This window comes from Rhodococcus sp. NPDC003348 (assembly GCF_053589375.1).
This window is the reverse complement of the sequence record NZ_JBSFRT010000007.1, coordinates 113,803-171,473: the sequence shown is the minus strand read 5'-3', so window position 1 is coordinate 171,473 and position 57,671 is coordinate 113,803. Positions and strand designations below refer to the sequence as shown.

Below are 57,671 nucleotides of genomic sequence, written 5' to 3'. Positions count from 1 at the left end.
TCAACATCCGGCTGTTCCCGGAGCAGCTGGTGCACGTGGCCAACCACGCGGAGGACCACGTGATCATCGTCGACGCGACGCTGATCCCGCTGCTGGCCCCGCAACTGCCGCAGCTGTCGACGGTCAAGCACGTGATCGTCGCCGGTGAGACCACCGCCGGACTGGTGGCACCGGACGGCGTGCAGGTCCACGCGTACGAGGCGCTGATCTCCGGGCAGCCGACGGAGTTCGACTGGCCGGAGCTGGACGAACGGTCCGCGGCCGCGATGTGCTACACCTCCGGCACCACCGGTGACCCGAAAGGCGTTGTGTACTCGCACCGTTCGATCTACCTGCATTCGATGCAGGTGTGCATGACGGACGGTCCGGCGCTGAGGCAGGGTGACCGGGCGCTGGCCGTGGTGCCGCAGTTCCACGCGATGTCCTGGGGGCTGCCGTACGCGGCGTTCATGATCGGAGCCTCACTGATCATGCCGGACCGGTTCCTGCAGCCGGCGCCGCTGGCCGAACTGATCGCCGCCGAGCGTCCGACATACGCGGCCGCGGTCCCGACGATCTGGCAGGGGCTGCACCTGCACCTGGAGGAACACCCGCAGGACATCTCCTTCATGAAGGACGTCCTGATCGGCGGGTCCGCCGTGCCGCCGGCGCTCATGCACGTGTTCGAGAACGAGTACGACGTGCAGGTGCTGCACGCGTGGGGCATGACCGAGACCTCGCCGCTCGGGTCGGTGGCGCGTCCGCCCGCGGGCACCGAGGGCGACGAGCGCTGGCGGTACCGGTACACCCAGGGACGGTTCCCGGCGTCGGTGCAGGCGCGCCTCGTCGACGACGTCGGGGGCGTGGTCCCGAACGACGGCACCGCCATCGGTGAACTCGAGGTGCGCGGGCCGTGGATCACCGGGTCCTACTACGGGGTCGACGCGCCGGAGAAGTTCGACGACGGCTGGCTGCGCACCGGCGACGTCGGGTCGATCACCCCGGACGGGTACCTCACCCTCACCGACCGCACCAAGGACATCATCAAGTCCGGTGGCGAATGGATCTCGTCGGTGGACCTGGAGAACGCCGTGATGGGGCATCCGGACGTCCTCGAGGCCGCCGTCATCGGCATCCCCGACGAGAAGTGGGACGAGCGACCGCTGGTGGCCGTTGTGCTGCGGGAGGGGACGCCGACCACGATCGACGCACTGCGCGAGTACCTTTCGGACAAGGTCGCCAAGTGGCAGGTCCCCGAGAACTGGACCGTGATCTCCGAGGTGCCGAAGACCAGCGTCGGCAAGTTCGACAAGAAGCGGCTCCGGACGCAGTTCCAGGACGGCGGCCTCGACATCACCCGAATCTGACATCACGCCCGAACCGGATCTCGCCGGAATCCGACCGAGAATCCGCGGTACGCGCGGGCCGCGCCTGAACGGGCGCGGCCCGCTTCGCGCGTAGCATCCCCCACGTGTCCGTGCCGCCAGCGCAGTCCGGAGGCGTCCCGCGCGGCGCCCCGCACCTCCAGGTGCTCGTCTACAGCGACGACGTGAACACGCGCAGACAGGTCGTGACGGCACTCGGCCCCCGCCCGCACCCGGATCTTCCGGAGATCGAATGCGTCGAGGTCGCCACGGCCCCGGTGGTGGTGCAGCACCTGGACGCCGGCGGGGTGGACCTGGCGATCCTCGACGGCGAAGCCACCCCGGCCGGTGGCATGGGCCTGGCCAAGCAACTCAAGGACGAGATCGACCGCTGTCCGCCGATCCTGGTGCTGACCGGTCGCGCCGACGACGCCTGGCTGGCGCGGTGGTCGCGCGCCGAGGCGAGCGTCCCGCACCCGATCGACCCGATCCGGCTCACCGGGGAGGTCGTCGCGCTGCTCCGCGCGCGACTGGGCTGACGATCGCTGCTGCTGCGCACGCAGCCTGTGCCAGCGGTCCCCGGACCGCATCCGCCACACACCTCCACCGGCCCCGGAGTGTCGTGGCTCACACGCGCGAGCGGCCGGGGGTATGTTCGGCTCCAAGGAGAGGACGTGACCGGGTCACGTGTCCGGTCGCCCAGCTCCGAGCGTTGCAGTGCAGCTCGTGCAATGGATGCGTCGGACCAGGGGAGCGGTCATGAGGCGGATCGGGCAGGACGGACGGCAGGGTCGGCGGGACGCCGACCGGTCTCCGGCTGCCGTCCGCGCGTCCGCGCCCCGCCTCGCGGGCGAGGCCCGACGGACACTCCCGCAGGGAGGGGAGGCCGGTCTCCGTGAACGTGTACATCCCGATCCTGGTGCTCGGCGCGATCGCGGTCGTGTTCGCGCTGTTCTCGGTCCTGGTGGCGTCGATCGTCGGGCCGCGCCGCCGGAACCGGGCGAAACTCCAGGCGTACGAGTGCGGTATCGAACCGACGTCACAACCGGACCGGCACGGCAGCGGCATCGGTGGGGCGTCCGGGCAGCGGATCCCGGTGAAGTACTACCTGACCGCGATGCTGTTCATCATCTTCGACATCGAGATCGTCTTCCTGTACCCGTGGGCGGTGTACTTCGACGCGCTCGGCACGTTCGGTCTGGCGGCCATGGCGCTGTTCGTGTTCAACGTGTCGGTCGCCTACGCCTACGAGTGGCGACGCGGCGGCCTCACCTGGGACTGACCGCACCCCGGCCGCCGAACTCGGTCGGATGGCGCTGCGGCGCAGTCGGATCGGTTCGTTCGGGAAATCGTTCGGGAAACCGGACGGAGAGCTGAGGCGAGGATCATGGGTCTCGAGGAGAAGCTGCCGAGCGGGTTCCTGCTGACGACGGTGGAGTCGATCGCGGGATACGCGCGCAAGGGATCGCTGTGGCCGGCCACGTTCGGACTCGCCTGCTGTGCCATCGAGATGATGGCCACCAGTGCCGGGCGGTACGACATCGCCCGGTTCGGAATGGAGGCGTTCCGCGCCTCGCCCCGACAGGCCGATCTGATGATCGTGGCCGGCCGGGTCAGTCAGAAGATGGGCCCGGTGCTGCGCCAGGTGTACGACCAGATGGTCGAACCGAAATGGGTTCTGGCCATGGGCGTCTGTGCCTCCTCCGGGGGCATGTTCAACAACTACGCGATCGTGCAGGGCGTCGACCACCTCGTTCCCGTCGACATCTACCTCCCCGGCTGCCCCCCACGACCGGAGATGCTGTTGAACGCGATCATCAAGCTGCACGAGAAGATTCAGCAGATGCCGCTCGGTGTGAACCGGGAGGAAGCGGTGCGGGCGGCGGAAGCGGCAGCGCTGGCCGCGACCCCGACGATCGAGATGAGGGGGCTGCTGCGGTGAGTTCGGACTTCGACTCAGAGGCGACGACCGGACCGGAGGGTAGTCCGCCCCCGGACGAGGCGGCGGTGCCCGACGTGATCGACGTCCGGCAGGGCATGTTCGGTGTCCGCGGCACCGGCGACACCTCCGGATACGGTCGGCTGCAGCGTCCGGTCACCCTGCCTCCCAGCACGACTCGACCGTTCGGGGGATGGTTCGACGAGGTCGCCGACGAGCTGGACGCGACGCTCACGGCGGCCGGGGTGGCACCGGCGGACGCGATCGAGAAGGTCGTGGTGTTCCGCGACGAGCTCACCTTCCACGTCCGTGCCTCACACCTGCCTGCGGTCGCACGGGCGCTGCGTGACGCCCCCGCCCTGCGGTTCGAGCTGTGCCTCGGGGTCAGCGGTGTGCACTATCCGCAGGACAGTGGCCGGGAACTGCACGCGGTGTACCCGCTGCTGTCGATCACCTGGGGTCGCCGCATCCGGCTCGAGGTCGCGGTTCCGGACGCCCATCCGTACGTGCCGTCCCTGTACTCGATCTACCCCACCAACGACTGGCACGAGCGGGAAACCTACGACTTCTTCGGAATCGTGTTCGACGGTCATCCCGCACTGACGCGGATCGAGATGCCCGACGACTGGGAGGGGCACCCGCAGCGCAAGGACTACCCCCTCGGCGGCATTCCCGTCGAGTACAAGGGCGCGCAGATCCCGCCACCCGACCAGCGGAGGGCGTACAGCTGATGAGCGACGTGAGCAGCGATCCCGCAGGCACCATCTACAGTGCCGGCGGACAGGACTGGGACGAGATCATCGGGGCGGCAGCCCAATCCGGAGACGAGCGGATCGTGGTGAACATGGGTCCGCAGCACCCCTCCACGCACGGCGTGCTGCGCCTGATCCTGGAGATCGAGGGCGAGACCGTCACCGAGGCGCGGTGCGGAATCGGATACCTGCACACCGGAATCGAGAAGAACCTCGAGTACCGCAGCTGGACGCAGGGCGTCACCTTCGTCACCCGGATGGACTACCTGTCCCCGTTCTTCAACGAGACCGCCTACTGCCTGGCGCTGGAGAAGCTGCTCGGCATCACCGACCTGATTCCCGAGCGCGCCACCGTGATCCGGGTGCTGCTGATGGAACTGAACCGGATCTCCTCGCATCTGGTGGCACTGGCGACCGGCGGCATGGAGCTCGGCGCGGTGACCGCGATGCTGTTCGGGTTCCGCGAGCGGGAGCTGATCCTGGACGTGTTCGAGAAGATGACCGGTCTGCGGATGAACCACGCCTTCATCCGGCCCGGCGGGCTCGCCCAGGACGTTTCCGACGCGGCGCTCGCCGCGGCACGGGAGCTGCTCACGATCCTGCCGAACCGCCTGCGGGACATGGAACTCATGCTCAACGAGAACCCGATTTGGAAGGCCCGCACCCAGGGCATCGGCTACCTCGACCTGACCGGGTGCATGGCCCTCGGTATGACCGGTCCGATCCTGCGTGCCACCGGACTTCCCCACGACCTGAGGCGTTCGGAGCCGTACTGCGGATACGAGACCTACGACTTCGACGTCGTCACCGACACGGGCAGTGACTGCTACGGGCGGTACCTGATCCGGGTCCGGGAGATGCGCGAGTCGCTGAGGATCGCGCAGCAGTGCCTCGACCGGTTGCGGCCCGGACCGGTGATGATCGACGACAAGAAGATCGCCTGGCCCGCGGACCTGGCGCTGGGTCCGGACGGGCTCGGCAACTCGCCCGAACACATCGAGCACATCATGGGGACCTCGATGGAGGCGCTGATCCACCACTTCAAACTCGTCACCGAGGGCTTCCGGGTGCCCGCCGGGCAGGTGTACGTCGCGGTCGAGTCCCCGCGCGGCGAACTGGGCGTGCACATGGTCAGCGACGGCGGCAGCAGGCCGTACCGGGTGCACTACCGTGACCCCTCGTTCACGAATCTGCAAGCGGTGTCGGCGATGTGCGAGGGCGGCATGGTCGCCGACGTGATCGCCTCGGTGGCCAGCATCGACCCCGTCATGGGCGGAGTGGACCGATGACCGCGCCGCACGGCTACCCGCCGCAGGTCAGGGGGCGGCTCGAGGTGGACGCCAAGGAGATCCTCGCGCGCTACCCGCAGTCCCGTTCGGCGCTACTGCCGCTGCTGCACCTGGTGCAGTCCGAGGACGGCTGTGTCACTCGCGCCGGTGTCGAATTCTGCGCCGGGCAGCTCGATCTCACCGCCGCGGAGGTATCCGCGGTCGCGACGTTCTACTCCATGTACCGGCGCACTCCCACCGGCGACTACCTGGTCGGGGTGTGCACGAACACGCTGTGCGCGATCATGGGCGGTGACGCGATCCTCGACCGGCTGCGCACCCACCTCGGGGTCGAACCGGGCCAGAGCACCGACGACGGCGTCGTCACCCTCGAACACGTCGAGTGCAACGCCGCATGCGACTACGCCCCGGTGGTGATGGTCAACTGGGAGTTCTTCGACAACCAGACCCCGGAGTCGGCAACCGACCTGGTCGACACGCTGCGGGCCGGTGGTCGGGTGACCCCGGTCCGGGGCGCCCCTCCGTGCACGTTCCGGGAGACCGAGCGGATCCTTGCGGGATTTCCCGACCCGCGGCCCGGGGCCGCGGACGCCGGCGTGGCCGGGGAGGCCACCGTCGCGGGGCTCCGGATCGCCCGCCAACGCGGCCTGAGCGCACCGGAACCCGGCCCGCACGGTTCCGAGCGGGAGGGGGAGTCGTCGTGACCCTGACCCCGGTCCTGAGCCGCTACTGGGACGAGCCACGGTCGTGGACGCTGGAGACCTACCTCCGCCACGACGGCTACCGCGGATTGCGAGCCGCCCTGGCACAGGGACCGGACGCGGTGATCGATACCGTCAAGGCATCGGGGCTGCGCGGACGTGGCGGGGCCGGGTTCCCCACCGGGACGAAATGGTCCTTCATTCCTCAGGATCCGGCGGGCGCGGGCGCCCAGAACGGGACAACTGCCGGTGGAAAGCCGCACTACCTGGTGGTCAACGCCGACGAGTCCGAGCCGGGTACCTGCAAGGACATGCCGCTCATGCTGGCCACGCCGCACGCTCTGATCGAGGGTGTCGTCATCGCCGCCTACGCGATCCGGGCCCGGCACGCCTTCATCTACGTCCGCGGTGAGGTGGTGCCGGTGCTGCGGCGGTTGCAGTCCGCGGTCGCCGAGGCGTACGCGGCCGGGTATCTGGGACGCGACATCCTCGGCAGCGGCTTCGACCTCGACGTGGTGGTGCACGCCGGTGCAGGCGCCTACATCTGCGGTGAGGAGACCGCGCTTCTCGACTCGCTGGAGGGCCGCCGTGGGCAACCCCGGCTGCGGCCCCCGTTTCCCGCGGTCGCGGGCCTCTACGCCAGCCCCACGGTGGTCAACAACGTCGAGTCGATCGCCAGCGTGCCTCCGATCCTGCTGCACGGCGCCGACTGGTTCCGGTCCATGGGCGGTGAGAAGTCGCCGGGATTCACGTTGTACTCGCTGTCCGGGCATGTCACCCGGCCCGGCCAGTACGAGGCGCCGCTCGGGGTGACGCTGCGGGAACTGCTCGAGTACGCGGGCGGCGTGAGGGCCGGGCACCGGCTCAAGTTCTGGACCCCCGGCGGTTCCTCCACACCGATCTTCACCGAGCAGCACCTCGACGTGGCCCTCGACTACGAAGGTGTCGCCGGTGCCGGCTCCATGCTCGGCACGAAGGCGCTGCAGATCTTCGACGAGACCACCTGCGTGGTGCGCGCGGTCCTGAGGTGGACGCAGTTCTACGCCCACGAGTCGTGCGGCAAGTGCACCCCGTGTCGGGAGGGCACCTACTGGCTGGTGCAGGTGATGGAACGGATGGAAGCCGGCCAGGGCACCGCCGCCGACCTGGAGACGCTGCTGGACATCGCCGACGGGATCGCCGGAAAGTCGTTCTGCGCGTTGGGGGATGCCGCCGCGAGCCCGATCAACTCCTCGCTGAAGTACTTCCGTGACGAGTACCTCGCGCACTTCCGACGCGGCGGTTGTCCGTTCGATCCGGCACGGTCCGCACTGACCGAGGGAGTGGGGGCTCGATGAGCGTGAGCGAGAACGTCTCCGCGCCCGCCGATCTGGTGACGGTTTCCATCGACGGAGCCGAGGTTCGGGTCCCCAAGGGCACCTTGGTGATCCGGGCGGCCGAACTCGTCGGGGTCCAGATCCCGCGGTTCTGCGACCATCCCCTGCTCGACCCCGTCGGTGCCTGCAGGCAGTGCCTCGTCGAGGTGGAACTGCCGGGCCGCGAGCCGGGATCGCCGCCGGTCCGGTTGCCGAAGCCGATGGCGTCCTGCACCACCGTCGTCTCCGACGGCATGACCGTGTACACCCAGCTCACCTCGCCGGCGGCCGACAGGGCGCAGCGCGGAGTGATGGAACTGCTGCTGATCAACCATCCTCTGGACTGCCCGGTGTGCGACAAGGGCGGCGAATGCCCACTGCAGAACCAGGCGATGTCCAACGGCCGCAGCGAATCCCGATTCGACGGCACCAAGCGCACCTACCCGAAACCGATACCCCTGTCCAGCGAGGTGCTGCTGGACCGGGAACGCTGCGTCCTGTGCGCCCGTTGCACCCGGTTCTCTCAGCAGATCGCCGGTGATCCGTTCATCGAACTGCTCGAACGCGGCGCGCTGCAGCAGGTCGGGATCGGTGAGGGCGAACCGTTCGAGTCGTACTTCTCCGGCAACACGGTGCAGATCTGCCCGGTCGGCGCGCTGACCGGAGCCTCCTACCGGTTCCGGGCCCGCCCCTTCGACCTGGTGTCGACGCCGAGCGTGTGCGAGCACTGCGCCTCCGGGTGCGCCCAGCGGACCGACCACCGGCGCGGCACCGTCCTCCGCCGCCTCGCCGGCGACGACCCCGAGGTCAACGAGGAGTGGAACTGCGACAAGGGCCGGTGGGCGTTCACCTACGCGACCGCCTCCGACAGGCTGACCACTCCGCTGGTCCGCGGGCCCGACGGGCAACTGGCGCCGACGTCCTGGTCGCAGGCCCTCGCTGTCGCCGCCCGCGGGTTGCGAGAGGGCGGTGCGGTCGGGGTGCTGACCGGCGGCCGGGTCACCGTCGAGGACGCGTACGCCTACGCGAAGTTCGCGCGGGTCGCTCTCGGCACCAACGACGTCGACTTCCGCATTCGACCGCATTCCGACGAGGAGACGCGCTTCCTCGGCGCACGCGTCGCGGGCCGCCGGATGGACGTCACCTACGCCGACGTCGAACGCGCACCCGTCGTCGTGCTGGTCGCATTCGAACCGGAGGAGGAGTCGCCGATCGTGTTCCTCCGCCTGCGCAAGGCGGTGCGCCGCAACGGGTTGGCGGTGTACTCGATCGCGCCCTACGCGAGCCGCGGCCTGCAGAAGCTGTCCGGACACCTGCTGCAGACCGGTCCCGGCGGCGAGGTCGAAGCGCTCCACGCGCTGCGCGGCAACGACCTGCTCAAGGCTCCGGGGGCGTTGATCCTCGTCGGTGAACGCGCGGCCGGGCCGGCGGGGACGCTCACGGCGGCAAGCGAACTCGCCGATCTCACCGGTGCCCGACTGGCGTGGATCCCGCGCCGTGCCGGCGAGCGGGGCGCACTGGAATCCGGTGCCCTGCCGAACCTGCTGCCCGGCGCCCACCCCGTTGCCGACGCCACGGCCCGGCACCGGGTCGCGGCGCGCTGGAACGTCGACGACCTCCCGTCCGTACCGGGCCGTGACACCGCGGGCATCCTCGAGGGCGCCCGGGCCGGGACGTTGGGTGCACTGCTGGTCGGCGGCGTCGAGCTCGACGACCTCCCCGACCCCGCTGCCGCCCGCACCGCGGTCGAGGCCGCCGGCTTCGTGGTCTCGCTCGAACTGCGACGCAGCGCGGTCACCGACCTCGCCGATGTGGTGTTCCCGGTCGCGCCGGTGGCCGAGAAGGACGGCACGTTCGTCGACTGGGAGGGACGCGACCGCCCGTTCGCGGCGGCCCTCACCGGAATCGGTGCCATGCCGGATCACCGGGTGCTGCATGCCCTCTCGACAGAGATGGGGGAACCGATCGGGCTGCCCGACGCGGCCACCGCCCGCGCGGAGATCGGTGTGATCGGCCGGTGGGACGGCGAACCGGTCGCAGCCCCCACCACCGCCCCGGCACACCACCGCCTGCCCGGCCCGGGCCAGGCGGTGCTCGCCGGGTGGCGCCAACTCCTCGACGCGGGCCGGCTACAGGACGGTGAACCGCACCTCGCCGGCACCGCACACGTCCCGGTCGCGCGACTCTCCGCGGGCACCGCCGTCGAGATCGGTTGCCGGGACGGCGACTCGATCACCGTCAACACCGATCGTGGCGCGGTCACCCTGCCCGTCGTCGTCACCGACATGCCTGAGCGGGTGGTATGGCTGCCGCTCAACTCGCCGGGCAGCGCGGTCCACCGCGACCTCGGTGTCACGGTCGGCGCGATGGTCCGGATCCGGCCCGCGGTAGGGGGTTTGCGATGACCACCGCACCGATCATCGCCGCCGGCACCGACCTCTCCGCATTCGGCCGCGATCCGTGGTGGCTGGTGGTCGCGAAGGCGGTGGCCATCTTCGCGTTCCTGATCCTGACGCCGCTGATCGCGCTGCTCGTCGAACGCAAGGTGATGGCGTGGATGCAGATGCGCGTCGGACCGAACCGCGTCGGCCCCCGCGGCACCCTCCAATCCCTCGCCGACGGCATCAAACTCGCACTCAAGGAGGGCATCGTCCCGGCCGGAGTGGACAGGCCGGTGTACCTGCTCGCACCGATCATCGCCATTGTGCCGGCGATCATGGCCTTCGCGGTGATCCCGTTCGGTCCGGAGGTGTCGATCCTCGGCCACCGAACACCGCTGCAGCTCACCGACCTTCAGGTCGCGGTCCTGTACGTCCTCGCGGTCACGTCCGTCGGCGTGTACGGCATCGTGCTCGCCGGATGGGCGTCGGGTTCCACCTACCCGCTGCTCGGCGGCCTGCGGTCGACCGCGCAGGTGATCTCCTACGAGGTGGCGATGGGGTTGTCGTTCGCCGCGGTGTTCCTCGACGCGGGCACGATGAGCACCTCGGGGATCGTCTCGTCCCAGTTCGGCACGTGGTACGTGTTCCTCCTGCTGCCGTCGTTCCTCATCTACGTGACATCGATGGTGGGGGAGACGAACCGGGCGCCGTTCGACCTGCCCGAGGCGGAGGGCGAACTGGTCGGCGGATTCCACACCGAGTACTCGTCGCTGCGGTTCGCGATGTTCATGCTGGCCGAGTACATCAACATGGTCACGGTCTCCGCGCTGGCCACCACACTGTTCCTCGGCGGCTGGCACGCGCCCTGGCCCATCAGCCTCTGGGAGGGGGCGAACTCGGGCTGGTGGCCGGTGCTGTGGTTCGTCGCGAAGGTGTGGGGTTTCCTCTTCGTGTTCATCTGGCTGCGCGCGACGCTGCCGCGGCTGCGCTACGACCAGTTCATGAACCTCGGCTGGAAGGTGCTGATCCCGGCGTCGCTGCTGTGGGTGATGCTGGTCGCCGCCGCGCGGGCACTGCGGCTCGAGGGGTACGACGCGGCGACCGTCACGATCGTGGTCGCCGGGGTGATCGTCACCCTGGCCCTGCTCGCCGTGCTGTGGCGGACGCTGCGCAGTCGCAGGAGCGCCGCGGCGGCGGCCCCACCATCTCCGCCGCAGCCCGCGTTCGACCCGATGGCCGGCGGGTTCCCCGTGCCGCCGCTGCCGGGCCAGACACTGCCCGAGTTCGACCGTGCCGCGGGAGGTCCCCGATGACCAGGTTCCTCGATTCCCTCGCCGGATTCGGCGTCACCTTCTCGACGATGTTCAAGAAGCCGAACACCGAGTTCTATCCCGAACAGAAGCCCGCGACCGCGCCCGGCTACCACGGTCGGCATCAGCTCAACCGTCATTCCGACGGGCTCGAGAAGTGCATCGGCTGCGAACTGTGCGCGTGGGCGTGCCCCGCCGACGCCATCTACGTCGAGGGCGCGGACAACACCGAGGAGGAACGATTCTCGCCCGGTGAGCGCTACGGCCGGGTGTACCAGATCAACTACCTCCGGTGCATCGGCTGCGGGCTGTGCGTCGAGGCATGCCCGACCCGCGCGCTCACCATGACGAACGCGTACGAGGAACTCGTCGACGACAACCGCGCCGACCTGATCTTCGGCAAGGACCGGCTGCTCGCCCCCCTGCAGCCCGGCATGACGGCTCCGCCACATCCGATGGCGCCCGGCGCCACGGACGAGGACTACTACCGCGGCACCGTCACCGGGGCCACCGCGGGCGGCACCGACGATTCCGCCGCGAGCGGCACCGACGAGACCGAGGCGCAGTCGTGACCCCGGCCGCCCTCGCCCAGCCGCTGACCCACACCACCGAGATCATGGCGGAGCCGCTGACGCGCACCTCTGGCGCCGAGGCGGTGCAGTTCTGGATCCTCGGCACCGTGTGCGTGCTCGGCGCGCTGGGGGTGGTGTGCGCGACGAAGGCCGTGTACTCGGCGATCTTCCTGGCGATGACGATGATCATCCTGGCGTTCTTCTACATCGCCCAGGACGCACTGTTCCTCGGTGTCGTTCAGATCGTCGTCTACACCGGCGCGGTGATGATGCTGTTCCTGTTCGTACTGATGCTGATCGGTGTCGACTCATCCGACTCGCTGGTGGAAACCATTCGCGGACAGCGGGTCGCGGCCGCAGTGGCGGGGCTCGGATTCGGGGTGCTGCTGATCGGCGGGATCGGCAGTGCCACCGTCGGTGCATTCGCGGGGCTGCCCGACGCGAACGCCGCCCCCGGCGGCGGTCTCGGCAACGTGCCGGGCCTGGCGGAGCTGATCTTTCTGCGCTACGTCTGGGCGTTCGAACTGACCGGCGGACTGCTGATCGTCGCAACCATCGGCGCGATGGTGCTCGCGCACCGCGAGCGCCTCGAACCGAGACCGGACCAGAAGTCCATGTCGGAGCAGCGGTTCCGCGATGGTGGCCAGGTCACACCGCTGCCGAGTCCCGGCGTCTATGCCAGGCACAACGCGGTCGACATGGCGGCCCTGCTGCCGGACGGGTCACCCGCTCCGGGATCGGTCAGCGGCGTCCTCACCCCGCGGCACGGTGAGCGAGGCGCACCGGGCAGGCGGGAGGAGGCGCCGAGCAGCGAGAAGGAGGGAGAACTGTGAACCCGGAGAACTACCTGTACCTGTCGGCGCTGCTGTTCACCATCGGTGGTGCCGGGGTACTGTTGCGCCGCAACGCCATCGTGGTGTTCATGTGCATCGAGCTGATGCTCAACGCGACCAATCTCGCGTTCGTCACCTTCGCCCGCATGCACGGCAATCTCGACGGACATGTGATCGCGTTCTTCACGATGGTGGTCGCCGCCGCAGAGGTCGTCGTCGGACTGGCGATCATCATGGCCATCTTCCGCACCCGCCGGTCGGCCTCGGTCGACGTCGCCAACCTCCTCAAATTCTGATGGCCGGGGGGATAGGGGTTCTCATCGCCCTGCCGCTCGCGGGCGCTGTGATCCTGCTGCTCGCGGGCAGGCGCGGCGATCGCTGGGGGCACCTGCTCGGCTGTGCGACCGCGATCGCGTCCTTCTCGGTGGCGGTCGCGCTCTTCGTCGGCATGCTCGGCCGCGACACGGACGACCGCGCCGTCCACGAAACTCTGTTCAGCTGGGTGCCGGTCGCCGGGTTGCAGGTGGACTTCGGGCTCCAACTCGACCAGTTGTCCGTGTGTTTCGCGCTGCTCATCACCGGTGTCGGCTCCCTGATTCATGTCTACTCGGTCGGGTACATGGCTGCCGATCCCGGCCGGCGCCGGTTCTTCGCGTACCTCAACCTGTTCCTCGCGGCAATGCTGCTGCTGGTGCTGGCCGACAACTACCTGGGCCTGTACTTCGGTTGGGAGGGTGTGGGCCTGGCGTCGTACCTGCTGATCGGATTCTGGCACCACAAGCCGGCCGCGGCGGCGGCCGCGAAGAAGGCGTTCGTCGTCAACCGGGTCGGCGACACCGGCCTCGCGATCGCGCTGATGATCATGTTCGCGACCTTCGGAACCGTCTCGTATTCGGAGGTTTTCGCCGGTGTCGGTGACGCGGGCGAGGGGACCGTCACCGCGCTCGGGCTGATGCTGCTGCTGGCCGCGTGCGGTAAGTCCGCTCAGGTACCGCTGCAGTCGTGGCTGGGGGACGCGATGGAAGGCCCGACTCCGGTGTCGGCGCTGATCCACGCCGCCACGATGGTGACCGCGGGCGTCTACCTGATCACCCGCTCGAACGCGATCTTCGACCTGGCCCCCGCCGCCCGAGCGGGCGTGGTGATCGTCGGCGCGGTGACCCTGCTGTTCGGCGCGATCATCGGCTGCGCGAAGGACGACATCAAGAAGGTGCTCGCCGCGTCGACGATGAGCCAGATCGGTTACATGGTGCTCGCGGCCGGTCTCGGCCCGGCGGGGTACGCATTCGCGATCATGCACCTGCTCACTCACGGCTTCTTCAAGGCCGGACTGTTCCTCGGCGCCGGGTCGGTCATGCACGCAATGAACGACGAGGTGAACATGCGTCGCTACGGCGGATTGCGCGTCGTCATGCCGATCACGTTCGCGACCTTCGGGCTCGGCTACCTGGCGATCATCGGGATTCCGCCGTTCGCCGGCTTCTTCTCGAAGGACAAGATCATCGAGGTCGCGTTCGGTGCGGGCGGCGCGGAGGGCGTGCTGCTGGGCGGTGCGGCACTGCTCGGTGCGGGGATCACCGCGTTCTACATGACCCGGGTGATGCTGATGACGTTCTTCGGGAAGCGGCGATGGGAGGCGGGAGCGGAGCCTGCGGAGCGACCAGGAGTCACAGTCGCTCATCCCCACGAGGCGCCCGCCGTGATGACGTGGCCGATGATCCTGATCGCGATCGGCTCGGTGTGCTCCGGGTTCCTGCTGGCTTCCGGTGACGCTCTGGTGAACTGGCTCGCCCCGGTCGTCGGTGAACACCACGACGAGCTGCCGGTGCCGGTGTGGACGATCACCGTGACCACCCTGGCCGTCGTGCTGGCGGGGATCGCGGTCGCGGTTCGGCAGTACGCGGGGGTGCGGATACCCACCGAGGCACCGGAAGAGGTGTCGGCGTTGACGGTTGCCGCGCGCCGCGACCTCTACGGCGACGCCGTCAACGAGGCGGTCTTCATGCGACCCGGGGACGGGCTCACCCGGGCACTGGCGACGGTCGACGACCGTGGCGTCGACGGTGCCGTCACCGGAGTCGCCGCGGGTGTCGCCGGGCTGTCGACGCGAGTCCGCAAGCTGCAGAACGGTTTCGTACGGACCTACGCGACCTACATGTTCCTGGGTGCGGCCGCTACGGTCGCGATGCTGGCGTTGGTGAGGTGATCGTGGACGACTTCGCATGGCTGAGCGCACTGTGGTTGACGCCCCTCGTCGGCGCCGGCGTCGTGGCCTGCCTCCCGACCCGCAGCCGGGACGCGGCCCGTTGGGTCGCGTTCGCCGCCTCGCTGGTGGTACTGGGACTCGCGGTGGTTGTCGCGGTCGGGTTCGATCCCGGCGGCGACCGCTTCCAGTTCGTCGAATCCCACTCGTGGATACCCGCGTTCGGAACCCGCTACGAACTCGGCGTCGACGGCATCGCCCTGGTGCTGGTGCTGCTCACCGCAGTGCTGGTGCCGGTCCTGCTGCTCGCCGGCTGGAAGGACGGTACCGGGGCGCCCGGCGGCTCCCAGGTGGGCCGCGGGCGGCGGCCGGTGCACGCCCACGTCGCGCTGGTCCTCATCGTCGAGGCAATGGTGCTGATGTCGTTCCTCGCCCTCGACATCCTGCTGTTCTACGTCTTCTTCGAGGCGATGCTGATCCCGATGTACTTCCTGATCGGGGGTTTCGGCGACGCACAGGGGCCCAAGGCAGCGGTGAAGTTCCTGCTGTACAACCTCTTCGGGGGACTGATCATGCTCGCCGCGGTGATCGGCCTCTACGCGGTGACGGCGGGGGAGTCGAGCCCGTTCGAGTCCGGCACCTTCGACTTCCGCGCGATCGCCGACGCGGTGTCGAGCGGAACTCTGACGATGGACGCACCGGTCGCGAACGCGCTGTTCCTCGGCTTCATGTTCGCGTTCGCGGTGAAGGCGCCGTTGTGGCCGCTGCACACCTGGCTGCCGGATGCCGCCGTGCACTCCACCCCGTCCACCGCGGTGCTGATGATGGCGGTGGTGGACAAGGTCGGCACCTTCGGCATGCTGCGGTACTGCGTACACCTGTTCCCCGACGCCACGGCCACATTCGCGCCCCTGATCGTCACCCTCGCGGTGATCGGCATCGTGTACGGCGCGCTCGTCGCGATCGGTCAGACCGACATCATGAGGCTGATCGCGTACACCTCCATCTCCCACTTCGGGTTCATCGTGCTCGGGGTGTTCGCGCTGACCAGCCAGTCCCAGGGGGGCTCGACGCTGTACATGGTGAACCACGGCCTCTCCACCGCGGCGCTGATGCTGGTGGCAGGGTTCCTGATCGCCCGCCGCGGGTCGCGTGCAATCGGCGATTACGGTGGCGTGCAGACCAGCGCGCCGGTGCTCGCCGGCACGTTCCTCGTCGCCGGCCTGGCGACCCTGTCGCTGCCCGGGCTGGCCCCGTTCATCAGCGAATTCCTGGTGCTGATCGGCACGTTCACCCGATACCCGGCGGTCGCGGTGATCGCGACGAGTGCACTGGTGCTCTCGGCGGTCTACATCCTGTGGCTGTATCAACGGGTGATGACGGGCCCCGTGCGGCACCGGGTCGCGGACCTGGTGCCGCGGGAGATCGCCGTGGTGGCGCCGCTCGTCGTGCTGTTGCTGGTGCTCGGCTTCTATCCGAAGCCCGCTCTCGACGCGATCACCCCGGCGGTCACCGACACCCTGACCGCGGTGCACCAGCACGATCCGCCACCGACTGTCGGGGTGGTCGAGGCGGAGCAGGGAGGTGGGCAGCGGTGATTTCCCCGGAGCGTACGGCGGTCCTCGCTCAGACGACGCTGCCCGTCCCCGACATCGAGTACGGCAAGCTCGCGCCGATGCTGATCGTGTTCGCCGTGGCGGTCCTCGGGGTGATCGTCGAGGCGTTCGCGCCGGTCCGGGCGCGGTATGGCAGTCACATCGTGCTCGGCCTCGGCGGCCTCACCGCCGCGTTCGTGGCAGTGGTGCTGCTCCGCGACACCCGGGGCACCGCAGTGGCAGGTGCGGTGGTGATCGACGGACCGACCCTCTTCCTGCAGGGCTCGATTCTGCTGGTTGCGATCCTGTCCGTGCTGCTCGTCGCGGAGCGCGGACTGGACCGTAGCGGCGTCCGGTCCGACCCGGCGGCCGATGCTGTCGCGGACGCGTTCACGCCGCAGGCGTCCGTGGTGCCGGGCAGCGTCGCCGAGAGGGAGGCGACGAAGGCGGGCGTCACCCGCACCGAGGTGTTCCCGTTGACCCTGTTCGCGGTCGGCGGCATGCTGCTGTTCCCGGCGTCGGGTGACCTGCTCACCATGTTCGTGGCGCTCGAGGTGCTCTCGCTGCCGCTGTACCTGCTGTGTGGCCTGGCCCGCCGACAGCGAGTGCTGTCGCAGGAGGCCGCGCTGAAATACTTTCTGCTGGGTGCGTTCTCGTCGGCATTCTTCCTGTACGGTGTCGCCTTCCTGTACGGGGAGGCGGGCACGGTACGGCTGTCGGGCATCGCGGAGTCCACCCGGTCGGGCGGTACCGCGCTGGCCCTGATCGGCACGGGCCTGCTGTCGGTGGGGCTGCTGTTCAAGGTCGGCGCGGTCCCCTTCCACACCTGGGTGCCCGACGTCTACCAGGGTGCACCCACCCCGATCACCGCGTTCATGGCCGCGGCCACCAAGATCGCGGCGTTCGGGGCGATGTTGCGAATCTTCTACGTGGCGCTGCCCGGGCTGCGGGACGACTGGCGACCGCTGCTGTGGGCGGTGGCCATCCTGACGATGGTCTTCGGGTCCGTGCTGGCGGTGACCCAGACCGACGTCAAGCGGATGCTCGCCTACTCGTCGATCGCGCACGCCGGGTTCATCCTCACCGGTGTGGTCGCGGCGGACCGTGCCGGGTTGTCCGCGACGTTGTTCTACCTGGTGGCGTACGGGTTCGGCACCGTCGCGGCCTTCGCGATCGTCGGCCTGGTCCGGGGGCCGGCGGGGGAGGCGACACACATGTCGCAGTGGGCCGGATTGGGGCACCGCTCGCCACTGATCGCGGGCACCTTCGCGCTGCTGCTGCTCTCGTTCGCCGGGATCCCTCTGACCGCCGGATTCACCAGCAAGTTCGCCGTGTTCTCGGCCGCGGCCGGGGCAGGGGCGGTGCCACTGGTGGTCGTCGGTGTGGTGTGCAGCGCCATCGCGGCCTTCTTCTACGTGCGGGTGATCGTGCTGATGTTCTTCTCGGATCCCCCGGCTGTGCGGCCCGAGGTGGTCGTGCCGAGCCCGCTGACGACGATCGCGGTCGCGATCGGTGCGGCGGTGACCGTGTTGCTCGGGATCGTGCCCCAGCCGGTGCTGGATCTGGCGGAAAGGGCAGCCGCATTCCTCTGACGCCGCGCGTCGGTGCGTTGCTGACGCCGCGCGTCGGTGTGTCCCGCGTGTGAGTGCCGTTCGAGCCGAAACCGTCATGACGCGAGCGTCATTCACCTTCCTTCGGATCGGCGGCTCCATTCGGGCGGGTCTTGTTACTGACGGGTAAGTTTGTCCGACGCCACCACACCACAGGCGCCCCGTCGATCTCAAGGCCGAGCGGTCCAATTGTGACCTGATTCATATCGGGGCGCGGTTTGGATGGGTTGGCGTCCAACATGATTCAAGAAGCAATCACTTTGCCGATGCGAAGCCCGTGGGGTGTGTGGGGCGTGTCGCTGGGCGAAAAATCCTGGTGGTCGACCGTATCGGCGAGGCGAGGGGCGGCCTCGGCTGTTGCTGTGCGGTGTCGCGGACGGGAGCGTCGGGGTGATATGTCTGTAACTCACTGTTGATAGACAAACCTGCGGGTTCTCGGCCGTTGCGCTCCGCAGGACTCGGCGCGCGCTGTACATTCCCTCACACAGCCTCGTCCCGGTGTGGCATTTGCTGCGTGGTGCTCGGGGCCGATCGATCGTTGTTGACGCGCGTGATGTCGAAACATATTTGGGGACTTGGTAATTACGCGAAATCGGGACTCTGCATGCAGGGCACCGGCCGAGCGTGGGACCGACCGGAGGAGCTGTGGTGATCCATTCACGATTCGAGGCGATCGGCGCTCACCTGCCGAGCGCCGTACTGACCACCGAGGAGTTGATGGGTCGGCTCGCCGAACCCCCGTCGTTCAATTTCGAGGCGGTGACCGGGGTCCGGGAGCGTCGAGTCCGCTCCACCGACCCCGAGGACTTCGAGGACTCCTTCGCCCTCGCGACGAAGGCGGCACGCGACTGCCTGGCGAGGTCCCGCTACGCCGCCGCCGACCTCGACGCGATCATCTCGGTGTCGATCACCCGGAGCAAGGAGGAGTCGAAGATCTACTTCGAGCCGTCCTTCGCCTCCATGATCGCCAAGGAGCTCGGCGCCACCCGGGCCATTCACTTCGACCTGTCGAATGCGTGCGCCGGCATGCTCAGCGGCACCTACATCCTCGACCGCATGATCCGGTCCGGTGCCGTGCGCAACGGCATGGTGGTCAGCGGTGAGGCGATCACCCCGATCGCCGAGACGGCGGTCGAGGAGATCGTCGGGGGCTACCACCCGCAGTTCGCCTCCCTCTCGGTCGGCGACTCGGGCTGTGCGGTCGTCCTCGATCGGTCCGAGGGTGCGGACGACCGGATCCACTACGTCGAGCTGATGACCGCGTCCGAATACGCGGACGCCTGCCTCGGGATGCCGTCCGACCGGACGGGAGGCGTCGCGCTCTACACCGACAACCGGCGCATGCACAACGAGAGCCGCTTCATGCTGTGGACCGACACCCAGCGCAATCACCTTGCCGCGCAGGGGCGAACCTTCGCCGACGAGGAGTTCGACTACATCATCCACCACCAGTTCGGCGCGTCGGCCGTCACGGCGCTGAACGCGCTCGGCGAACGGGAGTTCGGTACCGCGATGCCCGAATCGCTCAACGTCGTCGAGAAGTACGGCAACACCTCGACCACCAGTCACTTCATCGTCCTGCACGACCAGCTGGGACAGAAGCGGATTCCTGCGGGCTCGAAGGTCCTGATGGTTCCCGCCGCGTCCGGCATCGTCACCGGTTTCCTGTCCGCCACGATCTCGTCCCTGGAGGTATGACATGGGTGTCGTCATCACCGCAACCGGTGTCAGCCACGGCGCCGACACCGCCGGCATCATCGTCAACTCCGCCCGCGCCGCACGGGCGGCACTCACGGCCGCCGACGCGCCGCCCGACTCCGTCGGGGTGCTGATCAACACCGGCATCTACCGCGACTCGAACATGGTCGAACCCGCCATGAGCGCGCTCATCCAGAAGGAGGCCGGCATCGGCCTCGAGTACGGGGAGCACGACCCGCGGTCGTTCTCCTTCGACCTGATGAACGGGGCATGCGGCGTCCTCAATGCCGTCCAGGTCGCGTCGGCGTTGCTCGGCACGGGCAGCACCGGCCGAGTCCTGGTCGTCGCGGGCGACACCCACCCGTCCCTCGCCGGCCCGGACGCTCCGGCCGACTTCCCCTACGCCACTGCGGGCGCCGCGCTGCTGCTCGAGCTCGCGGAGGGGCCGGACGGCTTCGGCTCGGTTCACGTCGAGCTCGCCGACGGACCGACCGCCGTCGAGGGCTTCGTCGACACCGCGACGATGGGGACCACCGGGCGATCCGCGATGACCGTCCGGCGCAGCGACGACTTCGAGCGCCGCCTCCTCGATGTCGCGGTCGCGGCCGGCTCCCGCGCGCTGACCGGCGACGCCGACCCGGACACGACGGTGCTGATCGCCTCTCGGCCGACGCCCGGGTTCCGCGCGGAACTGTCCGCCAAGCTCGGCATCCGGGTTCTCGACGACGGAACCGGTGACCACGTCACCGGTGACACCCACACCGCGACGCTCCCGCTCGCCTACCACCACGCGGCGGCTTCCGGCCGGCTCGACGGCGTTCGCCACGTGCTGATGGTCGCTGCAGGCGCCGGCCCAAGTGCCGCCGCCGCGCTGTACCGGATCCCCGGGTGGTGATGGGCGTGGGCCTCGTGATCCGAGGAGGCGTGCGCCGATGAACGCACCCACCGACACCGGATGGGTCGACCGGCTGCGGGAACACGCCCGGCGTCGTCCCGCGGCGCCGGCGGTCACATACGCGGACACCGCCGAGCGCGACGAGATGCCGGTGTACACCGACATCACGTTCGCCGAACTCGACGCCTGGTCCGACGCCCTCGCCCAGCGGTTCACCGACGACGGCATCGGGGCAGGAACCCGGACCGTCGTGCTGGTCAACCCCGGTCCCGAGCTGTACGCGGTGCTGTTCGGTCTGTTCAAGGCAGGCGCGGTGCCGGTGGTCATCGACCCCGGGATGGGGCTGCGCCCGATGCTGCGCTGCCTGGCCGCGGTCGACGCCCAGGCGTTCATCGGGATCCCGCAGGCGCACGCCGTGCGGGTGCTGTTCCGCCGCGCCTTCGGCGGGGTGGAGGCGCGGGTGACGGTCGGCCGCCGCTGGTTCTGGGGCGGCCGTACCCTCACCCAGCTCGGCCGGGCCCCGGCCGGTCGGGCGCGCCGTGCCACGGCGCCCGATGCCGACGTGACGGCGATGATCGCCTTCACCACAGGCTCCACCGGCCCGGCGAAGGCGGTCGAACTCACCCACGGCAACCTCGCCGCGATGCTCGAGCGGACCCAGGCACTGACCGGGGTCACCGACGAGGAGACGGCTCTGGTGACCCTGCCGATGTTCGGTGTCCTCTACCTGCTCCTCGGGACCAGAATCGTGCTGCCCCCACTGATTCCGAGCCGGGTCGGGGCCACCGACCCGAAGCACGTCGTGGACGCCGTCAACCGGTTCGGGGTGCACACGCTGTTCGCCTCGCCCGCGGTCCTGGCACCGCTGCTCGCGCACAGCCGGGACCGCCGGACCGCCCTGCCGACCGTCCGCGCGGTCTTCTCCGGGGGCGCCCCGGTGCCCGACGCGGTGGTCACCGGGCTGCGCGAGATCCTGCCCGCCACCGCGGAGGTGCACGCGGGATACGGTGCGACCGAGGTGATCCCGATGTCGTCGATCGAATCCCGCGAGCTCGCCGACGGCCTCGTTGATCTCGCCCGCGCGGGTGCCGGGACATGCATCGGGCGGCCCGACGCCGGTGTCGAGGTCCGGCTGGTCGCGGTCACCGACGAACCGATCCGGCGGTGGGACCAGACCGAGGAGCCGCGGGACGGGGTCGGCGAGATCGTCGTGGCCGGCCCGAACGTCAGCCGCCGCTACCACTGGCCCGACGCGGCCAACCTGGTCGGCAAGATCGCCGACGGTGATCGCATCTGGCACCGCACCGGGGACGTCGGACGGATCGACGAGCATGGTCGAATCTGGTTCTGCGGTCGCAAATCCCAGCGAGTGCAGACGGATGGCATCACGTTCCATCCGGTCCAGGTCGAACAGATCTTCAACGCCGTCGACGGGGTCGGCCGGACCGCACTCGTCGGCGTCGGCACCCGCCCCGCGCAGCGTCCGGTGCTGTGCGTGGAACTGCTGCCCGGTGCCGAACCCGCAGTGGTGGTGGACGCACTGCGCACCCATGGCGCGCGGTTCCCGCTCACCGCGACGATCGACACCTTCCTGGTCCACCCGGGTTTTCCCGTCGACATTCGGCACAACGCGAAGATCGGCCGCGAAAAGCTCGCGGACTGGGCCGGAAAACGGCTTCGGAAGGAGCGCCGCCGATGAAGAGCCCTCTGCTCCGGGTGATTCCGGTCCTCGGCTGGCTGTACCTGGCATACGGGGCGCTCCGGACCGCGGCCGGTTCACCGCTGCGACACCCGGCCGCGCTGGCCGCCTGGTGGATCGACGCCTTCCTGAGCATCGTCGTGCACGCCGCGCAGATACCCGCTGCGCTCCGCGCCGACCGGGGAGGTCGCTCCCCGGCCGTCACCGCCGCCCTGACGATGGCATTCGGGATGACGTGGTGGAAGACCCAGCCCGCCGAACCGGGAGGCCCAGTACCGGGAGGCCGAGTCGAGGAGAAGGCTCCGTGAAGGTACTCGTCACCGGTGCATCCGGATTCCTCGGCGGTCGCCTCGCTCGCCGCCTCGTCGACGACGGCGAGCACGACGTGTCGATCCTGGTGCGGCGCACCAGCAATCTCGCCGACCTCGGCGACACCTCACAGATGCGGATCGTCCACGGCGACCTCACCGACCCCGACTCGCTCGTCGCTGCGACGCGCGGAATCGACATCGTCTTTCACAGCGCCGCCCGCGTCGACGAGCGCGGCGTGCGCGCCCAGTTCGTGCGCGAGAACACCACCGCCACGGAGGTGCTGCTCACCGCGGCCCGGGACAGCGGGGTGCAGCGGTTCGTGTTCATCTCCAGCCCCAGTGCCCTGATGAGCTACGACGGCGGCGACCAGATCGAGATCGACGAGACCGTCCCGTATCCGACCCGATTCCTGAACCTGTATTCCGAGACCAAGGCGGCCGCCGAACGGGCGGTCCTCGCCGCCGATGCCGACGGGTTCACCACCTGCGCGCTGCGCCCGCGCGCGATCTGGGGGCCGGGTGACCGCTCCGGCCCGATCGTCCGGCTGCTCGGCCGGGCCCAGGCGGGCACGCTGCCGAACCTGTCCGGGGGCCGCGACGTCTACGCCTCGCTGTGTCACGTCGACAACATCGTCGACGCCTGCGTCAAGGCCGCCGCCTCGGACCGGGTGGGCGGCCGGGCCTACTTCGTCGCCGACGCCGAGGTCACCAACATCTGGCCGTACATGGCCGAGGTGGCACGGCAGTTCGGCTTCGTCATGCCCGAGCGGGAAGCGAACCTCCGGGTGGTCACGGCGGCAGTGCGAGTGCTCGACCTCGTGTGGAAGATCCCGTACCTGGCGACCCGGTACTCGCCGCCGCTGTCGATGTACGTGCTGGCCCTGATGACCCGCTCGTCGACCTTCGACACGGCAGCCGCCGAACGCGACTTCGGATACGCGCCGGTGATCGACCGGGCCCGGGGCATGGCCGAGTTCCGGGCCTGGGTGAACGACCAGGGTGGCCTCGCCGAACTGACCCGCGACCTGAAGTAGCCGCTCGATCTGCCGTGACAACCGCCGAAGGACTGCCGTGACATCGACCATCCCCACGTTCGAGCGCCCCGTCTCCGCCACCGAGCGGCTGTACCTGGCGACGCGGCCGCTCGCCGCGCCGTTCGCAATCCAGTTGGTGGTCACCGGTTCCGGCGACCTCGCCCTGGACGAGCTGACCGCGGCGGTCACCCGGGCCTGCGCCGCGTGCCCGGGTGCGCGACTGCGCCGGGACGGCGACCGGTGGGTCGACTCCGGTGTTCCCGCACGGGTGACGGTCGTCGACGGTGGCGTCGACTTCGACGCCCTCGACGACGACCCGGTGCTCACTCGTGACCTCGGCGCCGACGGTCGGGCCACCACTGAGGTGGTGCTGGTGCGCGGCGGCGGTGCCGCCCTCACGCGCGGCGGTGGTGCCGCCCTCACACGCGGCGGCGGTGCTGCCCTCGCACCCGGCGGCGCGACCACCACAGTCGTCTTCCGCGCGTTCCACGGCGTCATGGACGCCCGCGGGCTCTGGTTGTGGGCGGCCGACGTCTTCCGGGTGCTGCGTGGTCAGGACCCGATCGGTGCCCCGGATCCCACCGCCGACCACGACCTCGTCGGCAGGCTCGGAAGCCCCGGCAAGCCGACCACCCTGCTGCCCAGCTATCGGTCGCCGCTGGGCGCGTCCGGCCCGGTGCCACGCGAGCGCCCGTTCCTGTGGCGACACCGGACGGTGCCCGGGACCGCCGCCGCGGCGGTCGCCCGGATCTCGGCGGTGCTGGCCGACGCGGCCGGAGCGACGATCCGGATCATGGTCCCGGTCGATCTGCGCCGGCACGACCCCGCCCTGCGTTCGACCGCGAACCTCGCGCTGCCCCTGTTCCTCGACGTCGCACCGGGTGAGTCGTGGTCGCAGGTGCACGCGCAGATCCTCACCCGCATGGCCGGGCGCAGCGAGCTGAACGAGATGGACAACGGCGGGCTGGCCCGGCTTCCCGCGTCCCTGACCCGCGCGGTCCTGCGGGGCGTGCACCGGCTCGGTGCCCGCACCAACCGGAACCTGGTGTCCGCCATCGTGTCCCATGCCGGTCAGGTGTCCACCGTCGAGCTGTCCGCCCCCGGTTTCACAGCCACCGGGGTGCGCGCGATTCCGGTGCACACGGGGCTGGTGCCGGTGTCGTTCGTCGTGCTCGAGTGCGACGGCACCACCGAGATCACCGTGTCCTGCCGGTCCGGTGCCGGGGTCGACGAGCGTCTGACCGCCCTCCTCGACGCGGTCGCCGCGGAGTTGACTGGCACCGGCGATGTGAGCGAACCGGTCCTCACGCCGGCCGTGCCCGCCGCGCCTGCTGCCGCGGGCACCGACACGGCGGACGAGCGGTTCCGCCTGCACGCACGCTCCGCGCCGGACGCGGTCGCGGTCAGTGGCCCCGACGGGGAGTGCACCTACCGGGACCTCGACGCGCGCGCCGACGCGATCGCCGCCGCTCTCCGCGACCATGGCGTCACCCCGGGCGCCGTCGTCGCGATCCTCGCCGGGCGCACCCTCCTCGGTGTGGCGGGCCAGCTCGGGATCCTGCGGGCCGGCGCCGCGTTCCTGCCGCTCGATCCGAAGCACCCCGCGGAACGGCTGTCGTCGGTGGTCGCCGACTCCGGTGCCACCCTTCTGCTCGCCGAGCGCGTGCACGCCGGTGCCGTCCCGACCGCCGTCCCGGCCCTGTTCCTCGACGACCTGCCCGAGACGGTGGAACATCCTGTGCGCGTGCCGATTCGCGGTGACGACGTCGCGTTCGTCACCTACACCTCCGGGTCGACGGGCCGGCCCAAGGGCGTCCTGGTGCCACACGCCGGCGTCGTCAACTTCGTCGACTCGGCCACCGACTGGTACCGGCTCGGGCCGCAGACCCGGTTCGCGCACCACCACACCCCGGCCGCCGACATGGCCTGCGCGGCGTTCTTTGGTGCCCTCCTGACCGGGGGCGCCGTCATGCTCGTCCCCGGGGACACCTCGCACCTGTCCCTCCGGTCGATGCTGTGCGAGTCCGGGGCCAACACCTTCCTGTTCACCCCGAGCCTGCTCGAGGTGGTAACCCGGCTCGACATCGACCCGCCCACGCCGCGCACCGTCATCATCGGCGGGGAACAGCTGCCGCCGGCCCTGGCGGCACGCGCCCGACGCTTCTTCGGCGCGGACGCGCGGCTGCTGAACAGTTACGGGCCAACGGAACTGAGCATCGTGTGCACCACCCACGTGATCGAAGAGGACCCGGACCCGAATGCGGTGTCGGTCCCGATCGGCGCGCCGGCGGCGGGCACGGACGCGTATCTGCTCGACGTCCGCCGTCTGCCGGTGCCCGCCGGCGAGATCGGCGAGCTGTACTTCTCCGGCCCCCAGGTGGCGCGCGGCTACCTCGGTCGCCCCGAACTGACCGCGGAACGGTTCGTCCTGCTGCCCGGCGGCGTACGTGCCTATCGCACCGGCGATCTCGCCCGGGTCCTGCCGGGTGGCGACCTGGACTTCGCCGGCCGCGTCGACGAACAGGTCAAGGTGCGCGGGAACCGGGTCGAGCCGGGCGAGGTGCGGGCCGTGCTCGAGGGGTGCCCCGGCGTCGACCGTGCGGCAGTGGTCGGCCGCCGCGGGCAGCACGGCAACGTCCTGGCCGCGTACGTGATCGCGTCGGACGGGCTCGAGGAGACCGCGGTGCGGAACTTTCTGGCCGAGCGTCTGCCCGCGTACATGGTTCCCGCCGTGATCCGGCAGGTCGACGAGCTGCCACTGACCGCGAACGGCAAACTCGACGTGTCCCGGCTGCCGGACGTCGACGCCCCCGCGCCGGGGGGACCGCCGCAGCAGTCCGCGGAGAACGAGCCGGGCGACGAACGCGACCCGGACCTGGACCGCATCGCCGCCATCTGGGTGAAGGTGTTGTCCGTCGACCGCGCGGTCGTGACGCCCGACGCGGACTTCTTCGCGCTCGGCGGCGACTCCCTGGCCTCCCTCGAGATGCTCTCGCAGGTGTCGCGGACCGTCGTCGGTACCGCGGGGGAGGCCAGGTTCGTCGCCCGGCTCGACGGACTGGTGCAGCGGATGACGCTCGCCCACGTGCACGCGGCCGCGACCGCTGCGCGCGACGGCCGGGACCCGTCGTGATCTTCATCGGCGGTGGCGCGCTGCTGTGGCGGGCGGTGCGCAGCGCGGACGCCGCCGGGCACCGGGTGGATCTGGTCTGCATCGGACCCGACGAGGCGGCGCCCGACGGCGTCCCGGTGCTGCGCGGCACCGACGTCAACGCGCAGGCCGCCGACCTCGTGACGGCCTGTACCGACGGGGTGGTGTGGTCGATCAACAACCCGACCATCCTGCGGGCGCCGATCGTGGAATCCGGTCTGCGGATCCACAACATCCACAACGGACCCCTCCCCGGCTACCGAGGCCTCCCCGAGATCGCGATCGTGCACGCACTGCTGTCCGGGGAAACCCGTTACGGTGCAACGCTTCACGTCGTCGACCTGGGGATCGACACCGGTGGCGTCCTCGCCGTCGAGGAGTTCGAGATCGGTGTCGACGACACCTTCCAGGACGTGATGATGGCCGGCCTGCGCGCCTGCCACACGGTGTTCGAACGCAGCCTGTCCGCGGTCGTCGAGGGCACGCTCACACCGCTGCCCGCCTCCGGTGTCCGGCCCGGCTACCACGGCCGCCGCGATCTCGCGGGCCTCGCGGCGCATCGCGACAGCCCCCGATACCCGCGGGCCGCCGCCCTCGGCGTCTTCGGGCCGCACTATCCCGAACTCGCCGCGGCACTGGCCGCCGAGGGCTCGGGACAGATCGGCACCGCCGAGGAGGCCCGGGCGTGACCCGATGGGCGGCGGTCGTCCTGCGGTGGCCGTGGCTCGTCCTGCTCCTCACCGTGGGCATCGTCGCCGTCGCGGGCACCTGGGGTTCCGCCGTCCACGACAGGCTCGGTGCCGGCGGGTACGCCGATCCCGGAAGCGAGTCCGCCCACGTCGAGGCACTGGTCGACGACCTGTTCGGCCGTCAGAGCCCGGACGTCGTCGCCGTCTACACGGCCCCGGCGGGTTCCACGCTCGACCAGATCGCACCGCAGGTCCAGGCCCGGCTCGACACCATCGAGGACGGTCTGCTCGACCGGCCCGTCGTGACCCCGTGGAACACCCCCGCGGCGGCACCGTACCTGCGCTCCGCCGACGGCACCCGGGCGTTGGCGCTGGTCTTCGCGGCGGGCGACGAGAACCAGCGGCTGGCCTCGTACCCCGCCGTCGCGGACCACCTGGCCGTTCCCGGGGTTCCGACCGAGCTGACCGGGTTCGCGGCGGTGGCCGACGAGATCAACAGCCGGTCGGCGCAGGACCTGCTGCGCGCCGAATCGCTGTCGCTGCCGATCACGCTGGTCGTGCTGGTCCTGGTGTTCGGCGGCCTCGTCGCCGCCGCCCTGCCCGTCGCCGTCGGCGTGCTCGCCATCCTCGGTGCCCTCGCGTGCCTGCGGCTGGCAACGTCGTTCACCGAGGTGAACGTGTTCGCGGTCAACGTCGTCACCCTGCTGAGCCTGGGCCTGGCGATCGACTACGGGCTGTTCATCGTCAGCCGCTACCGCGAGGAACTGGCTGCCCAGCGCGACATCGGCGCCGACGCCGACCCCGCTGTGGCGCTCACCCGCACCCTTGCCACCGCCGGGCGCACCGTCGGGTTCTCCGCCCTGCTCCTGATCTGCGCGTTCGCGGGCACCCTCGTCTTCCCGCAGGCGACGCTCCGGTCGCTCGGACTGGGCGCGATGTCCGCGGTCGCCGTTGCGGCGACGATGTCGCTCACCGTCCTGCCCGCCGCCCTCGCGCTGCTCGGGCCCCGCGTTGGCGCGGGCAGCTGGCGCCGGAACGCCTTCGACCGGGGACAGGCGCGTGCCGAGCGGTTCTGGGAGCGTGTCACCCGCGCCGTCCTCGCCCGGCGCCTGCTCGTCGCCACATCGATCACCGCCCTCCTGCTGGTGCTGGCCTCGCCGGTGCTCGGCATCAAGCTCACCGACATCGACCACACCGCATTGCCCGCGGACCACCCGGCCCGTACCACGGTCGAACGGGTCGCCGCGGAGTTCCCGGCCGTGGGCAGCGGCGTCGTCGCCGTGGTCCGGGGCGACGACGGCCGGCCGCCCTCCCCGGTGGTGGTCGACGGGCTGCGCCGCCAGATCGCCGCCGTCGGCGACGTCGCGGGTGTCGTCGTGGCCGGAACGCGGGACGACGTCACCGTCCTCAGGGCGCAGCTGGAGGTACCGGACCGGTCGCAACCGGCGATGGCGGTGCTCGACGAGATCCGGGCGATCGAGGTGCCGGACGGCGCCCGGATGCTCCTCGGCGGGCAGACCGCCCTCACCGCCGACGGGGTCGACGCGATCGTGGACCGGTTCCCGGTGATGGTCGCGATCATGGCGCTGGCCACCTTCACGCTGCTGCTGATCGGGTTCGGATCCGTCCTGCTGCCGATCAAGGCGGTGCTCGTCGCGGCGCTGAGCCTGGGGGCGACCTTCGGGATCCTGACCTGGGTGTTCCAGCACGGTCACCTGGCGGGCCTGCTCGGCGTCAGCACCGGGCCGCTTGCCGCGGGAATGACGGTGCTCGTCGTCGCGGTCGTGTTCGGCCTGTCCACCGACTACGAGGTGTTCCTGATCTCCCGCATGGTCGAGGAGCACCGTCGCGGAGCCGACACCGACGGAGCCGTCCTCGCCGGCGCGGCACGCACCGGCCGGGTCGTCACGGCGGCCGCCGCGCTGCTGATCCTCGTCACCGGCGCGTTCACCCTGTCCGCGCTCACCCCGATGCGGTTCCTCGGCGTCGGCATGATCATCGCGCTGGTCATCGACGCCACCCTCGTCCGGATGCTGCTCGTCCCGGCGCTGGTCGCGCTGATGGGCCGTGCGAACTGGTGGGGCCCGAGGGTGCTGCGGCGACGCATCGAGAATCCGCTCTCGGAAGGGTCGTCCGTCGCGGCTGCCGACGCGGAACGGTGAACCAGCTCACGTGACCGTTCCGAGACCGTATTCGTGCTCTTGTGCTTGAGTTCGCAAGCTTCGAGGCACCGAAACAGGGCCCAACAGTGTGATCTGGCTCACAATTACGTAACGATAACGAACGACTTTGCGAAACATCACGAAACGGGCTCATCCTGGGAGAATCAGGTGTAAGAAACCCTGATTCGGGGCGTCCGGCGGGGCCTGTGACGCCGAAAGCCCATGGTTTGCAAGGTTCCTCGTCCTCCGTATCGTCGGTGACGGCTCAGAGATCAAGAGCCGCTGCCGGACCGCCGCCGAGCCTGCCCCCGCGGATCCGGCCCGAGCACCAGAACCCCCCAGGGGCAACGACGAGGCCGATCGCGCACCGAATGCGGTCGCTCCACAACGTCCACCGGACGCCTCGTCGTACGCGGCCCATGAAAGGAACATCTCGATGACCATCACCCGTATTCAGACCACCACCTCCAAGGCGAAGAAGGCTCTTGGCTGGGTGGCCGTGACGGGCGCACTCGTCGCCGTCCCGATGGGACTCGCTTCCGGCACCGCCAGCGCTGCCGGCCACAACTGGGATGCCGTTGCGCAGTGTGAAAGCGGCGGCAACTGGAACACCAACACCGGCAACGGATTCTCCGGCGGCCTGCAGTTCACGCAGAGCACCTGGGCTGCCTACGGCGGCTCGGGTCAGGCGCACAACGCCAGCAAGGCCGAGCAGATCGCCGTGGCCGAGAACGTGCTCGCGGGCCAGGGCCCCGGCGCGTGGCCGGTGTGCGGCCAGTACCTCTGAGCCGCAACACGAGTGACTTCATGACGCGCCGCTGACGGCGGTGCGCGGAAACGGTCGTCGCCCCCATCCGAGTGGGGACGACGACCGTTTTCTGCTGTCCGGGTTCGGGGACATCATTCGACGAGTGGGTCGAGTCGCGGGCAGGCGGGGCCGGTTGGTCACCGCTTCCCCTGGGAACGATCCATCTTTTGCGACAAGGGCTTCCGTCAATTCGGCATGAAGGCGCGAGGTCAACGCGTGTACTTGCGGAGCTCGGTCTTGGCGATCGTGCGCAGGTGCACCTCGTCCGGACCGTCGAAGATCCGCATGGCGCGGTGCCAGCCACACATCGCGGTCAGAGGGACGTCGTCGCTGACGCCGGCTCCGCCGTGTACCTGGATGGCCCGGTCGATCACGTCGAGCGTGACGCGCGGAACCGTGACCTTTGCCGCGGACACGTACGGTGCCGCAGCTTTATTGCCGTGGACGTCGATCGTCTTCGCCGCGAGTCGGCACAGCAGTCGCGCCTGGTCGATCGCGATGCGGGACTCGGCAATCTGCTGTTGGATCACACCCTGTTCGGCGAGCGGCCCGCCGAATGCAACTCTCGACCTGGCGCGGGTGGTCATCAGGGCGAGAGCGCGTTCAGCCGCGCCGAGCGCGCGCATGCAGTGGTGGATACGGCCCGGGCCCAGACGTGCCTGCGCGATGGCGAAACCGGATCCTTCCTCACCGAGGACGTTCTCGGCGGGGATGCGCACGTCGTCGTAGACGACTTCGCAGTGCCCGTGCTGGTCGTACCGTCCGAACACCGGGACGTCGCGCACAATGGTGACTCCGGGGGCGTCTGCGGGGACGAGCACCATCGACTGCTGTCGGTGGGTTGCGGCCGTGGGGTCGGTCTTGCCCATGACGATCAGCAGAGTGCAGCGGGGGTCGGCGGCCCCGCTGGTCCACCACTTGCGGCCGTTGACGATGTAGCTGTCGCCGTCGCGTTCGATACGGGTTTCGATGTTGGTGGCGTCAGAGCTGGCCACCGCGATCTCGGTCATGGAGAACGCTGACCGGATCTCTCCGTCCAGCAGGGGCTCGAGCCACCGCTTCTTCTGTTTGTCGGTGCCGAACAGGTGAAGCAGTTCCATGTTCCCGGTGTCCGGGGCCTGGCCGTTCGTCGCTTCGGGGGCGAGATGCAGGCTCCAGCCGGTGACTTCGGCCAGACCTGCGTAATCGAGCTGGCTGATGCCGGATTCGGCGGGCAGGAACAGATTCCACAGGCCGCGGGCGCGGGCTTCCCTTTTGAGCCCCTCGATGACGGGCGGCACACTGTGATTGTTCGGTCCGGCCTGACTGCGGTGGTCCTCGTAGGCACGTTCGGCGGGGAAAACATGGCTGTGCATGAAGTCCACGAGTTTGTCGTGGAGCTCGAGTGCCTTCGCGGATGGACGCAAGTCCAGTGCAGCGGTATCGATCTGTGCAGGTATGGCCAACGTCGCCGGGGAGGTCACAGGTCTCCTTGAGTCGAAGAATAGTGTGGGCCGCTACCCAGCGGTGGGGTGTGCGGACGGTCGAAGCGCAGCGAATTGTGCGAGTGCGGCAGGGTCGTCGATCGTTTGTGGGTTGACCACGGTCGTGGGATCGGCGCCCTGCAGAATCCGCTTCACCGGAACCTCCAGCTTCTTCCCGGTACGGGTGTGCGGGAGGGAATCGACGACGATGACGTCATCGGGCACATGTCGGGGACTCACTTCGGTGCGGATTGTCCGCTTGACGTCGTGGACGAAAGTGTCCATGTCGTTCACCACGCCGGAGGGCACCACGAACAGCGGCATCCAATACCCACCGTCGTCGAGTTCGATGCCGACGACCAGCGACTCCTCGACCTGGTCGAGTTGCTCGACTGCTTCGTAGATTTCGCCGCTGCCGATGCGGACACCGTGTCGGTTCATGGTGGCATCCGAGCGTCCGTGGACGATGATGCCGCCTCGTTCGGTGACTGTGATCCAGTCGCCGTGGCGCCACGTGCCGGGGAATCGGTCGAAGTATGCGTCGGTGTACTTCGTGAAATGCGGGTCGTCCCAGAAGAAGATCGGCATCGACGGCATCGGTCGGGTGACGACCATTTCGCCTGTCTCGCCCAGGACGGGCCTCCCGGACTCGTCCCACGCCTCGAGTGCGATGCCGAGCAGTGGACCTTGGATCTCGTCAGCGAAGACTGGTTCGGTGGGGACGCCACCGGCAAACGCGGAGCAGATGTCGGTGCCTCCGCTGGCGGAGGCAAGCCATACGTGTGGCAGTACGTGTTGTACCCACGCTGCAGTGCTCGGCGGCAGGGGTGAGCCGGTACTGCCGATCGCCTGTAGTCGCAGGGAGGGTGCGATGTCGTGGGGGGCGGCTTTGTGTTTCTGAGCAGCGATGAGGCTGGCGGCACTGGTGCCGAGGAAGTCCAATTCGAGACGCTCGGCAAGGCGCCACAACTGTGCCGGGTCGGGCCAGGCGGGACTGCCGTCGTAAGTGGAGATCGTCGCACCGCACAGGAGGCCGGAGACCTGCACGTTCCATACCATCCAGCTCGGTGTCGCCAGCCAGAGGAACTTCGATCCCGGCTTCAGGTCTGCGTGCAACGCCAGGAACTTGGTGTGTTCGAGGACGATGCCGCCGTGGCTGTGCACGATCCCCTTGGGTTTCCCAGTGGTACCTGAGGAGAACAACACCCACAGTGGGTGGTCGAACTCGACGCGGGTGTACTCGGGCTCGCGCCCGTCGCTGGTGATGTCGTCGAAGCGAGGGCCGGGCGTTTCGGCGTCGAGAAGACCGAGATTGTCTATCCACAACACGGTTTCGACCGACGGCAATGCAGAGGCGAGCTGTGCGGCGTGGGCGCGGCGGTCGTGGCGTTTGCCGCCGTAGTGATAGCCGTCCGCCGCGAGAAGGAGTTTGGGCTGGAGCTGTGCGAACCTGTCGCAGGCACCGTCGGCCGAGTACTCCTGCGCGCACGACGCCCATACGGCACCGACGGCGGCCGAGGCGAGAAGCCCGATCACCGCGGCGGCGACGTTGGGTACGTAGGCGACGATCCTGTCACCGGGTTCGATACCTTGTTCGCGGAACCAGTGGGCCAGCGCTCCGACGCGGAGCCGGAGCTCGTCCCAGGTCAGAGCGTCGAGCGCGCCGTCTTCGTTCAGCGACTGGACAGCGATGCCCTGTGCCGCGCGTGTCAGTGCGTTGGCTGCATAGTTTGTGGTGGAACCGGTGAACCAGCGCGCGTGGGGCATGCCGTTCTGGTCGTCCAGTACGCAATCCGGTTCACTGATGTCGAGTCCGAAGAAGTCGCGGATCGAGGTCCAGAATCCATCGAGATCGGTGACCGACCACTGCCACAGTTGGGGGTAGTCGGTGAACCGGTGGCCACATTCGTGTTCGAGATGGTCCATGTACGACGTGAGCCGGGACTGCGCGACGAACTCGGGGGAGGGCGCCCAGAGGGCGCCCTCCAGCGTGGCCGGGTCAGCTGGCATCGTGAGCCCCGGTCATGTGCGCGGCCAGGTCTTCGGGCATGACGAACGACGGCGGAGGCGGGGGACCCCAGTTGAACAGGCTCTTGGCGCCGTCCCACACTCCCGGTTCCCACAGTGCGTCGTCGACGATGCAGTCGATGTCGGAGTAGTACTCCGAGAAGTTGCCGGCCGGGTCTTTGAGGTACCAGAAGAAGTTCGAGCCGACATGGTGGCGGCCCAGCCCCCAGACATGCCGATCCGGGTCCTTCTCGAGCATGGCGGTGGCGCCGCGGCCGATCTCGTCGATGTCGTCGACCTGCCAGGAGGTGTGGTGCAGGAAGTTCACCGGTGCCTGCTGCACGAGGATGTTGTGATGGTCGGTCGAGCAGCGCATGAACGCGGCGAGTGAGGGAATCACGTCGGAGATCTTCAGTCCGATGCCGTCGGTGAAGAACTTCTGCGTGGCGGCCTGGTCGGTCGAACCGATCACCAGATGCCCCAGCTTGCGGGGACGTACCCGATCTTCGCGAAGGATCCCTGGGGCCCGGCCGCCCGGGCGATCGATCCGGCCGGGGCCGTTGTACGGGGTGGCCGGTGTCGGTTCTTGAACCAGATGCGGCATGATCTCGACGACGGCCTTGAACCCGGCAATCGGCTCGATGGCTTCGACGCGGCCGTCGTCGGCTGTGCACGCCAGATCCAGACCCCTGATCTGACGAGCGATGCGATCGATGTCGTCCTGGTCCTCGGCGCCGATGGTGACCTCGAGAACCTGGCGACGGCGGGCATGGACCAGTCGCAGCTGTTCGCCGCCGTCGGCGGTGGCGAAGCGATTGTCGCCTAGTGGAGTGAGTCCGAAATCTTCGTAGTAGTCGGCAGTTTCGGCTACGTTGGGGATGCCGATCGTCACAGATCCCAGTCGATGAAGTGCCATGATGAGCTCCTGTCAGGATTCGGTCGGAGGGTAGGCAGTGCCGGCGCGGCAGGTGGAGGTGATGGTGCCGATCCCCTCGACCCAGGTCTCGAGGACGTCACCGTCACGGAGGAACACGGGTGGTTTGCGGGCGCCGCCAACTCCGGACGGGGTGCCCGTGAAGATCACATCGCCCGGCAGCAAGGGCAGGATCGCGGACAGCTTCGCCACGATCTGCGCGATCGGGAAGATCAGATCGTCGGTGCGACCATCCTGCATGACACGACCGTTGATCGAGCATCCGAGTCCCAGATCGTCACGGTGCGCGAGTTCATCGGGGGTGACGATCCAGGGCCCGGTGGGGGAGAAGCCGGGAAAGGACTTGCCCAGGCTGAACTGTGGCGCCGGCCCCACCAGCTGGCGGGTGCGTTCCGAAATATCCTGTCCGACAGTCAGACCTGCGACGTGCTCCCACGCCTGTTCGGCGGGGACCCGGTGGCTGTAGCGTCCTACGACGATCACCAGTTCCGCCTCGAAGTCGACGGTGTCCGTCGGCAGTTCCAGCACGGTGTGCGGGCCGGTGATCGAGGTGGGGAACTTGGTGAACACGGCGGGCTCGGTGGGCAGGTCGACTCCGCTTTCGCGGGCGTGTTCGGCGTAGTTCAGGCCGACTGCGAACACCTGACGCGGCTGCGGGGACGGTGCCGCGAGCCTGCTGCGGTCGAGATCGAAACCATCGGCGATGTCGACGCCCCGAGCCCACGGCTCGAACTCGTCCCACACCGTGAAGATCTGGCTCGGTTCGTCAGCGAACTTTCCGTTGCTGGCGTCGGCGACATACACCCCACGCGTGCCGTCGGTGAGGACAGCGCGGCCGTCGTAATTGGCGAACTTCACTGCTCGGCTCCCAGATCGGAGGTGGAAAGGATGGTTTCGAGTGCGGTGGTCAGTGCTGATTGCGGGTCATCGACGGCAGTGGTGCAGCGGAATCCGACGAATCGGTCCGGGCGTACGAGCACGGCTCCGGTGCGAGTGATCTCCCGTTTGCGCAGCCATGCGAATCGGACGTCGGCCAGTTCGGCGTCGTCGGCTCCGACGGTGTACGCCTCCAGCGCGAGGCCCGTGCTCTCGGCGATCTTGCGCGCAGCGTCGACCCATGCCTGTCCGTCCTCGCCGGCGACGAGAAGGAAGTTCCCGCCGTAGGTCAAGTTCTGCAAGGGGTAGGTCCTTCCTCGTCGAGAGACAAAGGCGTGCGGCAGGGGGTGGCCGGGTTTGGTGCTCGGTTCGTAGAGTCGCACCGGATCGATGGGTTCCGCGGCGGGGCTGCCGTCGTCGACGATCGCGGCCGAGTCGTAGGTGTAGCCGAATTCGAGCCCGTGATGGTGGAATTCGCCGGCCTTCGCAGCCAGTGCGTTGTTGGCGAGGTCGCTACGTTCGGGATGCTCGGGGTGCGACGGGTCCCAGATGACATCGAGTGACCTCCAGTTCTCCTCGGCGCTCTTCTCGGGGGACAGGCCGAGTGTGGCGTCGATGCGGAAGGAGTCCTGGGTGCACTTGACGGAGTTGGCGATGTTGCGCTCGACCACAGGCTTGCGTTCGGTTTCGTAGGTGTCGAGGAGGCCGTCGCCGGCGTGCCCGGACAGGACCTGGGCGAGCTTCCAGCTCAGGTTTTGGGCGTCGTGGATCGCAGAGTTCAGTCCGAGTCCACTGGTCGGTGGATGTTTGTGGGCCGCGTCGCCGATGAGGAAGACACGACCGGAGCGGAACCGGTCGGCGATGATGCCTTCCATCGTCCACAACGAGACGGCGTGGATGTCGGCCTCGAGGTCGGGCAGGCCGAGCAGGGTCTTCATGTGCTCGAGAACTTTGTCTCGGTCGCTTGCCTCGGGGGCGCCGTTGGGATAGCCGATGTTGAACGCCCATTCTTCGGACCGGGTACCCCAGTTGTCCGGTCCCATCGGGCACAGCACGCCACCGGTGAAGGTTCCGCCGAAGTCGGGGTTGGTCAGCCACCGCAACAGCACCGAGTCGTCCTCGAGGACATCCGACAGGTCGGCGCTCATGTGCACCGAGACCATGTCGAGAATGTTGCGCTCGCCCTGCATTTCGATGCCGACGAGCTTGCCGATGGTGCGGCCGCCGTCGGCGGCGACGACGTACTGCGAGTGGACCTGGTAATCGTCGCCGGTGGCCTTGTCCCGGATGGTGCTGCGCACCCCGGACTCGTCCTGTTCGAGGGCGATCAGTTCGTGATTGAATCTCACCCCACCGGGATTGAGCTCGTCGGCCCGGGCCTTCAGAATCGGCTCGAGGCGGAGCTGCGGGAGGTTCCCGGTCGGGCAGGGGCTGGCGTCGATGTACTCCGGGTCCCGATAGCCGGCCCCCCACAATTCGAGCCGGCCGATCTCGCGGCCCGCGTTCGGATTCGAGCCTCGCACGCCGGCGTAGAAACCGGTCGCGGCCAGATTCTCGGGTGGAGTGCCGCGGCGGTAGACCTCATCGGCTACGCCGACCTCGGTGAAGATCTCCATCGTGCGCTGGCCGAGCACGTGGGCCTTGGGCAGGGTAGACGTGGTCGGCAGTGCGCTGACCAACAGTGAGTCGATTCCGTAGGTGGACAGGAGCATGGATGCGGACAGGCCCGCGCCGCCGCCGCCGACGATCAGAACTGGGACGGTACTGGTGGTCATAACGGTTCAACCTCTCGAACGCGACTTCGATGTCGCTGGGATGAGTGACAGGCACGCACGTCATACGTGCAGGTTCAGCACGTGGCACGCGCCGTGGAGTGCCGGTGGGGAGTCGGCAAACTTTCAGGGGACCAGGACGGCTCTTCCCGCGATGAGTCCGGACCGGAGGTCGTCGATTGCCTGCGACGCGTCTTCCAGGCGGTACTTCGTCACCCCCACGGAGATCTTCCCCATCCGTGCCAGTTCGATCACCATGTTCAAGTCGGAGCGTGTTCCGCCGTACGAGCTGCGGACGTCGACGCCCCAGGGGATCGTGGTGGGGGAGGGAACGGCGCTGTAAGTGAATGCGCCCCCGGCGATTCCGACGAATCGCAGTGCACCATCCGGCGCGATGATCCGGGTAGCCAGATCGACAGTGCCTTGGTTGCCGACGAAGTCGAACACGCTGTCGGCGCCGTACCCCTCGGTCAGGTCGAGGATCTGCTGCGCGGCGGTGTCATCGCTCTTCACCACTACGTCTGCGCCCAGTGCTCGCGCGTGATCGAGCTTCTGCTCGCTCACGTCGACTGCGACGATCCGGACACCCGAGGTCGCTTTGAGGAGTTGAACTCCCATGTGTCCGAGTCCACCGACACCGATGACCACCGCCGTGGCCCCCGGAGTCAGTCGATGGCGGGCGCCGTTGATCGCGTGCATCGGTGTGAGGCCTGCATCGGCGAGCGGCGCGGCCATTACCGGGTCGAGCGAACCCAGCGGGTGGAGATGCCGCGCATCGACCTTGATGTAGTCGGCCATGCCGCCCTCCAGGCCGAGTCCGGGAGCCGGTGGCATACCCAACCGCCCGACCGCCAGGCACACGTTGTCGCGGCCTTCGATGCACACCCGGCACACACCGCACGCCCACACGAAATTGACCAGCACTGCATCGTTCTCGCTGAACCCGGTCACGCTCTCGCCGAGTCCTGTCACGTAACCGGCGGTCTCGTGGCCGAGGGTCATGTCAGGGACAGGCCACTCGGGGAGATCCAAGAGGTGGAGATCCGAATGGCACAGGCCTGCTCCCGCGACCTTGACAAGCACCTCGGTTGCGCCGATATCGGGAACAGGCACTTCGCGAACCTCGATACGGCCGGGTGCTACGAGCTGAAGGGCGCGCATGCTACTCCTTTGATCTGTAAGGTATTTGTTTCCAGGGTTATTCGTGACGAGGTTCGGTCGGAGGCGTACCGGTGAGCACTACTGCTCGAGGGAGCCGATCCAGTCGATGACCGGAACGACCGTCTCGGCGGCATTCGCCTCGAAGATGAGTCCGTGCCCATTTCCCACGATTCCGAGCTCACCGAGATCGATGTAATGCCCCTTGGCGCCAGTGGCATTGAGATGTTCGACGATCACCGGTGCGGAATCCCTGAATACAGAGGCGGTTCCGGCGAAGACTGCGACCGGCTTGTCGGTGAACGCGGCGATGGCCAGTTCGGAGGCGTCCGCGGCCTGTACCTCCGCCGGTGTCGTGAACCCTGCCTCGTAGCTCACCGGCGCGGCCGTCAGACCCCAGTCGAGCGAGCCGATTCCCGGGAAGTCGACGAACGCCGGCCCCAGTGGCTCGACAGCCGCGATCCCGACGACGAGTTCGGGCGCGCGATCGGTCACGAGCCAGCCCGCAGGCGCTCCGGCCGAATGTGTGACGAGGACCGACGGTCCGATCAGCTCGAGCAACTTCACCAGTCTGGAGGCGTCCATGTCCTGGGAGTCGGCGAGGTCTGCGGGAAGCGGACCGCCCGATGCGACGAGTTGATCGAGCTCGAGCGAGCCGGCCTCACGGCCGAACGGCCACTGGGTTTGGGTGTCGGCGCGTTCCGGCGGCGCAAAGAGCGACAGCGCGACTTCGTAGGGAGCCGCCGGCCCCATCCGGCCCACGATGTCCGGGTGGAACGGCGAACGTCCGTGTCCGGGGCGGTCCACGACGTACGTGGTGTAACCGGCCGCGACGAAGTGCGCCGCCCACCCCGGCTTGCCGTCGACCGTGCCCAGCCAATCCGTCCCCTGACCGCCCCCGCCGTGCACGAGCACCACGGGGTGGGGCCGCGTGACTTTCTCGGGGGATTCCCAAGCCACGTACATCGGGCCGCGTTGGACTGTTCCGAACGGCACGGTGACGGTCTCGCCGGGGATCCAGAACTGTCCGCGACGGGAGGTGACAAGGGGTGCATCGGCGACGTGCGACCGACTCAAAGCAGACATGACAAGTCCTTTTCCGAAGAGATGAGTATCGGTACCCCTCAGGCGAGGGAGGTTTCGCGCCCGAGCGTGTGCCAGCAGCGGTTGTGGTAAACGAGCGGGCGGAGCGTCGAGACTTCCGAGTCCGGGAGACCGATGTCGGTGATCTCGAGGACCACGACGGTGGCCTCACCTGCCTGCATCCGGCTCGTGATGCGTCCCCGCAGCCATGCCGGAACCCCGCGGAGGACGGGTTCGCCGGTACCGAGGCGGTGCCAGCGGTCGCGATCGGCGAAGCGGTCGATACCACCGGTTGCGAATGTCTTTGCGAGCGTGAGTTGGTCCGCTCCGAGCATGTGCACCACGAGGGAGTCGGCACGCAGCAGATGGGGTGTCGCCGACGCGTGTCCGGACAGGGAGAGAACCAGTATCGCCGGATCGGCGGACACCGAGATCACCGAGGACGCGGTCAGGCCGACCGGCCCATCACCCGGATCTGCCGTGACAACGGCGACTCCGGCGGGATGGTGGCGAAAGGCTTCCTTGAAGCGGTCAGCTATCGGCAGCGGATTCATGTCGGCCTACTCGTCCACGAGCGAGATCATCGCCCAGCGGGTCTTCGGCGCGAGACCAGCGAGGCGACGACCGCAGTTCTGCAGGATGATTGGTCCGGAGGTGATGTGCTGCGTCCCGGCGTGCACGTCTCGGAACAGTCGCTGTAGTGTGCCTGCACGCAACGCGGTCGTGCCTGCCCATTTGTAGACGGTGGCGGTGATGTCCTCGAGGGTCCAGGTGATGTGGTTCAGCGCCAGCTTGGTCCAGGTCTCCTGATCGACGTCGAGAAGCTCACCCCTGTCGAGGACACCCTCGTTCGTTGCCCAGGTCTGGAAAACCAGAGCACAGGCAGCGTGGAACTTTGCTTCGGCTTCGGCGAACGCTGCGTGGAACTGATCCGTGTCCACCACGGCGCCGGGGTTTCCGGTGCGTGTCCGGGCGTACGCGCGCATCTCGTCGAGAATGCGGCGCCCGACCCCGATAGCCCAGCCGGCGTGGCAGATGCCGGACATGTTTGCCAGGCCGAGTCGATAGATGGTGCCGCCGTTGAGATTGTCCTGAATCGTGGCCAGGTAGGTGTTCTCTTCGGGAACGAAGACATCGTCGATGACGTAGTCGATGCTTCCCGTGGCGCGAAGGCCCATGACGTCCCAGTTGTCGACCAGGGTGGCCTGCTCCTTGGGAAGATTGAAGATGCGAGGCTCACCGGTCTGCTCGACAACTGCAGCGGTGTGGATGTGGGTGGCCTGATGCATCCCGGAGGCGAACTGCCACGAACCGGAGAGCCGGTAGCCACCTTCGACTTTGACGGCCTTCCCCATACGACTTCCCTGACCGGCGAACAATGCGAACTCGCCGTTCTCCGGGAAATACCGGCGTGCAGCGTCGGCATCGATCCAGCCGGCCAGCGTCCCGGTTTCCATCTGCACGGCCATTACCGACCAACCGGTGGAGGCGTCCGCATAGGACAGTCTGGCGATCGTTTCCAACAGCTGACGAGGGGAGAACTCGTAACCCCCCAGGTCGGAGGGAACGCCGATCTTGTACACCCCCCCGTTACGCAGTGCGTGCTCGACCTCCGGGACGAGCCGGCCTGCAGTCTCATTGGCCTCGGCGCTGTCCCGCAGCAGCGGGGAGATCTGATCGATCCGTTCCATGAGCGCGTCGAATTCGCCACTGATGTGCAGTCGTGACGAGTCGGCCGCTCGTGTCACGGTGGGGTCGGCGTCGACGGCGGTACGTGAAGTCATGGCTCGATCTCCTTTGAATCGAAGGGGGCTGTTTGAGATGCAATTCACACGATAGGAAAGACGGAATCAGTTCGATGCCGGGAGAGCGCACGACCCTCTCGTGTCCGTGCACAGAGATCCGTGGACGGATTGCCGTCATGTATGTGGCCCAAAGACCTTGGTGAACAGCCTATTACGTGACGATGGCTTCCGCTGGCCACACCTGGTCGCGGGGCTTGTCGCTCACAGGTCCAGCACAAGGCGTGTGCATGCCGCGCGCGACACACAGATCATCATGAGCTCGCCTTCCCGACGTTCCGATGCGGTCAACACGGAGTCACGGTGGTCGATCTCCCCCTCAAGGACCCCGGTTTCGCAGGTACCACACGTACCTTCTTCGCATGACGCGTCGGCGGGATAGCCCTTCTGCCGAAGGACGTCGAGTATCGATTCCCCCGGTGCGACAGCGAGCACCTCGCCGGTCGATTCGATCTTCACCTCGAACGGTTCATCCGTTTGTTGATCCTGGAGTTCGGGCGCTCGGAACCGTTCGATGCGGAGCCGGTCGAGACCGCTGGGGATGCACAACCTTTCGACGGCATCGAGGAGCGGTTCGGGGCCACAGCAGTACACGAGCGTGTGTTCGTCGAGTCCGGCGTGTTCGCCGAGTGCGGACTCGAGATCGATGTCACCGTGTGTGTCCCGCGGGTGAAGAGTCACGCGCGCTTCGTGCTCGGAGAGAAGCTGGTCGGCGAACGCCATGCATTGCCGCTGCCGCCCTCCGTACACCAGGTGCCACTGCGCGCCGGAGCTCGATGCCGTCGAGAGCATCGGGAGCAATGGGGTGATGCCGATGCCGCCGGCGATGAAGAGGTAACGGGCGGCCGGTTCGAGTCGGAAGTGGTTGCGAGGACCTCGCACGCGTACTCGGCTGCCGCGCATGAGATGGTCGTGGACGAACTTCGAACCACCCCGTCCGGCTTCTTCCCGAAGAATCGCGACCTTCCACGAGCTCTGATCACCCGGGTCTCCACACAACGAGTACTGCCGGGTGAGGCCCTCGGTCAACTCGAGTTCGATATGCGCCCCCGGCTCCCAGGGAGGGAGGGCTTCGCCGTCTTCCCGCTGCAGTGTCAAGGTGATCACTCCGAGAGCTGCGGATTCTCATTCGCAAACCATCATGTCGAGATCCACGCTCAAACCGGGTGATTCCACCGATTCCATCTTCTGTGTTCCGTGCATTGCTCGTTCCGTTTCTCGGCATGGAGGTCGAGGTCGCCCTCGAGGAGAGTTCTATGCGTCAGTCACGAATGCAGAGTGATCGACATGGACTCGATGCCGCGCAGGATGTTGTTCAACCGCCAGACGGGCTCGGAGACCTCGAAACTCTCGACTCGATCTGCCAGTGCCGTGAAGAGGACCCGTGCTTCGAGCTTGGCCAGTCCCTGCCCTACGCAGCGGTGAATTCCGCTGCCGAAGCCGAAATGACCGGAGGTGTCCCGGGTGATGTCGAAGGTGTCGGGTGCTTCCCACCGGCGTTCGTCGCGGTTACCCGATGCGTAGCTGATGAAAACGCGGTCCCCCTTGCGCACGGTGGTTCCGCTGACGTCGACATCCTCGGTGACCAGTCGGGAGAAGCCGCGAGCAGGCGCCTCGAAACGCACCGATTCATCGACGATGTTGTCGATCAGCGAGCGGTCCTCACGCACCTTCCTCCACTGATCGGGGTTCTGTCCGAACTGCCACACCGCGGTGGAGAGAGAGTTGATCGTGGTGTCCATGGACGGCGCCAGGAAGTCGACCAGCAGGGAGGGCAACCCTTCTTCGGGAATTGAATTCTCGCGTGCCTTGGCCAACATGTCCGACCACCAGCCGTCCGAGTTCATTCCTCCCTCGTGCGTCAACCGGGTCACGTACGCGAGCAGATCCTGCAGAACTGCGAAACCTGCCTCGGCGCGGGCGTTGAGCGGGCCGGCCGTCTCGAAACTTCCTGCAGCCCAAGACAGTAGCTTGTCTCGATCATCTGGCGGGCAACCGAGCAGATCCGGGACGACCGAGAGAGGGAACCGGGTCGAGAAGTCGGCGACGGCGTCGAATGTCTTCTTCTGGACGAGTTCGTCGACCAGTTCGTTCGCGAGGCGCTGGAGTTCCGGTTCGAGGTCGCGGAGGGACCGCGGTGTCAGGCGGGCGCCCAGAACTCTGCGGAGAACGGGGTGAGTCGGTGGCTCCGAGACCAGGACACCTCCCTGGACGGAGTTCGCCAGGTCGTTGAGGTTGATCCCGTGCGCGGACGAGAACACCGCGTGATCCTGAAGGGCATTGTGGACGTCGGCCCATCGGGTGATTGCCCAGCAATCATGGCGCCTCATCCAGACGGCGCCGCCCATATCCCGCAGCCGGCGGTAGGCATCGTGGGGGTCGAGGATGACCTCGTCCGAGAACAGGTCGATATCGCTTTCGTCGATCGTCCGAGCGGTCACGGTGGTCCCTTTCGCATCAAGCTCAGTTGGGTCGAGACCGAACGTTAGACGTGATGTGGATCACCTTGTCTCGTCTGAGTGCACGCCGGTGTCGTATCCGTGCACAGGTTCACGGGCTCGCGTCGAACGTGACAGTGCATCGCCGGCCTTGACGGCCGAGTGACGGCCGAGTGACGGGCGCGACATGCCGAGCGGGTGTGTGTATGTGGTTGCGCCACTGTCCCGTCCGGCGGTATCGGTGATTCGATACGGCTGATTGCGTGTGGGCACAATGAATCCCGACAGGAGATGCGGGCACCTCTGCGTTCCGAGCGTGGACTCGCAGCATCAGCGGGCTCGGGGCTCGCTGCCGATCGGCAGTCCCCTACTTCATCGGGAGCGAGATCGCGTCCGGTACAGCCGGCGTGTGCGTGTCCCTGAAGTCCCTTGGGGACAGTCCTGTGTCGAGCTTGAAGAGGTGCCCGAAGTGGGAACTCGAAGGGAAGCCCCATTTACGAGCGATTGCGGAGATCGACAAGTGCTTCAGCCGAGGATCCGCCAAGTCGGCCTTGCAGTTCTCCAGACGTCGCTCGCGAACCCAGGTGGACATGCTGACATCTGTTGCCTGGAACAGGTAGTGCAGTTGGCGAACGGAGATGTAGTGGGCGGCTGCTACTTCTTTGGGATTCAGATCGGCATCGCTGAGATGAGCATCGATGTAGTCCTTGATCTGGGCGATGCCGCCGTCCCTTGGATGGCAAGAAGCGTGAAGCAGTGGGTCGACGGACGAGAGCATCGCTTCGACCAGGTCCAAGACTCCGCGGACCATCTTGTACTGGTTGGAAGGCTCGATCGTGTCGATCTTGTTGTTCAGGGTGAGCAACATCGAACACACGGCGGATGCGACACCCTGGTCTGCTCGGACCGTTCGGGCCGTCAGGTTTGCCAGGTTCTCTCGTGGGTAGTTCAGCAGCTGATTGGGGAATTTCACCCCCACGCCACGGAAGTTGTCGCTGGCCTCCACCGTGACCGGTTGACCGGAATCGATGAAGCAGAGCTGTCCGGGTTCCAGGATGCCCGTCCGTCCGCCCTGGGTGACTCGAAACTCGCCGGACACCTGCAGGACCGCAAGATAACTCGAGTGATCGGTCGAGTTGACCCTTGCGCGATTGCGATAGGCCGCGTGCTCGTCGCTACAGACGACTTCGGTGAACTCGATTCCGGCGAACGATCGTGACGTGACCGTTGCTGCAAACGATTCCGGCCGGGAGATCTCGACTTCGCAGTCGAACAACGATGTCGACAGCGCTTGTCCCCAAGTGTCGGAATCCAGGGCGCCTCGCTGGTGCTCGCTGCGGCGTGACGCCAGGGCGTCAGGTGACGATCCGACCCGGACGGACATACGAGCGCCAACCTTCCCGACGTAGCGACACGACACAGGGCGTGTGACATGCACCACAAGTTGTACCTGGAGTGGTCGGCGCGCGCAACAAAATTTCAAAATTATGGTCAACAGTCGTAATTTGTGCCGCACCCGCTAGTATGCCGATGTGCCCACCGTGAAACGGACTCGAGCCGAGATGCTCTTCGAGGCGATCCGCAACGAGGTGCTCTCGGCTCGCATTCCCCCCGGGACGAAGTTGAAGCTCGCCGACTTCGGCGAGCGTTTCGATGTGAGTCTGGCGCTCGTGCGCGAAGTCATGGGTCGGCTGGCTGAGCAAGGTCTGCTTCAGGCCAATCCGCAACGCGGATTCAGCATGCTCCCGCTTTCGGTCGACGACCTACTCGAGCTCACTCATGCACGCGTCATGATCGAGACCGCAACCTTGCGGGAGTCCATCGCTCGAGGCGACTTGACGTGGGAGGCGGCTCTGGTGGCTGCGCATCACCAGTTGGCGGGTACGGAGATGTACGTGGGTGACACAATCAGCCCGGACTTCGAGTCGGCGCACCGCACGTTCCATGCCGCGTTGCTCGCGGGAAGCGGTAACTCTCACCTCGAATCGATCGCGCAGTCCCTGCGCGATCGTACTGAGCTGTACCGGTACTGGTCTCAATTCCTAGGGAACGGGAACACTCGGGACGTCGCGTGTGAGCACCGCCGCATCGCCGAACTGACCATCGCCCGGAAGGCCGACGAGGCGTCGGATGCGCTGGAACAGCACATCCGCAGTACGACGGACATACTCGTCGAATATGCAGGTGGGCGCGAGTCCAGGTCCGCATCTGTGGCGACTGCTCACACGTCCAGGTAGACCTGTCTGGACAGAAGTAGCGGGGCCGACACTTCAATCACAGGCCACTAGAGGGTGGGGGAAGGTGGGAGGCGAGCGCCCGGAGCTGTTCTCGCCGGTAAGTGCGGGAGATGGCCGACCGGCCCTCGACCAGGTCGAAGCCGTGGTAGGCGCCGGGGACCACGTGCAGCGTGCATGGCACTCCGGCGTCGTTCAGGCGCGCGGCGTAGGCGACGTCCTCGTCGTGGAACAGGTCGTGCGTGCCGACCCCGATCCAGGCCGGGGGCAGTCCGACGAGGTTCTCGTGCCGGGCGGGAGCGGCCAGTGGTGGCACCTCACCGCCTGCGGCCGGACCCAGGTAGGAGTGCCAGCCGTAGCGGTTGCTGGCGGTACTCCACACGCGCAGTAGCCGTCCGTCGACGTCTGTTCGCTCCGTGGTCCGGTCGTCGAGCATCGGGTAGGACAGCAGTTGGAACGCCGGTTCGATCTCGCCGCGGTCCCGGGCCAGCAGTGCCAGCGCCGCGGCCAGGCCGCCGCCGGCGCTCTCGCCGGCGATCGCGATCCGGGTGGCGTCGACGTCCGGCCGGTCGGCGAGCCAACGCAACCCGGCGTAGCAGTCCTCCAGCGGAGCCGGAAACGGATGCTGCGGCGCCAGTCGGTACTCCACCGACGCAGCAACCGCTCCCAGGTGTTTGGAAACCCTGCGGCACAGGTGATCACCCATCGCCGCGCTGCCGATCAGGTAGCCACCGCCGTGGATGAACAGCAGGCCCGGCGCCGGTCGTGGCACCGACTTCGGCCGGAACACCCGGACGGTGACGTTCGCGTCGACGTGGACGACCTCACCGCCGCGCGGAGGTACGACCCCGGCCCGCTGGGTGAGCCACCGCATCGGGCCGGCGGTGCGCGGGGTGACCACGGTGCGCGGCAGGAACCGCGCGAACCGCAGCGCGGGATCGAAAGCGTTCTCGGACATCGGCCCCCGTCCTTCCGTCCCGAGCGCTCGAGACGATCGGAATGGTAGAGGACGGGCGGACTCTCCGGGAGGCTCCCGGCTGCTAGGGCAGCATCGAACCCGTCGCGTTGAACCGCTCGTGGAACGCGAACGCCTCGCCAAGCAGGTGCGGGGTGTGCCCGACGCCGGGCTGCGCCTGCGCCCGCGCGAGGTAGTCGTGCAGCGCCGGACGGAAGCTCGGGTGGGCGCAGTGGTCGATGATCACCTGCGCGCGCTTGCGGGGGGACAGGCCCCGCAGATCCGCCAGGCCCTGCTCGGTGACGAGAACCTGGACGTCGTGCTCGGTGTGGTCGACGTGCGGGACCATCGGCACGATCGAGGAGATCGCGCCGCCCTTCGCGGTGGACGGGCTCAGGAACAGCGACATGTAGCCGTTGCGGGCGAAGTCGCCGGACCCGCCGATGCCGTTCATGATCTTCGTGCCCATCACGTGGGTTGAGTTCACGTTGCCGTAGATGTCGGCCTCGAGCATCCCGTTCATCGCGATGATCCCGAGCCGGCGCACCACCTCGGGATGGTTGCTGATCTCCTGCGGGCGCAGCGTGATGTGCTTGCGGTAGAAGTCGATGTTGTCGGTCAGCTCCGCCAGACCCTTCGCGGACAGCGCCAGCGAGGTCGCGGACGCGTGCGCCACCGCGCCGTCCTTGATCAGCCGCAGCATCGAGTCCTGGATGACCTCCGAGTAGCAGGTCAGGTTCTTGTATCCGCCGCGGTCGAGGCCGCCGAGAACCGCGTTCGCCACGTTGCCGATGCCGGCCTGCAAAGGCAGCAGCGTGTCGGCGGGCAGCCGGCCCGCCTTGACCTCGTGGGCGAAGAAGTCGAGGACGTGCCCGGCGATCGCGAGGCTCACGTCGTCGGGCTCGGTCAGTTCACTGGCGCTGTCGGGCACGTTCGTCTCGACCACCGCGACCACCTTCGCCGGATCCACCCGGAAGGTCGGCTGCCCGATCCGGTCCTCGACGTGGGTGAGCTCCAACGGCTTGCGGTGCGGGGGCAGGGCGGTGCCGTAGTAGACGTCGTGCATGCCCTCCATCGCCTCCGGCACCCACGAGTTCACCTCGAGGATGATCCGGTCGGCGACGTCGAGCCAGGTCTTGTTGTTGCCGATCGACGCGGACGGGATCAGCTCACCGGACTCGGTGATGCCGGAAACCTCGACGACCGCCACGTCGACGTTGCCGTAGTAGCCCTCCCACACCTGCTGGGCGACGTGCGAGAGGTGGATGTCGACGTAGTCCATCCGGCCTTCGTTGATCTTGCGGCGGGCGGTCGGCTCCGACTGGTACGGCATCCGCAGCGCGATGCCGTCGATCTCGGCGAGCTCTCGCTCGGTCGCGGAGGACACCGACGCGCCCGTGAGCAGGTTGATGGTGAAGTTCGAGCCCTCGCCGCGTACGGCGTGGATCCGCTCGGCCAGCGCGGGAATGACGACCTTCGGGGTGCCGGCAGAGGCGAAACCGCTGATCGCGACGGTGTCACCCGGATGAATCTGCTGCACCGCGGCTGCCGCCGAAGTCACTTTTTGGGCGAAGGTGGAGTTGTGGATCCTGCTCACGCTCTGCTCGTTCCCGCTTGGTTGGTGACGCACTAGCAGAACTGAATGTTATCGGCATGTCGATAGTCCACTGAGTGGTGGCCCACCTCACGTCGGCGCGGACGGTCAGGCACAATGCCGACGACAGCGGGCGTCGAACCCGGATGCGAAGGCGCGGAGGTGTCGGATGGACGGGCGGAACGATCCGCTGGGTGACCTGGGTGTTTTCGCTGGAACGTGGGTCGGCGGCGGTGACGGTCACTACCCGACCATCGACGACTTCTCCTACGAGGAGGAGATCGAGTTCACGGCGACGCCGGGCAAGCCGTTCCTCGCGTACCGGTCCCGGACCTGGGCACACGACCGCGAGCGGTCTGATCAGTCCCGCCGGGGCCGACCGATGCACACCGAGAACGGCTATCTGCGGCTCGCCGACGGGGCCGTCGAGCTGCTGGTCAGCCAGCCGACCGGCTTCGTCGAGATCCAGCGCGGCGAGCTGACCGGCGGGGTGCTTGACCTGACGCCCGTCTCCCTCGCCGCGTCGCCCGACGCCAAACCCGTGCACGAGATCCGTCGCCGGATCGTCGTCGCCGGCGACGTCCTGTCCTACGACCTGTGGATGGCGCACGCCGACACCCCGCTCACCCACCACCTGAAGGCGGAACTCACCCGGGCGTGACGCCGGCGCCCCGCTCGGCCGACCCCGGGACCACCGCGCGGATGGGATGATCCGGCGAACCGCCCGCTGGATGGGACGACCCCCGTGCCTGCCGCGGGCTGCGCACCTAGCGTGACGAGGGCGGACCCGGCGATCCCGCCACCCGCTGCACACACAGCCGCTACCTTCGACCGTCGGCTGTGAACGGTCCGTCCGCCGAGGCGCGCGGATTCGAGTGCGTCACCTGCATCGCGAAGGGAACACCATGGGTACCTACGTCCTCACGGGCAGCGCATCGGGGATCGGCGCGGCCACCAAGGCCCGGCTCGAGTCCGATGGTCATCGGGTGATCGGGGTCGACGTCCGGTCGGCCGAGGTCACCGTCGACCTCCGCACCGCCGCAGGCCGGGCCGAGGCGATCGAGCAGGTCACGAGCCTCGCCGGCAGCTCGATCGACGGCTTCGTCCCGTTCGCCGGGCTCGCTGCGGCCGCCGGTCGACCCGCCGCCGACCTCATCTCCGTCAATTACTTCGGCGCGATCGAGTTGCTCGAGGGGTTGCGCCCGCTGCTTGCCGCGGCGGCGCGGCCGTCCGTGGTGCTGATCAGCTCGAACTCGACGACCAGCCAGCCCGGATGGCCGGTCGAACTGGCCGACGCCTGCCTGGCCGGTGACGAGGCGAAGGCCGTGGAGATCGCGGACGGGTTCGGCGAGCTCGCCGGACTGCAGACCTACCCGGCGACCAAGGCGGCGCTCGCCTGGTACGCGCGGACGAAGTCGGCCGAGTACATGGCCGACGGGATCCGACTCAACGCCGTCGCCCCCGGCTTCGTCGACACCCCGATGACGCAGGCCGGGCTGCAGGACCCGGGGATCGGGCCCGCCATGGAGCAGTTCCTCGCGACCATCCCCGCCGGGCGCGGCGGCACCCCGGAAGAGGTCGCGGCACTGGTGGCGTTCCTGCTCGGGCCCGAGTCGACCTACTTCGTCGGTTCGGTGGTGTTCGTCGACGGCGGCACCGATGCTGCCTTCCGTGGCCGCGACTGGCCGAAGGCGTGGGAGATCGGCTAGAGCACGCACGCCCGGGGCCGGGTCACCTCGACGGCAGGTCGAACGTCAGCAGCGAGGGCTTCAGATAGTCCGCGGGGTCGACGAGCAGGCGCAGTTCGGGTGGATTCGGCAGGCTCTCCAACGCTTGCCGCAGCCGTGGTTCGTAGGCGGCGGCCGGTGCGGAGACCGGTGCGAGCCAGTTGTCGTGGTGGGTGGGGACGAAGATGGACGGTCGCAGTGCCCGGATGTAGTCGAGTGGGTCGCTGAGCCCGTTCGTGTACTGGTTGTAGCCCTGGATCGAGCCGATCTGCACCGAGGACGCGGGCAGCTCGCGCAGGATGTCGAGGACGTGCGGTGCATCGGTGAGGATCGGACCGGAACTGTCGTGCCAGGTGAGCACGAAGTCACCGATTTCGAACTGGTACAGCAACGATCCGCCCTCGGCGTCGCCCAGGTGCGCGCCCAGGTGCTCGATGTCGTGGAGGGTCGGCGGATGCTCGAGGGTCGGGCTGAAGTCGGGCGCGAGGACGAGCGGTGCCTGCTCACCCCGCTGCGGCCGCAGCGCGGAGTGCAGGTGCCGGACGGCGCGGACGGTGACGCCGGGCAGCGCGAACTCGGCCCGATCCGAGTTCAGGGGATGGGTCCGAAGCGTCGACGCGGCCTGGTGTCCGATCTGGCGGCAGTGCTCCTCGGTTCCGACAACGGTTGCCCCGCACAGGGATGCGATCTCGGCCGCGTCCGCGGCATGGTCGAAGTGTCCGTGCCCGACAAGGATGTGGCTCGGCATCAACGCGGCCAGCTCGGTGGGGCTGGTCGGCACATACGTCGAGAATTCGCCCCTGGGCACCCAGGCGTCGAGCAAGACGACGTTGCCTGCGATGGCCATCGCGAAACTCGTGACACCGAACCACGAGAGGATGGCCTTGGACGGATCCACCTCGCCGGTGCCGGCATCGACATTCGCGGTGCCGAAGAACCGCTGACGTGCGGCGACGGTCGGGCTCGCACCCGCAGGCACCGAAGCCGACGCGTTCGGCGCCACCAGGGCGGACACCGCGGCAGCGGCGGCCCCCACCACGAAGGTCCGGCGGCTGACTGGGGTCGATGACATCGTCGCAGTCTATGGTGGCGGCCCTCGCGCGATGGGCACCGAATCGGGATCGGACCGCCGCGATGAGTTTTCGTGACCGTGTCGGTCTGTACTTCCGACAGCCACACCCCGAGGATGGAAATCAGTCCTCCACACGAAACGGAGCCCCCGATGTCCCGTATGCTCTTCCCCAATCTGCCGGTCGGTGACGTCTCTGCGACGCGGAAGTTCTTCGACGGCCTCGGCTTCGAGTTCAACGAGCAGTTCTGCGACGAACAGACCGCGTGCATGGTGATCAACGACCAGACGATGGTGATGCTGCTGGAGGAGCCGCGGTTCCGTGACTTCATCGCCGACGACATCTGCGACACCGCGAAGGCCCGCGAGGTGCTGCTGTGCGTGTCCGCCGAGAGCCGCGACGAGGTGGACAGCCTCGTCGAGCGGGCCATCGCGGCAGGTGGTACCGCGTGGATGGAACCGCAGGACCACGGCTTCATGTACGGCCGGGCGTTCCGCGACCTCGACGGGCACGTCTGGGAGGTCATGTGGATGGACCAGTCGGTTCCGCAGGGCTGAGCGCGTCCGACGACCCCGTCGGCGCCCACTTCGCCGCCACCGTCCGCACCATGACGGTGGCGCCCGGTGCGGCGCCGGCGGGGTTCGTGCGTTCCGGCTCGGAGCTGACGGTCGAGCGGTGTCTCGACCTGTTCGACGCGCAACTCACCAGCAGGCACCTCGATCTGGCCGCGCGACGGCTGCGCGCGGCCGGACGCGGCTTCTACACGATCGGCTCGGCCGGGCACGAGGGCAACGCGGCGGTCGCGGCCGCGCTGCGACCCACGGATCCGGCTCTGCTGCACTACCGTTCGGGGGCGTTCTTCCTGGAGCGGGCCCGGCAGGTCGGTGGCCGGGACCCGGTTCGGGACGTTCTGCTCGGTGTCGTCGCCGCCGCGGCCGACCCGATCGCCGGCGGCAGGCACAAGGTGTTCGGTCGTCACGACCTGTCGATCATCCCGCAAACCTCCACCATCGCTTCGCATCTGCCGCGGGCGGTCGGGCTGGCGTTCGCGATCGAGCGCGCGAACCGGCTGGGTATCGAGTCGGGGTGGCCCGCGGACGCGGTCACCGTCTGCAGCTTCGGGGACGCCTCCGCGAACCACTCGACCGCGGTCGGGGCGATCAACACCGCGGCGAACCTCGGGTACCGCGAGTTGCCGCTCGCGCTGCTGTTCGTCTGCGAGGACAACGGGTTGGGCATCAGTGTCCCCACCGCTCCCGGCTGGATCGCCGCCGCGTACTCCGGACGCGCCGGCCTCGAGTACTTCGCCGCCGACGGGTGCGACCTCGCCGACGCCTGGGACGTCGCCGCCCGCGCGTCGAATTGGGTACGGACACAACGACGACCGGCCTTCCTGCACCTGAGTGTCGTCCGGCTGCTGGGGCATGCGGGCTCGGATGTGGAGTCCGCGTACCGCACGCCCGCCGCGATCGCGGCGGACCTCGACCGGGATCCGCTGATCGCGACCGCACGGCTGCTCGTCGCCGCCGGCGCGCTGACGTCCGAGCAGGTGCTCGACCGGTACATGCGGGTGGGGGAGCGGGTGAAGGGCGCCGCACACGCCGTGACCTCCGCCGCGCCGCTGCGCACCAGGGCGGAGGTGACGGCACCGCTCTCCGCCCCGGCGCCCGCTGTGGTCGCCGGACACGTGCGGCACGTGCGTGAATCGGCCGACACGGCAACGGGATCGCGGGAACCGCTGACCGTCGCCCGCGCGTTGAACCGGGCACTGGCCGACGTGCTGGCCGCCGAGCCCGGCGCGATCGTGTTCGGCGAGGACGTCGGCCGCAAGGGCGGCGTGTACGGGGTGACACGAGGTCTCGCCGACCGGTTCGGCGCCGCCCGGGTGTTCGACACCCTCCTCGACGAGCAGGCCGTCCTCGGTCTCGCCGCCGGCGCCGGGCTCGCGGGCCTGCTGCCGATCCCGGAGATCCAGTACCTCGCCTACCTGCACAATGCGGAGGACCAGATCCGTGGCGAGGCAGCGACATTGGGCTTCTTCTCGGCGGGGCAGTACCGCAACCCGATGGTGGTGCGGGTGGCGGGCTACGGCTACCAGGAGGGCTTCGGCGGACACTTCCACAACGACGATGCGGTTGCGGTGCTGCGGGACGTGCCCGGAATCGTGGTCGCCTCCCCGGCCCGGCCCGACGACGCGGCGGCAATGCTGCACACCTGCGTCGCCGCCGCGCGCACCACCGGCGCCGTGTGCGTGTTCCTCGAACCGATCGCCCGCTACCACACCCGGGACCTACACGACCCCGGCGACGGCGGGTGGCTGGCCGGATATCCCGCGGTGGGGGAGCACGTGCCGATCGGCGCGGCCCGCTCCTATGGGGACGGGGCCGACCTGACCGTCGTCACCTTCGGCAACGGCCTGTACCTGAGCCTGCGGGCGGCCCGGCGACTCGAGCGCCGCGGGATCCGGGCCCGGGTGCTGGACCTGCGCTGGCTGGCCCCGCTGCCGGTGGGCGACCTGCTGCGCGAGGCGGCGGCGACGGGCCGGGTGCTCGTCGCGGACGAGACAAGGACATCCGGCGGGGTCTCCGAGGGCGTGCTGGCCGCACTCGTCGACGGCGGGTTCACCGGGGCGATGGCCCGCGTCGCCAGCGCCGACAGCTTCGTCCCGCTCGGCGACGCGGCCCGGTTGGTGCTGCTCTCGGAACACGAGATCGAGGCGGCCGCGATCGAGTTGGTGCGGCGATAGCCCGCCGGGGCCGACCGGTCCGTGGCAGGATCCACGCCATGTTGGACAGCCGACCAATTCCGCGTGTGGTGGCCCTGCTCGCCACGGTGACGGCGTGCGCGTTGTCCGTCCCCGCGGCGTCGGCGCAGTCGGCAGGCCCGGCCCCGGCGGCCGCACTCGTCGCCGGCGCCACCAGGGAACTGCCCGCCGACTTCTTCGGGCTCAACGGTGCCCGCATCATCTCCCCCGAGAACGCCGCACAGTGGCACGATCCGGTGTTCCGGCAGGCGCTCGCCGGTGTGGGCGCCGGCCTGATCCGCGTCCAGGGCGGCACGACCTCCCAGTGGATCGACTGGCGCACCGGGCTGTTCGACGAGCGGGACGGCAGCCAGTTCGCCGGCCGCAACGCCGGGCGCGCGCCGTTGCTGCTCACCGACTGGGCGGACATCGTGGCGCAGACCGGGGCCACCCCGATCTTCGACCTCAACGTGCTCACCTCCACCGTCGACGAGCAGATCGCGATGCTGCACGAGGCGCGTCGGCTCGGGATGACCGTGCGCTTCGTCGAACTCGGCAACGAACTGTGGGATCCCGGCCCGTACTACAAGCAGGTCTATCCCACCGGCGCCGACTACGCGCGGGCGATGAACGGGTGGATCACCGCGCTGCGGGGCGAGTTCCCCGACATCGAGATCGCGGTGTCGGGCGCGGACGACTCCTCCGCGGTCACCGCGATCCTCGGCGACCGGTTGCAGACCTGGAATGCCGGGCTGTACGCGAACATCCGCGGCGCCGACGCCGTCGCGATCCACCCGTACTGGGTGCCGGACCCCATCCAGGCGGACGTCGCCTCCACCGCGGCCGGCGGACTGGCCGCATGGGCCGCCTTCACCACCCGGGTGCTGCCCGCGGTGCCAGCCGAGATGGACGTGTGGATCACCGAGTACAACCAGATCAACCTTCCGCTCAGCGAGATCCCCGGATTCCCACAGGAACTGGTGCACGGCGTCCCTCAGACCTGGGCGGTCGGCCTCGGCGTCGCGGGCTTCGCGCTGGCGAGCATGCAGGAACCGCGGGTGACGATGTCCGTCGTGCACGCCGCCCTGGACGGGCTGCCCGCGGCCGCGAACCGGGCCGCGAACGGCAACGAGGAGATCCACGCCGTCCTCGCGGACGGGTCCGGCAACTCCGTCGAGTTCGGCCGCACCGCGATCCACGAGGCGCTGACCCCGATCCACGAACGGGCCCGTGGTGGCGGCCCGGTACGGGGCCTGCGGACCGAGTCCGTCCCGGAACCGACCGCCGTGCTCGCGTCGCCGGCCGGCGTCACACGGACCCCGGCAGTCGTCGGCACCGAGTTCGTCGGCGAGCGGCCGGGCGCGTTCCTGCTGAACCTGAGCGACCGGCCGGTGCCGGTGGCGCTGCCCGCGCCGCTCGCGACCGCAACCGCGGACACCGTCTCCGCGCCGCCACTGAGCAACCCGGCCTTCACGCCGTCCGACACCCTCACCCGCACCACTGCGGACGTCACCGGGGAGGCGGTACTGCCGCCGTACTCACTGACCGAACTGTCCGCGCGCTGAGACGGACTCAGCCCGCCGGCTGGGGACGCCGAACCATCGTGCGGGCGGCCGCCACCGGATCCCACACTCCCGGCCGGGTGACGGTGAGTGGATAGCAGGCGAACCCGAGCAGCGCCGCGGCCAGATGTCCGACGTCGGTGAACGTCTGATTCACGAATACCGGCACCGCGAAGAAGACCACCACCCCCAGGGCGTACGCATACCGCCACGGCGTCGCGATCCGGTAGGTGAGCACCCCCACCACACCGGCAAGGGCGTAGCTGACACCCACGTCGAGGGTGTTCACGGCCGAGACGGGCGCGTCACCGTGCCGGATCGCCCAGTACAGGACCCCCTCGCTGAGGTAGGTGGCGCCGACGTGCGCGATCACGCACACCGTCACCCAGCGCAGCGTCCCCAGCCAGCGTTCGGCCGGCACATGGAAGATGTTGTAGAGCAACAGGTAGGAGATCCACGGGCCGCCCGCGAGCCAGAAGGCGCTGGTCACCAGCACCCGCAGCGGGTCCTCTCGCAGGTGGTGCAGGTTCGTGGACCGGTCGCCGAGCACCTCCTGCAGCACATGCTCGGGCAGGTACCGCGCGACGACCGTCGTCACCAGCAGGATCGCCAGCCAGATGAACGTGCCCGGGGCGCGGCGGATGTACGCCCACACCGCGGACGCCGACTGACGGAGCCGATCCCGGACGGCCATGGTCTCCAGTGTGACCCCGACCCCGACCGTTCGTCAGTCCTCCGGGAGAGTGACCCCGAGTTCCTCGGCGCGCCGCGCCACCTCGTCGGGGAAGACGTTGCGGAACAGGTACAGGTCGCTGCCCATCACCCACCCTGGCGCCATCCGCGTCGCGTACCGCTCGAAATAGCCGAGTTGCTTGCCGAACAGGACCAGTTCCTCCGGGCTCGCGACACCCCACTGCTTGCCGATGCTCACCAGCGCCACGATCAGCGAACTCAGCTTCAGCTCACCGAGGTCGTTCGAGAAGACCGGCGCCAGAGCAGCCCCGACCTGGGCACCGATCTCCGCGTCGGTGGCATCGACGTCGGCGGTGTAACCGAGAGAACGGATCCCGCGGGCAACCCGTGAATAGTCGCCGTCGAGCAGGGTGGCGTGAAACATGTCCCGCAGGATCGCCCGCCACGTCTCCGGCAGCTCGCCGACGATGCCGAAGTCGAGCAACGCGATCCGGCCGTCGTCGAGGAGCCACAGGTTGCCCGCATGAACGTCGCCGTGGAACGGGCCGTGCAGCGTGATCGCCTCGATCCACGCCTTGACCCCGCGACGGATCAGGAGGCGCGTGTCGAGCCCGGTGGCCGCATCGTCGCCGCCGGCGGCGGATCCGGTGCCGGCACCGCCGGTGGTCGGCTCGATGCGGTCGAACGGAATCCCGTGCATCCGTTCCATGCAGATGACGTGCGGGCCGCAGTACGGCCAGTACACCTCGGGCGCCGTCACCCATTTGTTGTCGCCGAACGCCCACAGCGCGTCCCGGAACCGGGTCTGACGGTCCGCCTCGACGGCACTGTTGAGCTCGGTCATCGTCGCGTTGTGCAGGTCGCGGATGATCGCGGTCGCGTTCGCGATCCGGAAGAACTCGTGCAGCCGCTCGAGCTGCCGGGCACCCCAGTACGCGGTACGCAGGTCAAGCAGCATCCGGTGGTGGATGCCCGGGCGCTGCACCTTGATCACCGCCTCCCTGCCGTCCGGCAGGACGCAGGCGTGCACCTGGGCGACCGACGCGGCCGCCAGCGGTCGGTCGTCGAACTCCGCGAACAACTCGGTGACCGGGAGGCCGAGGTCCGCCTCGATCACCGAGCGGGCCACGGTCGCCGGCACCGGCGGCACGTCGTCGAGACAGCGCAGACACGCGTTCGCCAGGGGTGCCGGGAACATCCCCGACGACGAAGCCATCAGCTGCCCGAGCT

At 68.5% G+C, this 57,671-nt stretch carries 47 protein-coding genes and 1 pseudogene (2 of these 48 only partly in view); 31 read left to right on the top strand and 17 right to left on the bottom strand.

Features of this window, described 5'->3' with window-relative positions; genetic code table 11:
• The 25 genes and pseudogenes from ACWDU4_RS07260 to ACWDU4_RS07140 all read left to right on the top strand — a co-directional run.
• A protein-coding gene (locus tag ACWDU4_RS07260; RefSeq protein ID WP_450113193.1) for a long-chain fatty acid--CoA ligase crosses the window boundary here: on the top strand, positions 1-1,346 show its 3' portion. It extends 277 nt beyond the left edge of the window; 1,346 of the gene's 1,623 nt are visible here — the last part of the coding sequence; the start codon falls outside the window, past its left edge; it ends in the stop codon at positions 1,344-1,346.
• Between the two features lie 110 nt (positions 1,347-1,456).
• On the top strand, positions 1,457-1,882 hold the full coding sequence (locus ACWDU4_RS07255) for an Rv3143 family two-component system response regulator (protein ID WP_450113218.1): 426 nt from the start codon (positions 1,457-1,459) through the stop codon (positions 1,880-1,882).
• Positions 1,883-2,238: 356 nt separating this feature from the next.
• Positions 2,239-2,625 carry an NADH-quinone oxidoreductase subunit A gene (locus ACWDU4_RS07250; protein ID WP_450113192.1) on the top strand — a complete coding sequence of 129 codons (387 nt, stop codon included), beginning with the start codon at positions 2,239-2,241 and terminating at the stop codon, positions 2,623-2,625.
• A 105-nt stretch (positions 2,626-2,730) separates the two neighbouring features.
• Entirely contained in the window at positions 2,731-3,285 is a 555-nt protein-coding gene (locus ACWDU4_RS07245) for a NuoB/complex I 20 kDa subunit family protein (protein WP_450113191.1), read from the top strand.
• A complete protein-coding gene (locus tag ACWDU4_RS07240) occupies positions 3,282-4,013 on the top strand; it encodes an NADH-quinone oxidoreductase subunit C (RefSeq protein ID WP_450113190.1) in 732 nt (243 codons plus the stop codon). Before ACWDU4_RS07245 ends, ACWDU4_RS07240 begins: the two co-directional genes overlap by 4 nt.
• A complete protein-coding gene (gene nuoD, locus ACWDU4_RS07235; protein WP_450113189.1) occupies positions 4,013-5,323 on the top strand; it encodes an NADH dehydrogenase (quinone) subunit D in 1,311 nt (436 codons plus the stop codon). Before ACWDU4_RS07240 ends, nuoD begins: the two co-directional genes overlap by 1 nt.
• Entirely contained in the window at positions 5,320-6,027 is a 708-nt protein-coding gene (gene nuoE, locus ACWDU4_RS07230; RefSeq protein ID WP_450113188.1) for an NADH-quinone oxidoreductase subunit NuoE, read from the top strand. Before nuoD ends, nuoE begins: the two co-directional genes overlap by 4 nt.
• Positions 6,024-7,361, top strand: a complete 1,338-nt coding sequence (nuoF, locus tag ACWDU4_RS07225; protein ID WP_450113187.1) for an NADH-quinone oxidoreductase subunit NuoF — start codon at positions 6,024-6,026, stop codon at positions 7,359-7,361. Before nuoE ends, nuoF begins: the two co-directional genes overlap by 4 nt.
• Positions 7,358-9,784, top strand: coding sequence for an NADH-quinone oxidoreductase subunit G (locus ACWDU4_RS07220; protein ID WP_450113186.1), 2,427 nt, complete (start codon positions 7,358-7,360; stop codon positions 9,782-9,784). The genes nuoF and ACWDU4_RS07220 overlap by 4 nt, the downstream gene beginning before the upstream one ends.
• A complete protein-coding gene (gene nuoH / locus ACWDU4_RS07215; RefSeq protein ID WP_450113185.1) occupies positions 9,781-11,073 on the top strand; it encodes an NADH-quinone oxidoreductase subunit NuoH in 1,293 nt (430 codons plus the stop codon). The genes ACWDU4_RS07220 and nuoH overlap by 4 nt, the downstream gene beginning before the upstream one ends.
• Positions 11,070-11,642: an NADH-quinone oxidoreductase subunit NuoI gene (gene nuoI / locus ACWDU4_RS07210; RefSeq protein ID WP_450113184.1), complete on the top strand. Its 573-nt coding sequence runs from the start codon at positions 11,070-11,072 to the stop codon at positions 11,640-11,642. The genes nuoH and nuoI overlap by 4 nt, the downstream gene beginning before the upstream one ends.
• Positions 11,643-11,686: 44 nt before the next feature.
• Positions 11,687-12,475: an NADH-quinone oxidoreductase subunit J gene (locus ACWDU4_RS07205; RefSeq protein WP_450113217.1), complete on the top strand. Its 789-nt coding sequence runs from the start codon at positions 11,687-11,689 to the stop codon at positions 12,473-12,475.
• Complete coding sequence (gene nuoK, locus ACWDU4_RS07200; protein WP_450113183.1) at positions 12,472-12,771, top strand: NADH-quinone oxidoreductase subunit NuoK; 300 nt, start codon at positions 12,472-12,474, stop codon at positions 12,769-12,771. The genes ACWDU4_RS07205 and nuoK overlap by 4 nt, the downstream gene beginning before the upstream one ends.
• Positions 12,771-14,681 carry an NADH-quinone oxidoreductase subunit L gene (nuoL, locus tag ACWDU4_RS07195; RefSeq protein ID WP_450113182.1) on the top strand — a complete coding sequence of 637 codons (1,911 nt, stop codon included), beginning with the start codon at positions 12,771-12,773 and terminating at the stop codon, positions 14,679-14,681. The genes nuoK and nuoL overlap by 1 nt, the downstream gene beginning before the upstream one ends.
• The gene (locus tag ACWDU4_RS07190; protein WP_450113216.1) at positions 14,681-16,276 is read left to right on the top strand and encodes an NADH-quinone oxidoreductase subunit M; all 1,596 of its coding nucleotides are present in this window, start codon (positions 14,681-14,683) and stop codon (positions 16,274-16,276) included. The genes nuoL and ACWDU4_RS07190 overlap by 1 nt, the downstream gene beginning before the upstream one ends.
• Positions 16,273-17,865, top strand: coding sequence for an NADH-quinone oxidoreductase subunit NuoN (nuoN, locus tag ACWDU4_RS07185; protein WP_450113181.1), 1,593 nt, complete (start codon positions 16,273-16,275; stop codon positions 17,863-17,865). The genes ACWDU4_RS07190 and nuoN overlap by 4 nt, the downstream gene beginning before the upstream one ends.
• 666 nt (positions 17,866-18,531) lie before the next feature.
• Complete coding sequence (locus ACWDU4_RS07180; RefSeq protein ID WP_450113180.1) at positions 18,532-19,581, top strand: 3-oxoacyl-ACP synthase III family protein; 1,050 nt, start codon at positions 18,532-18,534, stop codon at positions 19,579-19,581.
• Between the two features lies 1 nt (position 19,582).
• Entirely contained in the window at positions 19,583-20,476 is an 894-nt protein-coding gene (locus ACWDU4_RS07175; RefSeq protein ID WP_450113179.1) for a 3-oxoacyl-[acyl-carrier-protein] synthase III C-terminal domain-containing protein, read from the top strand.
• A 37-nt stretch (positions 20,477-20,513) separates the two neighbouring features.
• Positions 20,514-22,175 (top strand): fatty acid CoA ligase family protein, encoded by a 1,662-nt coding sequence (locus ACWDU4_RS07170; RefSeq protein ID WP_450113178.1) that lies wholly within the window; start codon positions 20,514-20,516, stop codon positions 22,173-22,175.
• On the top strand, positions 22,172-22,483 hold the full coding sequence (locus tag ACWDU4_RS07165; protein WP_450113177.1) for a hypothetical protein: 312 nt from the start codon (positions 22,172-22,174) through the stop codon (positions 22,481-22,483). Before ACWDU4_RS07170 ends, ACWDU4_RS07165 begins: the two co-directional genes overlap by 4 nt.
• Positions 22,480-23,520 (top strand): NAD-dependent epimerase/dehydratase family protein, encoded by a 1,041-nt coding sequence (locus ACWDU4_RS07160; RefSeq protein ID WP_450113176.1) that lies wholly within the window; start codon positions 22,480-22,482, stop codon positions 23,518-23,520. Before ACWDU4_RS07165 ends, ACWDU4_RS07160 begins: the two co-directional genes overlap by 4 nt.
• A gap of 37 nt (positions 23,521-23,557) precedes the next feature.
• Positions 23,558-26,653, top strand: coding sequence for a non-ribosomal peptide synthetase (locus tag ACWDU4_RS07155; protein WP_450113175.1), 3,096 nt, complete (start codon positions 23,558-23,560; stop codon positions 26,651-26,653).
• A complete protein-coding gene (locus ACWDU4_RS07150) occupies positions 26,650-27,360 on the top strand; it encodes a formyltransferase family protein (protein WP_450113174.1) in 711 nt (236 codons plus the stop codon). The genes ACWDU4_RS07155 and ACWDU4_RS07150 overlap by 4 nt, the downstream gene beginning before the upstream one ends.
• A complete protein-coding gene (locus tag ACWDU4_RS07145; RefSeq protein ID WP_450113173.1) occupies positions 27,357-29,522 on the top strand; it encodes an MMPL family transporter in 2,166 nt (721 codons plus the stop codon). Before ACWDU4_RS07150 ends, ACWDU4_RS07145 begins: the two co-directional genes overlap by 4 nt.
• Before the next feature lie 436 nt (positions 29,523-29,958).
• A pseudogene (locus ACWDU4_RS07140) lies at positions 29,959-30,306 on the top strand (transglycosylase family protein); the annotation flags it as partial.
• 233 nt (positions 30,307-30,539) lie between these two features.
• Here ACWDU4_RS07140 and ACWDU4_RS07135 read toward each other — a convergent pair.
• The 12 genes from ACWDU4_RS07135 to ACWDU4_RS07080 form a co-directional block, all read right to left on the bottom strand.
• A complete protein-coding gene (locus ACWDU4_RS07135; protein WP_450113172.1) occupies positions 30,540-31,793 on the bottom strand; it encodes an acyl-CoA dehydrogenase family protein in 1,254 nt (417 codons plus the stop codon).
• Between the two features lie 33 nt (positions 31,794-31,826).
• A complete protein-coding gene (locus ACWDU4_RS07130; protein ID WP_450113171.1) occupies positions 31,827-33,803 on the bottom strand; it encodes an acetoacetate--CoA ligase in 1,977 nt (658 codons plus the stop codon).
• On the bottom strand, positions 33,793-34,716 hold the full coding sequence (locus ACWDU4_RS07125; protein WP_450113170.1) for a VOC family protein: 924 nt from the start codon (positions 34,714-34,716) through the stop codon (positions 33,793-33,795). The genes ACWDU4_RS07130 and ACWDU4_RS07125 overlap by 11 nt, the downstream gene beginning before the upstream one ends.
• A gap of 12 nt (positions 34,717-34,728) precedes the next feature.
• The gene (locus tag ACWDU4_RS07120; protein ID WP_450113169.1) at positions 34,729-35,592 is read right to left on the bottom strand and encodes a fumarylacetoacetate hydrolase family protein; all 864 of its coding nucleotides are present in this window, start codon (positions 35,590-35,592) and stop codon (positions 34,729-34,731) included.
• A complete protein-coding gene (locus ACWDU4_RS07115) occupies positions 35,589-37,385 on the bottom strand; it encodes an FAD-dependent monooxygenase (protein WP_450113168.1) in 1,797 nt (598 codons plus the stop codon). Before ACWDU4_RS07115 ends, ACWDU4_RS07120 begins: the two co-directional genes overlap by 4 nt.
• Before the next feature lie 123 nt (positions 37,386-37,508).
• Positions 37,509-38,495: an NAD(P)-dependent alcohol dehydrogenase gene (locus ACWDU4_RS07110; protein WP_450113167.1), complete on the bottom strand. Its 987-nt coding sequence runs from the start codon at positions 38,493-38,495 to the stop codon at positions 37,509-37,511.
• 126 nt (positions 38,496-38,621) lie between these two features.
• Entirely contained in the window at positions 38,622-39,626 is a 1,005-nt protein-coding gene (locus ACWDU4_RS07105; RefSeq protein WP_450113166.1) for an alpha/beta fold hydrolase, read from the bottom strand.
• Positions 39,627-39,664: 38 nt separating this feature from the next.
• Positions 39,665-40,177 (bottom strand): flavin reductase family protein, encoded by a 513-nt coding sequence (locus ACWDU4_RS07100; RefSeq protein ID WP_450113165.1) that lies wholly within the window; start codon positions 40,175-40,177, stop codon positions 39,665-39,667.
• Positions 40,178-40,183: 6 nt separating this feature from the next.
• Positions 40,184-41,314, bottom strand: a complete 1,131-nt coding sequence (locus ACWDU4_RS07095) for an acyl-CoA dehydrogenase family protein (protein WP_450113164.1) — start codon at positions 41,312-41,314, stop codon at positions 40,184-40,186.
• A gap of 315 nt (positions 41,315-41,629) precedes the next feature.
• Positions 41,630-42,532, bottom strand: coding sequence for a PDR/VanB family oxidoreductase (locus tag ACWDU4_RS07090; RefSeq protein WP_450113163.1), 903 nt, complete (start codon positions 42,530-42,532; stop codon positions 41,630-41,632).
• 158 nt (positions 42,533-42,690) lie between these two features.
• On the bottom strand, positions 42,691-43,866 hold the full coding sequence (locus ACWDU4_RS07085) for a cytochrome P450 (protein ID WP_450113162.1): 1,176 nt from the start codon (positions 43,864-43,866) through the stop codon (positions 42,691-42,693).
• Between the two features lie 364 nt (positions 43,867-44,230).
• Complete coding sequence (locus tag ACWDU4_RS07080; RefSeq protein WP_450113161.1) at positions 44,231-45,247, bottom strand: AraC-like ligand-binding domain-containing protein; 1,017 nt, start codon at positions 45,245-45,247, stop codon at positions 44,231-44,233.
• 148 nt (positions 45,248-45,395) lie between these two features.
• On the opposite strand from ACWDU4_RS07080, the gene ACWDU4_RS07075 reads away from it, so the two are divergent.
• Positions 45,396-46,100 carry a GntR family transcriptional regulator gene (locus ACWDU4_RS07075; protein ID WP_450113160.1) on the top strand — a complete coding sequence of 235 codons (705 nt, stop codon included), beginning with the start codon at positions 45,396-45,398 and terminating at the stop codon, positions 46,098-46,100.
• A gap of 37 nt (positions 46,101-46,137) precedes the next feature.
• Here the strand turns inward: ACWDU4_RS07075 and ACWDU4_RS07070 are convergent, their stop codons facing one another.
• Entirely contained in the window at positions 46,138-47,055 is a 918-nt protein-coding gene (locus ACWDU4_RS07070) for an alpha/beta hydrolase (protein WP_450113159.1), read from the bottom strand.
• An 82-nt stretch (positions 47,056-47,137) separates the two neighbouring features.
• The gene (locus tag ACWDU4_RS07065) at positions 47,138-48,649 is read right to left on the bottom strand and encodes an acetyl-CoA hydrolase/transferase family protein (RefSeq protein WP_450113158.1); all 1,512 of its coding nucleotides are present in this window, start codon (positions 48,647-48,649) and stop codon (positions 47,138-47,140) included.
• A gap of 166 nt (positions 48,650-48,815) precedes the next feature.
• Here ACWDU4_RS07065 and ACWDU4_RS07060 point away from each other — a divergent pair, with 166 nt between their 5' ends.
• Complete coding sequence (locus tag ACWDU4_RS07060) at positions 48,816-49,307, top strand: FABP family protein (RefSeq protein WP_450113157.1); 492 nt, start codon at positions 48,816-48,818, stop codon at positions 49,305-49,307.
• Between the two features lie 244 nt (positions 49,308-49,551).
• Positions 49,552-50,355 (top strand): SDR family oxidoreductase, encoded by an 804-nt coding sequence (locus ACWDU4_RS07055; RefSeq protein WP_450113156.1) that lies wholly within the window; start codon positions 49,552-49,554, stop codon positions 50,353-50,355.
• A 22-nt stretch (positions 50,356-50,377) separates the two neighbouring features.
• Here the strand turns inward: ACWDU4_RS07055 and ACWDU4_RS07050 are convergent, their stop codons facing one another.
• Positions 50,378-51,445, bottom strand: a complete 1,068-nt coding sequence (locus ACWDU4_RS07050) for an MBL fold metallo-hydrolase (protein WP_450113155.1) — start codon at positions 51,443-51,445, stop codon at positions 50,378-50,380.
• A 150-nt stretch (positions 51,446-51,595) separates the two neighbouring features.
• Here ACWDU4_RS07050 and ACWDU4_RS07045 point away from each other — a divergent pair, with 150 nt between their 5' ends.
• The 3 genes from ACWDU4_RS07045 to ACWDU4_RS07035 are packed head-to-tail and all read left to right on the top strand — an operon-like array spanning position 51,596 to position 55,751.
• On the top strand, positions 51,596-52,000 hold the full coding sequence (locus ACWDU4_RS07045; protein WP_450113154.1) for a VOC family protein: 405 nt from the start codon (positions 51,596-51,598) through the stop codon (positions 51,998-52,000).
• A 50-nt stretch (positions 52,001-52,050) separates the two neighbouring features.
• On the top strand, positions 52,051-54,189 hold the full coding sequence (locus ACWDU4_RS07040) for a thiamine pyrophosphate-dependent enzyme (RefSeq protein WP_450113215.1): 2,139 nt from the start codon (positions 52,051-52,053) through the stop codon (positions 54,187-54,189).
• Positions 54,190-54,227: 38 nt separating this feature from the next.
• Positions 54,228-55,751: a hypothetical protein gene (locus ACWDU4_RS07035; protein ID WP_450113153.1), complete on the top strand. Its 1,524-nt coding sequence runs from the start codon at positions 54,228-54,230 to the stop codon at positions 55,749-55,751.
• A 7-nt stretch (positions 55,752-55,758) separates the two neighbouring features.
• Here ACWDU4_RS07035 and ACWDU4_RS07030 read toward each other — a convergent pair whose 3' ends face one another.
• Together ACWDU4_RS07030 and ACWDU4_RS07025 are read right to left on the bottom strand one after the other, a co-directional pair.
• Positions 55,759-56,442 carry a rhomboid-like protein gene (locus tag ACWDU4_RS07030; protein WP_450113152.1) on the bottom strand — a complete coding sequence of 228 codons (684 nt, stop codon included), beginning with the start codon at positions 56,440-56,442 and terminating at the stop codon, positions 55,759-55,761.
• Positions 56,443-56,475: 33 nt separating this feature from the next.
• A protein-coding gene (locus tag ACWDU4_RS07025) for an ABC1 kinase family protein (protein ID WP_450113214.1) crosses the window boundary here: on the bottom strand, positions 56,476-57,671 show its 3' portion. It continues 247 nt past the right edge of the window; only the last 1,196 of its 1,443 coding nucleotides appear in the window; the start codon falls outside the window, past its right edge; its stop codon occupies positions 56,476-56,478.

Excerpts from the sequence above, each read along its gene's own strand:
- ACWDU4_RS07245 (WP_450113191.1), top strand. The coding sequence starts at position 2,731 with ATGGGTCTCGAGGAGAAGCTGCCGAGCGGGTTCCTGCTGACGACGGTG.
- nuoD (WP_450113189.1), top strand. The coding sequence starts at position 4,013 with ATGAGCGACGTGAGCAGCGATCCCGCAGGCACCATCTACAGTGCCGGC.
- nuoE (WP_450113188.1), top strand. The coding sequence starts at position 5,320 with ATGACCGCGCCGCACGGCTACCCGCCGCAGGTCAGGGGGCGGCTCGAG.
- ACWDU4_RS07220 (WP_450113186.1), top strand. The coding sequence starts at position 7,358 with ATGAGCGTGAGCGAGAACGTCTCCGCGCCCGCCGATCTGGTGACGGTT.
- nuoH (WP_450113185.1), top strand. The coding sequence starts at position 9,781 with ATGACCACCGCACCGATCATCGCCGCCGGCACCGACCTCTCCGCATTC.
- nuoI (WP_450113184.1), top strand. The coding sequence starts at position 11,070 with ATGACCAGGTTCCTCGATTCCCTCGCCGGATTCGGCGTCACCTTCTCG.
- ACWDU4_RS07205 (WP_450113217.1), top strand. The coding sequence starts at position 11,687 with ATGGCGGAGCCGCTGACGCGCACCTCTGGCGCCGAGGCGGTGCAGTTC.
- nuoL (WP_450113182.1), top strand. The coding sequence starts at position 12,771 with ATGGCCGGGGGGATAGGGGTTCTCATCGCCCTGCCGCTCGCGGGCGCT.
- ACWDU4_RS07175 (WP_450113179.1), top strand. The coding sequence starts at position 19,583 with ATGGGTGTCGTCATCACCGCAACCGGTGTCAGCCACGGCGCCGACACC.
- ACWDU4_RS07170 (WP_450113178.1), top strand. The coding sequence starts at position 20,514 with ATGAACGCACCCACCGACACCGGATGGGTCGACCGGCTGCGGGAACAC.
- ACWDU4_RS07165 (WP_450113177.1), top strand. The coding sequence starts at position 22,172 with ATGAAGAGCCCTCTGCTCCGGGTGATTCCGGTCCTCGGCTGGCTGTAC.
- ACWDU4_RS07130 (WP_450113171.1), bottom strand. The coding sequence starts at position 33,803 with ATGCCAGCTGACCCGGCCACGCTGGAGGGCGCCCTCTGGGCGCCCTCC.
- ACWDU4_RS07125 (WP_450113170.1), bottom strand. The coding sequence starts at position 34,716 with ATGGCACTTCATCGACTGGGATCTGTGACGATCGGCATCCCCAACGTA.
- ACWDU4_RS07115 (WP_450113168.1), bottom strand. The coding sequence starts at position 37,385 with ATGACCACCAGTACCGTCCCAGTTCTGATCGTCGGCGGCGGCGGCGCG.
- ACWDU4_RS07105 (WP_450113166.1), bottom strand. The coding sequence starts at position 39,626 with ATGTCTGCTTTGAGTCGGTCGCACGTCGCCGATGCACCCCTTGTCACC.
- ACWDU4_RS07100 (WP_450113165.1), bottom strand. The coding sequence starts at position 40,177 with ATGAATCCGCTGCCGATAGCTGACCGCTTCAAGGAAGCCTTTCGCCAC.
- ACWDU4_RS07095 (WP_450113164.1), bottom strand. The coding sequence starts at position 41,314 with ATGGAACGGATCGATCAGATCTCCCCGCTGCTGCGGGACAGCGCCGAG.
- ACWDU4_RS07080 (WP_450113161.1), bottom strand. The coding sequence starts at position 45,247 with ATGTCCGTCCGGGTCGGATCGTCACCTGACGCCCTGGCGTCACGCCGC.
- ACWDU4_RS07070 (WP_450113159.1), bottom strand. The coding sequence starts at position 47,055 with ATGTCCGAGAACGCTTTCGATCCCGCGCTGCGGTTCGCGCGGTTCCTG.
- ACWDU4_RS07060 (WP_450113157.1), top strand. The coding sequence starts at position 48,816 with ATGGACGGGCGGAACGATCCGCTGGGTGACCTGGGTGTTTTCGCTGGA.
- ACWDU4_RS07055 (WP_450113156.1), top strand. The coding sequence starts at position 49,552 with ATGGGTACCTACGTCCTCACGGGCAGCGCATCGGGGATCGGCGCGGCC.
- ACWDU4_RS07050 (WP_450113155.1), bottom strand. The coding sequence starts at position 51,445 with ATGTCATCGACCCCAGTCAGCCGCCGGACCTTCGTGGTGGGGGCCGCC.
- ACWDU4_RS07045 (WP_450113154.1), top strand. The coding sequence starts at position 51,596 with ATGTCCCGTATGCTCTTCCCCAATCTGCCGGTCGGTGACGTCTCTGCG.
- ACWDU4_RS07040 (WP_450113215.1), top strand. The coding sequence starts at position 52,051 with ATGACGGTGGCGCCCGGTGCGGCGCCGGCGGGGTTCGTGCGTTCCGGC.
- ACWDU4_RS07035 (WP_450113153.1), top strand. The coding sequence starts at position 54,228 with ATGTTGGACAGCCGACCAATTCCGCGTGTGGTGGCCCTGCTCGCCACG.
- ACWDU4_RS07030 (WP_450113152.1), bottom strand. The coding sequence starts at position 56,442 with ATGGCCGTCCGGGATCGGCTCCGTCAGTCGGCGTCCGCGGTGTGGGCG.